Source organism: Actinomycetota bacterium (assembly GCA_016700055.1).
GTDB lineage: Bacteria > Actinomycetota > Acidimicrobiia > Acidimicrobiales > Ilumatobacteraceae > Kalu-18.
The window spans coordinates 3,188,773-3,245,431 of record CP064997.1 but is presented as its reverse complement, the minus strand read 5'-3'; the positions used below and the strand labels follow the sequence as shown (position 1 = coordinate 3,245,431).

The following is a 56,659-nucleotide window of genomic DNA, read 5'->3' as shown; positions in this document are numbered from 1 at the left end:
GCCTGGGCAAGGCGGGCGGGATCGGTGTCGTCGCCGGTGACGTGCCAGCCGCGTTCGGCCAGCCCGAGCGCCACCGAGGCGCCGATCAGCCCGAGGCCGACGACGTTCGCCCGGCGGGCAGGCGCAGCGGGTTGGCCTGATGCGCTCATCGTGGCCGATCGTACCGAGGGGTCTCCGTGGCCACGGCCTTGATCAGCGCGACGAGCTCGCGCTCGTCCAGGTGGCGCCAGGCGCCGGGGGCCAGATCGGAGTCGCGCAGGGGCCCGATGCGCGTGCGCGCGAGCCTCTTCACCGGGTGCCCGACGGCCGCGCACATCCGGCGCACCTGGCGGTTGCGACCTTCGTGGATCGCGATCCGCAGCACCCCTGCCGTCGGCTGGCTGACCGCGGCCGCAGCGGTGACACCGTCTTCCAGCTCGACCCCCTCACGCAGGCGCCGCAGTGCCCCGGGTCGCACCTGGCCGCCCTCGACCTCGGCCAGGTACTCCTTCACCACCCCGTGGCGGGGATGCGCGACGCGGTTGGCGAGCTCGCCGTCGTTGGTGAGCAGCAGCAGCCCCTCGGTGTCGAGATCGAGCCGGCCGACGGGGAACACCCGCGGCTCGGCGGGGACCAGCTCCAGCACGGTCGGGCGCCGCTGCGGGTCGCTCGCCGTCGTCACCACGCCGGCGGGCTTGTTGAGCAGGTAGTACACGAGCCCCGGACGGACGCCTACCGGTACGCCGTCGAGCTCGATCCGGTCGGCCTCGACGTCGACGCGGCGCCCGAGCAGGGCCGTTTCGCCGTTGACGCTCACCCGGCCGGCCTCGATGAGGTCTTCGCAGACCCGCCTCGACCCGAATCCGTGCCGGGCCAGCACCTTCTGCAATCGCTCGCCGGAGGGCAGTTCCGCCGACCGCGCGGCGAGCTGTTCCCAAAGCGGTGGTTCGACCGCACGCGGCGGGCGGCGGCGCTCAGTCATCTCGGGCCGCGGTGCCCGATGCCGGTTCCGCGCCCGGCGGGGGTTCCGCCGGGGTGATCCGCAGACCGTGCTCGAGCGCCTCGACGACGTCGGCGCCGGGCACGAACTCGGCGATCGGGGGCAGGTCGTTCACCGAGTCAAGGCCCAGCTTCTCCAAGAACGCGGAGGTGGTGCCCCACATCACCGCCTGACCCGGGCCCGGATCTCGGCCGACCTGGTCGACGTAGCCGCGCGCTTGCAGGGTGCGCAGGACGGCGTCGGGGTCAACGCCGCGGATCGAGGCGATCTGGGCGCGTGACAGCGGTTGCTTGTAGGCGACGATGGCGAGCGTCTCGAGTGCCGCCGCCGAGAGTCGGGCACGCTGGCCGTCGAGGACGAACCGTTCGACATACGGCGCCATGTCGGGGTGCGTCTGGAAGCGGTAGCCACCCGCCACGCGCACGAGCTGGAAGCCGCGCCCCTCTGCCTCGTAAGACGCCGCCAACTCGTCGAGAACACCCGCGAGAGCGTTGGTGGGCAACTCGAGCAACTGCGCCATCTGCTCGGGGGGGACCGGTTCGGTGGCGACGAGCAGCATCGCCTCACACGCCCGACGAACGTCGGTGGTCCTCGTGTCGTCGGTGTCCATGGCTCAGCCCTCGTAGTCGTCGATGGCGAAGCTGCCGACGGCCACCGGTTCGCGCTCGCCGGTCCACTCGATCTCGATGTCCCCGAACCGCTCGGCTTGGACGAGCTCGATCAGCCCCTGCTTGAACAGCTCGAGCAGCGCCAAGAAGCGCACGATCACCTCGAGGCGCTCGACGAGGCCGGAGGTGAGCCGGTGGAACGAGATGTGCCGCACCCGGGGCAGCTCGTCGAGCAGCTCCGTCACCGCGTCGGCGACGCTCGCGCGCACCGCCGAGACGTGGAACAGGTCTACGCGCGGCACCGGCTTGGGGGTCAGCGCACGCCGCATCGCGGCGGCGAGCTGCGCCGGGGTCACGCCCTCGAGCAGGTCGGGCTGCAGCGCCGCGAAGCGCTCGTCGGGCCCGGCGAGACGCGGGAACGAGCGGTCGGCCGCGTCGGCGAGCCGGGCGAACACGGTGGCGACGTCCTTGAACGTCTTGCATTCGAGCAGCCGGGCGAGCAGCAGGTCACGCTCCTCCCACAGCGCGAGCTCCTCGTCGAGCTCGACGTCGTCGCGCCCGGGCAGCAACCGCCGCGCCTTCAGTTCGACGAGCGTCGACGCGATGAGCAAGAACTCGGTCGCCAGCTCGAGATCGATCGACTGCAGGCGCTCCATCTCGACGAGGTAGACGTCGACGATCGTGGCCAGGTTGACCTCGTAGATGTCCACCTGCTGGCGCAGGATCAGATGCAACAACAGGTCGAACGGGCCCTCGAACACGGGGGTGCTGACCTCGATCGCCATCGGCGCGAGGCTACCGAACCCCCCGGCCGCCGGCGCGGCTCCCCCGCTAGCCTGCCCGGGCGTGACCCGAGTGCTGTCGTGCATCCAACCTACGGGCGCCGTTCATCTCGGCAACTACCTCGGAGCGATGCGCGGGTGGGTCGCGAAGCAGCACGAGGTCGACGCGTTCCACGGCATCGTCGACCTGCACGCGCTCACCGTCACCGACGAGCCCGACGTCATCGGCGCAGCCACGGTCGACCTCGCCGCGTTGCTCTTCGCCTGCGGGCTCGACCCAGAGGTGGCCACCGTTTTCGTGCAGAGCCACGTCCCCGAGCACTGCCAGCTGGCGTGGGTGATGGAGTGCACGGTGTCGTTCGGCGAGCTGAGCAGGATGACCCAGTTCAAGGACAAGGCCGCTCGCCGTGGCGAGGGAGCCGACTTCGTCTCAGCGGGGCTGTTCACCTACCCCGCGCTGATGGCGGCCGACATCTTGATCTACGACGCCGACGAGGTGCCCGTCGGTGACGACCAGCGCCAGCACGTCGAGGTCACCCGCGACATCGCCATCCGTTTCAACCACCGCTTCGGCGAGACCTTCGTCGTGCCCCGCGCGGTCATGCCCCCGGCCGGGGCGCGGGTGATGGACCTGCAAGAGCCGCTGGCGAAGATGTCGAAGTCCTCGACCAGCGACGCGGGCACCGTCCACCTGCTCGACGATCCGGCGGTGATCCTGAAGAAGTTCAAGCGGGCGGTCACCGACTCCGAAGCAGAGGTGCGCTACGACCGTGAGCGCAAGCCCGGCGTGTCCAACCTGCTCGAGATCCTTGCGGCGTCCACCGGGCGCACTCCCCAGGCCGCCGCGCAGGGTTACACCCAGTACGGGCCGCTGAAGGTCGACACTGGCGAGGCCGTCGCCGAGCTGTTGCGCCCGGTCCGTGAGCGCTACGCCGAGCTGACCGCCGACCGCGCCGAGCTGGCCCGGTTGCTGCACGTCGGTGCGGCGAAGGCGCGTGAGGTGGCGTCTGCCACGGTCGAGCGCACCTACGACCACATCGGTCTCCTCGGCGCCTGACCACCGGGCCCCGCTCCGCCGGCGCCGCCGGCGCATGAGCTAGATGTCGTCGGCTGAGCCGAGCGCCTCCAACATCGCCGCCTCGGCGGTGCCCGCGACGAGCGCGACGGTGGTCGGGTCGCTGCCTGCCGCCGCGCATGCCGCGGCACCGATGCGTTCGTGGTCGTGGTACGACCGCATACGCCGCCCGCGGGGCCCGACCACGGTAGCGACGACGCGGCCGGCCACGCCGAGGTCGCTGTCCAACTTGCCGACGTCGTGCAGCAGCACTCCGGCCATCTCGGCGCGGCTGGCGCCCGGCCGGCGGGCCTCGTACCGGCGGGCGACCTCGATCGCGTGACGCCGGTCGTGGTTGCGCATCTGCACCCAGAGCTCCTCTTCTGCTGCGAGCAGGTGCTCTTTCGCCCAGACCTCGTCCTCTACGGCGGGCGGGCGACGCGACAGGGAGGTGAAGAACCGGCGGGCGAGGTGCACGACGCGGCGCGCCGCGTTCGGCGCGGCGGTGGGTGCGGACGCCATCACGTGCCCCGGCTGACGCCCGCGCGGGGGTGCGCTGCCCGGTATGCCTCGACCAGGCGCTCCTGCGACACCTTCGTGTACACCTGGGTGGTGCTGATCGAGGCGTGCCCGAGCAGCTCTTGCACCACGCGCAGGTCGGCACCGTGGTCGAGCAGATGCGTCGCGCACGAATGGCGCAGGACGTGTGGTGACAGCGACTCCCCCAGCCCGCACCGCTCTCCGTAGTGCTTGACGATCGCCCAACCGCCCTGGCGACTCAGGCGGGCGCCGCGGCGATTCAAGAACAACGACTCGGCGTCGTCCCGGCGAGCCCACCGAGCCGGTGCAAGGGCCGGACGTCCGACCTGCAGCCACTCTCCGATCGCCTCGCGGGCGCATCGCCCGAGGGGCACCATCCGCTCCTTGGAACCCTTGCCGAACACGCGGGCGAACCCCTCTTGCAGGTCGACGTCGGCGAGCGTGAGCTGGCAGGCCTCCGATATCCGCGCGCCGGTGCCGTAGAGCAACTCGAGCAGCGCCCGGTCGCGCAGGGCGACGGGGTCGCTACCGACGACCGCCGCCAGCAGGCGGTCCACATCGGCCTCGGAAAGCGGCTTGGGCAGCCCGGAGGGCACCGCCACCCCAGCCAGATCAGCGGTCGGGTCGTCGGGGCGGCGACCTTCTTCGACCATGAACCGGTGCAGCATGCGCACCGCGGCGAGCATGCGGGCGATGCTGGCGGGTGCCGACCCGGCCTCTCGACGGGCGACGACGAGCCCCTCGACGTCCGCGCGGGATACGTCGTGCAGGCTCCGTCCGTGCTCGGCGAGCCACCTCGCATACGTCCCGAGGTCGCGGCGATAGGCGGTGATCGTGTTCGTCGACCGGCCCCGCTCCACCGCGAGCCAGGCGCAGAGGTCGTCCACCTCGTCGGGCACCTCTCCCGCCTCGGGCACTTCAGGCGCCCGGGGCATCGCCGTCGTTCAGACGGCGCTCGGTGAGCAGCAAGGCGATGACGGTCTTCGCGTCGGCGATCTCGCCTCGCGTCACCATCGCGAGCGCCTCGGCGAGCGGAACGTGGAGGATCTCCATGCTCGCCTCCTCCGGGCCCTGCGTGCTGCGCTCGGTGGGCGACAGGTCGGTGGCGAGGAAGATCGCCACCGTGCTGTCGGTCATCCCCGCCGCGGGCATCACCTCGCCCAACAGCTCCAGCTCGGCCGCGTGCAGACCGACTTCCTCGATCAACTCCCGGCGGGCGGTATCGCGGTCGGGTTCGCCGGGTACGTCGCGCACCCCGGCGGGAACCTCGACCAGCCAGCGGTCGAAGGCCGGGCGGTATTGGCGTACGAGCACCACCGACGGCGTGCCCTCGGCGTCGAACAGCACCGGTACGGCGGCAACCGCGCCCCGGGAGCGCACCACGTCGCGCGAGAAGGCGCCGCCATCGGGAGCGACGAAGTTCGCGACGACCACGTTCCAGATGTGACCCTCGTGGATCACGCGGTCGCCGAGGTGGCGGAACCCGCCCACCGGCTGGGTCAGGCCACCGACTCGTGGACCGCGCTCACCGGCGCGCGCACGGCGTCGGCGACGGCGGCCACAGCGGTCGTCGAGCGCTGCTGCTCGCGGCGGGCGAGGGCGGCCGCGAGCAACTCGCGGAACAGCGGATGCGGCCGGTCGGGGCGGCTCTTGAACTCCGGGTGGGCCTGGGTGCCCACCCAGAAGGGGTGGTCGGCGAGCTCGACGAACTCGACCAGACGCTTGTCCGGAGACGTTCCACAGCACACGAACCCGGCGGCCTCGAAGCGGTTGCGGTACGTGGAGTTGAACTCGTAGCGGTGCCGGTGGCGCTCGCTGACGACCGGCTCGCCGTAGGCCGCGGCCACCTTGGTACCGGTCTGGAGCACGGCGTAATACGCGCCGAGGCGCATCGTGCCGCCCTTGTCGGTGATGTCGCGCTGGTCGATCATCAGATCGATCACCGGGTGCGGGGTCGTCGGGTCGAACTCGGTCGAGTTCGCGCCGGCCAGCCCGAGCACGTTGCGCGCGAACTCGATCGTCATCACCTGCATGCCGAGGCAGAGCCCGAGACACGGCAGGCCCACCTCGCGGGCGTAGCCGGCAGCGGCGATCTTGCCTTCGACGCCGCGTACCCCGAACCCGCCGGGGATCACCATGCCGTCCAGGCCGGACAGGCGCCCGGCGGCGAGCAGGCCCTCCACCTCCTCGGCTTGGATCCAGTCGATCTCGACCCCGGCCCCGTGGTGGAAGCCGGCGTGCTTCAGGCTCTCCACCACCGACAGGTAGGCGTCTTGCAGCTCCACGTACTTGCCGATCAGGCCGATCCGCACCGGGCGTACGGCAGCGTCGACCTTGGCGACGACCGCCTCCCACGGAGCGAGGTCGATCGGGTGATCGAGCGACAGCACGTCGCAGACGACGTCGTCGAGCCCGCCTTCGTGCAGGATCAGCGGCAGCTCGTAGATGTTGCGGGCATCGGCCGCGTTGATCACCGCACGCTCTTCCACGTCGCACAGGTTGGAGATCTTGCGCTTCAGGTTCGAGCTGAGCGGTTCCTCGCTGCGGCACACGATCACGTCGGGCTGGATGCCGCGGCTGCGCAGCTCGGTCACCGAGTGCTGAGTGGGCTTGGTCTTCTGCTCGCCGGAGGGTCCGATGAACGGCACGAGGGTGACGTGGATGTAGCAGACGTTGTCGCGCCCGGCCTCCTTGCGGAACTGGCGGATCGCCTCGAGGAAGGGGAGGATCTCGATGTCGCCGACGGTTCCGCCGACCTCGGTGATCACGATGTCGACGTCGTCGGTGGCAAGGCGCTTGATGCGGCGCTTGATCTCGTCGGTGATGTGCGGGATCACCTGCACCGTGCGCCCCAGGTAGTCGCCGCGGCGCTCGGCGGCGAGGACGGCCTGGTAGATGCTGCCCGTGGTCGCATTGGAGTTGCGGGAGAGGTTCTCGTCGATGAACCGCTCGTAGTGCCCGAGATCGAGGTCGGTCTCGCCGCCGTCGTCGGTGACGAAGACCTCGCCGTGTTCGAACGGGTTCATCGTTCCCGGGTCGACGTTGATGTACGGGTCGAGCTTTTGCATCGTCACCCGCAGCCCGCGCAACTTGAGCAGACGACCGAGCGACGACGCGGTGAGACCCTTGCCGAGCGAGCTGGCCACTCCTCCGGTCACGAAGATGTGCTTCGGCATTGGGGTGACCTCCCGTCACGCGAACTGATGACGGGAGAACACCATACCCCGTCATCTGCCCCGCGGGGGGATGCCTGCGCTCAGCCCGGCGGGCGTCTACCCGATTCGTCCGAGCGGAGCATGGTGACCAGCTCCTCCGCGTGGCGGCGGGCGGTCTCGCTCTCGCCGTGCCCGCTCAGCATCCGGGCCAGCTCCCCCAGGCGGGCCGACCCGTCGACGGCAGCGGCGGTCGAGGTGGTCGAGTCGTCGCTCTCGTGCTTGGTGACGACGACTTGATGGTCGGCCCCTGCTGCCACCTGGGCCAGGTGGGTGACGACGAGCACCTGGTGACGGCTGCCGAGGCGGGCGAGGGAGCGTCCGACGGCCAGCGCCGCGGCCCCGCCGATGCCGGCGTCGACCTCGTCGAAGACGAGGGTGTGGGGGGCCTCGGTCAGCACCAAGCGCAAGGCGAGCATCGCGCGGGCCAGCTCGCCTCCCGACGCGGCTCGGGCGAGCGCCAGCATCGGCGAGCCTGGGTTGGCCGCGAGGCGGAAGGAGACCTCGTCGGCCGGGTCATCGCCGCCGACGGCGACCTCGACCCGTGCATGGGGCATGGCCAGCTCCTGCAGGTGAGCCTCGACGGCTGCGGCAAGAGCCGGTGCTCCGCGCCGGCGGGCCTCGGCGACGATCCTCGCTTCCCGGCGCTCGCTCGCCGCTGCCTCGGCGCGCTCGCCCTCCAGCGCACGCGCCCGCTCCTCGTAGGACTCCAGCTCGGCCAGGCGCCGTCGCGAGTCCACGTGGAACGCGAGTACCTCGTCGAGGCCCTCGCCGTACTTGCGGCACAGATCGCGCAGCAGCTGACGGCGCTGGCGAACGCTTTCGAGACGAACGGGATCCTCCTCGATGGCTTCCGCGGCGGCGCGCAGCTCGCTCGCCGCGTCGTGCACCTCGGCCGCCAGGGCATGCAAACGCTCTGCGGCGCCCGAGAGCGCGCCGCGACCGGAGAGCTGGGTCAGGGCCTGGCCGAGCCGATCACCGGCGCCGTCGTCGTCGGCGAGCAGCATCGCCGCAGCTTGCGCCGCGCCACGGTGGGCGGCTGCATCGGCGAGCAGGTCCTCTGCCTGTTCCAGGCGGTGGTCCTCGTCGGCATCGTCGATCGCGGCCGCGTCGAGCTCGGCGACCTGGAAGCGCAGCAGGTCGATCTCTCGCGCCCTCGCCCGCTCGTCTCCGCCGAGCGAGGCAAGGGCGGCGTCGATCTCGGTCAGGCGACCTCGCGCCGCGCGCAGCGGATCGAGCTCGACCCCCGCCGCCGCGTCCAGCGACCGGCGCTGCACCGCGGCGCTCAGCAGCCGCTGGTGCTCGTGCTGGCCGTGAAGCTCGACCAGCCCCGCGCCGATCTCGGCCAGGCCGGCCACGGTCACCAGGCGCCCGTTGACGTACGAGCGCGAGCGACCCTCGATCGGAACGACGCGGCTCAGCACCAGCTCGTCGCCGTCGTGCTCGAAGCGGCCTTCGACGCGCGCTTCGGTGGCCCCGCTGCGCACCCGAGTCGGGTCCGCCCTGCCGCCGAGCAAGAGCTGCACGGCTTCGACGAGCATCGTCTTGCCTGCGCCGGTCTCGCCGGTGAACACCGTCAGGCCGTCGTGCAGCACGAGGTCGAGCCGCTCGACCACGCCGAGGTCTTCGATGTGCAGTTCGGCGAGCATCGTCTAGCGGTCCCCGAGCTGGAACTTCGCCTTCAGGATCTGGTGGAAGCGGCTGGGGCCGAAACGGGCGAACAGCGCCTCCTCGGGGGCGACGCGGCAACGCACGGTGTCGCCTTCGCGCAGTGTGGCCACCCGTTGGCCGTCGACGGCCAGATCGACAGCTCGGTGGCCGAGCACCTCCACCTCGGCGGGCTCGTCGGGATCGAGCACGAGCGACCTGTCGAAGAGCTGGTGCGGAGAGACCGGGGTGATCAGAACGGCGCGGTGCCGGGGCGAGACCACCGGGCCGCGTGCGGAGAGCGAATAGGCGGTCGATCCGGTCGGGGTGGCCACGATCAACCCGTCCGCCTGATAGGTGGTGAACGGCTCGCCGTCGATGTGCAGCCGTAGCCGCACGGTGTGGCCGGCTTCGCGCTTTTCGAGCGAGGCTTCGTTCAGCGCCCGGTTCGGCCCTTCGACGCTGCCGTCGGCACGCAACACGTCGACGGCGAGCATCATCCGCGGCTCCACCTGTACGTCGCCCGCGAAGAAGCGGGCCAGTGCGTCGTTCAGCTGGGCGGGTTCCACCTCGGTGAGGTAGCCGAGCACTCCGACGTTGACGCCGATCACCGGGATCGGTGCCCCGTCGAGGAGGGCGACGGTGCGCAGCATGGTGCCGTCGCCGCCGATGCTGACCGCGAGGTCGAGCGATCGCAGGTCGACGGCTGCGTCGACTGGCTCGTGCCCGTTCGAGCGGAGCCAGCTCGCGGCGAGCTCCATCAGCTCGGTCGCCGCGGGGCGCTCGTGGTGACCGACGAGCAAGACGGTGCTCACTGCGCCCGCACCCCGGGGACTTCGGCGTAGACCAAGAACTCACGGTTGCCCTCGCCTCCGAGCAGCGGCGAGGGCATCCACGCCCTCACCTGCGCGCCGGCTGCCTCGAGGGCGGCCGCCACCGAGGCGCAGGCCTGCTCGTGCACCTCCGGGTCGGTGATCACCCCACGTCCGCGCGAAACCTCGCGTCGTCCGGCCTCGAACTGCGGTTTGACGAGCAACACCAGGATGCCTCCGCTCTTGCAGACGCCGACGAGGTTGGGCACGACGAGCGACAACGAGATGAAGGACAGGTCGGCGACGACGGTATCCACCGGCCCGCCGATGTCGTCGACCGTGAGATGGCGGGCGTTGAACCGTTCGATCACATGAACACGCTCGTCGTCGCGAATGCGCGGGTGGAGCTGGCCGTGACCGACGTCGAGGGCGACGACTGCGGATGCGCCGTGCTGCAACAGGCAATCCGTGAACCCGCCCGTCGACGCCCCGGCGTCGAGCGCGCGGCAACCGGAGACGTCGAGCGCGAAGCCGACGAGTGCGGCTTCGAGCTTTTCCCCGCCGCGGCTCACGTAGCGCGCCGCGCGGCCTTCGACCGCGAGGTTGTCGGCGGGGTCGACCAGCCTCGCCGGTTTGAGGGCAGGCGCCCCGTTCACGAGGACACGCTGGGCATCGATCACCGCCAGCGCGTCACCACGGCTGGCGACGAGACCCCGCCTGACGAGCTCGGTGTCGAGGCGCCGCCGCCTGGTCACTGCCAGACCTGGCCTAGCGCGCGGCGGCCTTCTTCGCCGGCGCCTTCCGTGCCGGTGCCTTCTTGGCCGGGGCCTTCTTGGCGGGCGCCTTCTTGGCCGGGGCCTTCTTCGCGGGGGCCTTCTTGGCCGGGGCCTTCTTCGCGGGGGCCTTCTTGGCCGGTGCCTTCTTGGCGGGCGCCTTCTTGGCGGGCGCCTTCTTCGCCGAGCGGCCAGAGCGCGTGCCCATCCCGATCTTCTTGGCGAGGTCGTCCAAGCGGCCTTCGACGTCGTCCATCCGCTCGGCCATGAGGTCCATCTGCTTCGCGACCTCACGGCGCACGGTGGCGATGAACTGCTCGGTCGACTCGCGTCCACGCTCGACGAGGTCGTTGACGATGCGCTCGGCGTCCTTGCGCCGCATCTCTCCGCTGTCGGAGAGCTCACGCACCAAGGACTCGGCGCGATCTCGCGAGGTCTCGGTGAACTGCACGCCGGCGTCGAGGAGGCGCTTGATCAGGTTGTCTGCCATGACCGAGAGCGTACCCACTCGGTTGGACGGGGCGTGCGGTGGGTGCTCACCGGCGATCAAGACGTGCGCGAGCTCGGCGAGGTCACGGACGTCGAACTCCGGCGCGGGCAGCACCTCGTCGCCGGCGGGGGTGACCCCGGAACGGACCAATGCGTAACGGCAGCCGAGGCGCCGCGCGAAGGAACCGTCCGTACCCGGACGATCCCCGACCATCACCGCTGCCGCCGTGTCGGTGCCCAGCGCCTCGCGCACCAGCTCCGCCATGGACTCGTGCGGCTTGCCGGCGATCGTCGGCTCGGCCCCCGCCGCCGTGCGGATCGCGGCCACGATCGAGCCGCCGCCGGGCACCTCACCACTCGGCGTCGGATACGTGGCGTCGTCGTTGCTCGCGATCAGGCGAGCGCCGGAACGAACAGCGCTCGCGCCCTGGCGTAACAGCTCGTACGTGAAGTGGCGGCACATCCCGACGAGCACCGCGTCGACCTCGCCGGCCGCGATCGCCTCGTCGATCGCCGCCGGGTCGATCGGCACCGCCTCACGTCCCTCGACGGCCTCGCGCAAACCCTCCTCGCCGACCACCAGGACCCGTTCTCCCGGCTCGATCAGCCGTGCGGCCGCGGTCGCGGACGTGAGCACGTCGCCCGCAGCGTGCACGCCGATGCGCTCCAGCGCGGCTTCGCTCGCCGCCACCGTCGCGGTCGAGTTGTTCGTCACGAACAGCACCCTGTGGCCGGCCCCGCGCAAGCGAGCGACGGCCTGCACCGAGCCGGGGATCGGCACATGGGCGAGCCAGATCACGCCGTCGAGGTCGCAGAGCACAGGGGCAGGAGCGGGCACGCGATCCTCGGGCACCTGGTGATGCTGGCACGCGCGGTGCCAGGCTGGTCGGGTGCCCCGCTTCGAGCCCTTCGCTGCCCTCCGCTACGACACCTCGGCCGCACACGCCTCGCTCGACGCGCTGAGCGCGCCGCCGTACGACGTGCTCTCCGACTCCGATGTCGACGCTCTGGCCGCGCGCAGCCCCTACAACATCGTCCGTGTGGACGTGCCCCGCGAAGCCGACGGCCCCGACCGCTACCGGGCCGCAGCCGAGCGGCTCGGAGCCTGGGTCCGCGAAGGGATCCTCGTGCCCGACGCCGGCGAGTCGTTCACGGTGTACAGGATGGCGTTCACCGACGGCTCCGGGCGGCCGCGGGTGACGGTGGGCGTCCTCGGCGCGCTGGAGGTGGTCGACGAAGGCGCGGGAGGGGTGCTCCCCCACGAGCGCACCACTCCGAAGGCGGCGTCCGACCGGCTGGAGCTGACGCGGGCCACCCGGGCGAACCTCTCGGCGGTGTGGGGGCTGTCGCTCGCGGCGGGCCTGTCGGCGCTGCTCGAGCAGCCGGGCGAGGTCGTCGGCACGGTCGTCGTCGACGGGGTCACCCACACGGTGGAGCGCATCGACGACAGGTCCCGCGTGGCACAGATCGCCACGCTCGTCGGCTCGGCGCCGGTGTTGCTCGCCGACGGGCACCACCGCTACTCGATCAGCCGCACGTACCGCGACGAGGTGCGAGCGGCGTCGGGACGCACCGACTCCGGCGCGGAGCTGACGTTGGCCTACGTCGGCGAGCTCGTCGCCGAGCAGCTGAGCGTCGACGCGATCCACCGCCTCTACAGCGGGATCTCCCACGACGATCTTCTCGCGGCGCTCAGCGCTTCGTTCGAGACGGAGCAAGCGGGCCTGGTGACGGACGCGATCGTCGCAGAGATGGACGCGCGCGGCGCGCTGGTGCTGGTCGGGCCCACAGGTGAGGGCACCTGGATGCGCCCCCGCGCCGATGCGCTTTCCGGCGTGCGAGACCTCGACGGCGCACGCCTCGAAGCGGCACTCGACGGTGTCGCGCACGAGGTGAGCTACCAGCACGGGGTGGGACACGTGCTCGACGCGCTGAGCACCGCGCGGGCAACGGCCGCGGTCCTGATCCGTCCGGTGGGCGTGACCGAGATCCGCCGCACGGCGGCCGAGGGCCTGCTGATGCCGCCGAAGTCGACGTTCTTCACGCCCAAGCTGCGCACGGGACTCGTCGTGCGCCCGATCGACGCGACGGTCTGAGCGCGACGGCGCGGGACTCAGCCCGCGCCGGTCTCGGTCTACGTCAGCCCACCCGCCATGTGCCGTTGGACCGCAGCAGCTCGGCGATGTCGCCGCTGCCCTTTCGCTCTGTGGCACGGGTGACCTGGTCGTCCACTGCGCTCGAGTACTCGGGGCGTTCCACCTGGCGGAAGATGCCCATCGGGGTCGGTGAGTGGTCGTCGTGGCTGAGCCGGGCCAGCGCGAAAGCAAGGCTCGGCTCGTTGCGGTGGGCGTCGTGGACGAGGATCTTGTCCTCGCCGACCTCGGCCACCTCGACGATGTGCAGGCGGCCGTCGGCGCCGGCGACCACGCCGCGGTGTCCGTCCTTGCCGAAGCGCACGGGCTGGCCGTGGCGCAGGTCGATCAGCATCTCTTCTCGCTGGTCGCGCCCGGTGACGTCGGAGAAGGCGGCGTCGTTGAACACGTTGCAGTTCTGGTAGATCTCGACGAACGCCGCACCCTGGTGGCCGTGGGCGGCGCGGAAGATCTCCATCATGTGCTTGCGGTCGAGGTCGTGGGTGCGAGCGACGAAGCTGGCTTCGGCGCCAAGGGCCACGGCGAGCGGGTTGAACGGAGGGTCCACGGAGCCGAGCGGCGATGACTTGGTCACCTTGCCGAGCTCCGAGGTGGGCGAGAACTGCCCCTTCGTCAACCCGTAGATGCGGTTGTTGAACAACAAGATGGTGAGGTTCACGTTGCGTCGCAGGGCGTGGATCAAGTGGTTCCCGCCGATCGACAGCGCGTCGCCGTCGCCGGTGACCACCCACACGTCGAGCTCGGGGCGGGCGGTCTTCAAGCCGGTCGCGATCGCCGGCGCGCGCCCGTGGATGGAGTGCATCCCGTAGGTGTTCATGTAGTACGGGAAGCGACTCGAACACCCGATGCCGGAAACGAACACGGTCTCCTCGGGCAGCAGGCCGAGCTCGGGCATGAGCTGTTGCACGGCCTGGAGGATCCCGTAGTCACCGCACCCTGGGCACCAGCGCACCTCTTGGTCGGTGGCCCAGTCCTTCTTGGTGGTGATCCTCGCAGCGGTGGGGGCAACGGTGTCGGTCATCTGTTCGCGGCCTCCTCGATCGCCGCGACGAGTTCGCGGGCGGTGAACGGCAAGCCCTGCATCTTCGTCACCGGGCGGGCATCTACCAGGTATTCGGCGCGCACCAGGCGGCACAGGTGACCCGAGTTGAGCTCGGGGACGATGATGTGCCGGTAGCGATGCAACACCTCGCCGAGGTTCGCCGGCAAGGGGTTGAGGTGGGTGAGGTGCACCCACGCCACCGGGTGCCCGTCTTCTCGTGTGCGGCGCACGGCATCGCCGATCGCGCCCCAGGTGGAGCCCCAGCCGAGTACGCACACTTCGGCGTCGATGTCGCCGTCGACCTCGGCCGGCGCGATGTCGTGGCAGATGTGGGCGATCTTCGTCGCGCGGAGCTGCACCATCCGCTCGTGGTTGTCGGGCGTGTAGCAGATGTTGCCCGAGCCGTCTTCCTTCTCGATCCCGCCGACCCGGTGCATCAGCAGCGGGGTGCCGGGCACCGCCCACGGGCGGGCGAGCGTGTCGGGGTCGCGCAGGTATGGCCAGAACTCGGCCGTGCCGTCGGCGCGGGTGTGGTTGGGCTCGGTCGCCTGGCGCACCGAGATGTCGGGCAGTGTCGAAACGTCGGGCAGGCGCCACGGCTCCGAGCCGTTCGCGAGGTAGCCGTCGGAGAGCAGGATCACCGGTGTGCGGTACTTCAACGCGATCCGCGCGGCTTCGATCGCGGCCTCGAAGCAGTGCGCCGGGCTCCGCGCGGCCACCACCGGCAATGGCGCCTCGCCGTGGCGGCCGTAGAGCGCCAGCTGCAGGTCGGCGGCCTCGGTCTTCGTCGGCAACCCGGTGGAGGGCCCGCCCCGCTGGATGTCGATCACGAGCAGCGGCAGCTCGAGCGACACGGCGAGGCTGATCGTCTCGCTCTTCAGTGCCACTCCCGGCCCGCTCGTGGTGGTGACGCCGAGCTGGCCGCCGAATGCTGCGCCGAGGGCCATCCCGACGGCTGCGATCTCGTCTTCGGCCTGCACGGTGCGCACGCCGAAGTGCTTCAGCTTGGACAGCTCGTGAAGGATGTCCGACGCCGGTGTGATCGGGTACGACCCCAAGAACACCGCCAGCTTGGCGAGCTGCCCGGCGGCGACGACACCCCAGGCGAGCGCGACGTTGCCGGTGATGTTCGTGTACTCGCCCGGCTCCTGCTTGGCGGCGGGGACCTCGTAGCGATGGTGGAACAGATCTGTCGTCTCGCCGAAGTGGTAGCCGGCCTTGAACGCGGCCGTGTTGGCGGAGCGAACGAGGTCGTCGGCGAAGCGCTGCTCGATCCACTCGACGGTGGGCTCGGTCGGGCGCGAATACAACCACGAGATCAGCCCCAGCGCGAAGAAGTTCTTCGAGCGATCGGCGTCGCGCGGCTTGACGCCAAGAGGTACCGCGACCTCCTTCGTGAGAGTCGTCATCGGCACCCGCACCACGCGATAGGAGCGCAGGGTGTCGTCTTCGAGCGGGTTCGACTGGTAGCCGGCCTTGTGCAGGTCACGCTCTTCGAACGTGTCCTCGTTGACGATCACGAGCCCGCCGGGTTCGAGGCGCGGCAGGTCGGCACGCAGCGCGGCAGGGTTCATCGCCACCAGCACGTTCGGCGCGTCGCCGGGAGTCGAGATCTCCTGGTCGGCGATGTGCACCTGGAAGCTGGACACGCCGTGCACCGTGCCTGCGGGGGCGCGGATCTCGGCCGGGAAGTCGGGCAACGTCGACAGGTCGTTGCCGAACAGCGCGCTGACCGACGTGAACCGGTCCCCGGTGAGCTGCATGCCGTCGCCGGAATCACCCGCGAAGCGGACGACCACCCGATGGACGAGCTCGGTTGGCTGGGGCTCGTCGGTGCGATCCTCGGCCAGGTCGCTCATAGCAGTGGATCTCCCTGGACATCTCCGCTGGCCACGCTGCCAGCTCGTGGGACCACGGTACACGGCCCCTGCCCGACGACCACGGAAAGATCGCGACAACGGGACCTTGGTCCCGCATCGCGCTCTTCCTCGGCTCAGGCGATGGTGACGCTCGCGTCCAGATACACGTCCTGGATGGCGTGCAGCAGCTCGACGCCTTCTTCCATCGGGCGCTGGAACGCCTTGCGCCCAGAGATCAGGCCCTGCCCGCCGGCGCGCTTGTTGATCACCGCCGTGCGCACGGCCGCAGCGAGGTCGCCCGCGCCCTTGCTCTCCCCACCGGAGTTGATCAGCCCGATGCGTCCCATGTAGCAGTTGGCCACCTGCCAGCGGGTGAGGTCGATCGGGTGGTCACTGACGAGGGACTCGTAGACGAGCTTGGAGGTCTTGCCGTAGTTGGCGAGCGCGTTGTAGCCGCCGTTCACCTCGGGAGCCTTCTGCTTGATGATGTCGGCCTCGAGCGTGACGCCGAGGTGGTTGGCCTGGCCGGTGAGGTCGGCCGCCACGTGGTAGTCGACCCCGTCGCGCTTGAACTCGGGGTTGCGCAGGTAGCACCACAGCACGGTGAACATGCCGAGGTCATGGGCCTCTTTGAACATCTCCGCCACCTCTTGGAGCTGGCGGGTCGACTGCTCGGAACCGAAGTAGATCGTCGCGCCGACGCCCACCGCGCCGAGGTCGTATGCCTGCTTGGCCGAGCCGAACATCACCTGGTCGAACTGGTTGGGATAGGTCAGCAGCTCGTTGTGGTTCATCTTCACGATGAACGGGATCTTGTGGGCGAACTGGCGGCTAACCGAGCCGAGCACCCCGAACGTGGTGGCCACCGCGTTGCAGCCGCCCTCGATCGCCAGCCTGCAGATGTTGGCCGGGTCGAAGTAGGCAGGGTTCGGAGCGAAGCTGGCCGCGGCCGAGTGCTCGATGCCCTGGTCGACGGGCAGGATGGAGACGTAACCAGACCCCGCGAGGCGCCCGCTGCCGTAGAGGTGTCCGAGGTTGCGCAGCACGGTAGGACTGCGATCGCTGTGTGACACGACACGGTCGATGAAGTCCGGACCGGGCTCGATGAGCTGATCACGGGTGATGCCGGCGCACTTGTAGCCGAGCAGGTCCTCGGCCTCGTCGCCGAGCAGGCCGAGCAGATCCTTGCTTTCCACCATCGTCTCCTTGGTGTGTCGTCGTTCGTTCGCAACTGCTGCGCCCGTCACGCCAACCGTGACGAGGGGGACGGGGCGCTTATGCGCGCGAGCGTATCCGACCCCCTCGTAGCATCCCCAGTGCGGCTGCTTCCAGCTCGCCCACTCGCCGGCGCGCGAGCGTGGCCGAGGGGGCGCCGGCCACGTGCTCGGCGACGACGTCGGTGCGCCAGAGCGTCGTGCCACCACTGCGGAAGAACCGCCGAGCGACGCTGCCGACCACGACGAGCAGGTCACCTTCTTGGACTTGGGGCACGTCGCTTCCGGCGTCGGGGCGCCACACGACCGGGACCGTGTGCGCAACGGGGCGGGAATTACCGGCCGCATTCGCGGTAGCGGCATCGTCCGCGCTCGAGCTCGTCACCAGGTCGAAAGTGACCAGCTGAGCTCCGTCGGCCAGCGTGCGCATCACCGGCGCCGCTCTCACCCGACCTACCAGGACGACGATGTTGATCGACGGTTGAAGTGCTGTGGGCATTTGGTGTGGCTCCCCTCGTGCATGTGTCTGCGAATCGGGCGAGCGGAGCGGGCTCCGATCGCCGAAGTGGGGGAAGCAGAGTGAGTGTCGCGCCGGGGTGTTGCAGCAAGCGCCCCAGGGGCCAGCGCTCACCGCCCGAGGGCGCGGAGGCGGTCTTGCACGTCGGCGAACTCGGCGTCGTGGGCGACGACCCGAGCGAACAGCTCACGGGCCGCGAGGGCATCTCCGGAGCGGTCGTAGAGATCGGCCAGGAAGTACCACGACCGCAGGTGGTGCTCACGCACGCGCCTCGTCTTGTCGCCGGCCGAGCCCATGGCCCGGATCGCTGCCGCGAGGTCGCCCCTGTCGGCAAGCGCTCCTGCGGCGACGATGCGCCCTTCGGCCATCACCGCCGGGCTCGGTGAGCTCGCGCGGATCGCGGCCCAGATCTCGTCGACCTTGGCGTAGCGGCGCAGCGCGCGGTAGCAGTCGGCGAGCACAGGCATGTCTTCTGGCGGTCCGCCGAGGGCGCGGCTGGCTTCGAGCGCGTTCGCCGCTTCGCGCCAGCGGCCGAGGCGGTAGGCGGCAAGGCCGACCACCTCGTGCACCTCGGCCACCTCGGACAGCTCCGGCAGCAGCGACGCGGCGATGCGCCGGGCGTCTCCGAAGCGCTCTCGGTCGAGCGCGACCTGGGCCTCGAGCAGGATCGGGGTGAGCTTCTCGGCCCGCCTCGGCCCGACCCTGCGCTCGACAGCACCGACCGTGTCCGGCGAAAGCGCACCTGTGCGGCGTCGCCGGGGCCGCTCCGTCGACGGCGGCTGCGCATCGTCTCGCTCGGCGCCTCTTCGGGCGGCTCCTTCGGCCGCCGAACGCACCGAGCCCTCGTCGACCCAGAGGATCTCTTGCGAGCGATCCGGCGGGGCACTTTGCACCTTCGGCCCGCCTCCGCCACCGCGTGCACGGATCTCGCCGGCACGTTCTTCTGCTGCGGTCTTCGGCCGCCGAGGAGCAGCCCGCTCGCCACCGCGGCTCGTCGATCCCCGACGTTCGTCCGAACCCGAGCGCCGCCCGGGAGGGCCAGACCGTGACGAGCCACTGGTGCGCCTATCCGAGCTGGTGCGCTTGTCCGAGCTGGTGCGCTTGTCGGGGCCGGAGCGCTGGCCGGAGCCGGAGCGCTGGCCCTTCGCGCCGGACCACTTCGCGCTCCCACCCGCCTTGCGGGCATCGCCACCCTCGGCTCGGCGCGTGCCCCCGGAGGCCTGGCGCGCGCGGGCCGGGTTGCTCGGTCGGCCAGCGCCGCGTGGTGCCCGTCGGGCGGATCCGTCGCTCGTCATAAGTGCCCGGTGAGCCTAGGGCGGTGCGGCCGTCGAACGTCGAAAACGACAAACGCCCCCGACGGTGCGGGGGCGCTTGCTAGAGAGAAATCCGGCGGCGTCCTACTCTCCCAGGGGGTCTACCCCCAAGTACCATCGGCGCTGGCGGGCTTAACTGCCGTGTTCGGGATGGGAACGGGTGTGACCCCGCCGCCATGGCCACCGGAAATCGGTTGTCAACTCGGGTCTCCCCGAGGACTCCAGAGCAAGCACGAGCGATGTTCAACCAAGCCCTCGGCCGATTAGTACCGGTCGGCTCAACACGTTACCGTGCTTACACCTCCGGCCTATCAACGTGATGGTCTTGTCACGGGCCTTACTGCGTTGACCGCATGGGAGTGCTCATCTTGGAACGGGCTTCCCGCTTAGATGCTTTCAGCGGTTATCCCTTCCGTAGGTGGCTAATCTGCCGTGCCCTTGGCAGGACAACAGACACACCAGAGCTACGTCCGTCCCGGTCCTCTCGTACTAGGGACAGCCTTCCTCAACACTCCTACGGCTGCGGAGGATAGGGACCGAACTGTCTCACGACGTTCTGAACCCAGCTCGCGTACCGCTTTAATGGGCGAACAGCCCAACCCTTGGGACCTGCTTCAGCCCCAGGATGCGATGAGCCGACATCGAGGTGCCAAACCTTTCCGTCGATATGGACTCTTGGGAAAGATTAGCCTGTTATCCCCAGGGTACCTTTTATCCGTTGAGCGACCACGCTTCCACAAGCCATGGCCGGGTCACTATGCCCCGCTTTCGCGCCTGCTTGACCTGTCAGTCTCGCAGTCAAGCTCCCTTGTGTCATTGCACTCGACGGCTGATTGCCAACCAGCCTGAGGGAACCTTTGGGCGCCTCCGTTACAATTTAGGAGGCGACCGCCCCAGTCAAACTACCCGCCTGGCGCTGTCCCTGAACCGGATCACGGTCCAAAGTTAGAGCCCCGACATACGCAGGGTGGTATTTCAACGATGACTCCACGATGGCTAGCGCCACCGCTTCCAAGTCTCCCACCTATCCTACACAACGCAGGTCAAAGCTCAACACCAAGTTGTAGTAAAGGTCCATGGGGTCTCTCCGTCCTTCCGCAGCAAACGAGCATCTTTACTCGTAGTGCAATTTCGCCGAGTCTATGGTTGAGACAGTGGAGAAGTCGTTACGCCATTCGTGCAGGTCGGAACTTACCCGACAAGGAATTTCGCTACCTTAGGATGGTTATAGTTACCACCGCCGTTTACTGGGGCTTAGGTTCACAGCTTCGCCTTGCGGCTAACCATTCCCCGTGACCTTCCAGCATTGGGCAGGCGTCACAGCGTATACAGCGCCTTACGGCTTCGCACGCTGCTGTGTTTTTGGTAAACAGTCGCTACCCCCTGGTCTGTGCCACCCCCTGGAGCTCAGGACGCGAAGTCCGTCACTTCAGAGGGTCCTCCTTCTCCCGAAGTTACGGAGGTAATTTGCCGAGTTCCTTAACTACAGTTCTCCCGATCGCCTTGGTATTCTCTACCCGCCCACCTGTGTCGGTTTGGGGTACGGGCACCGTGCCAACTCACTGCTGAGATTTTCTCGGCAGCATGGGATCAGTGACTTCGCCTGTTGCGGCTCGGCATCACGTCTCAGAGTTATGGCCCCAACTCTCATCGGGACCCTCCTACGCGCTTACCCGGGGACAACCATCGCCCCGGTTCACCTACCCTCCTGCGTCCCTCTTCAGTTACCCGCCACCAGCTCAATGGGATCGCTCCCGAAGGAGCAGCCCCCACGTCGCCGATCTTGGGCTTGGCGCGGACACGGTGGTACTGGAATATCAACCAGTTGTGCATCGACTACGCCTTTCGGCCTCGCCTTAGCTCCCGACTCACCCTGGGAGGATTAGCCTTCCCCAGGAACCCTTGGGCTTTCGGCGGAGGGGTTTCTCACCCCTCTCTCGCTACTCATGCCTGCATTCTCACTCGATGACGCTCCACCCCGGGTCACCCCGAAGCTTCTCAGCATCATCGACGCTCCTCTACCACTCCCACATACGTGGAAGTCCATAGCTTCGGCTCAGGACTTGAGCCCCGTTACATTGTCCGCGCAGGATCACTCGACCAGTGAGCTATTACGCACTCTTTCAAGGGTGGCTGCTTCTAAGCCAACCTCCTGGTTGTCTGGGCAATCCCACATCGTTTTCCACTTAGTCCTGAATTAGGGGCCTTAGCTGGTGGTCTGGGCTGTTTCCCTTTTGTCCAACGAAGCTCATCCCCCGTGGACTCACTGCCGTGCTCTGGAGTACCGGCATTCGGAGTTTGGCTGGGGTCGGTAAGCTTGTAGGCCCCCTAACCCATCCAGTGCTCTACCTCCGGCACTGAACACACGACGCTGCACCTAAATGCATTTCGGGGAGAACCAGCTATCACGGAGTTTGATTGGCCTTTCACCCCTACCCACAGCTCATCCCCGCCATTTTCAACTGACGTGGGTTCGGTCCTCCACGGGGTCTTACCCCCGCTTCAACCTGCTCATGGCTAGATCACTTGGCTTCGGGTCTACAGCACGCGACTAAACGCCCTATTCAGACTCGCTTTCGCTCCGGCTCCCCCTCAACGGGTTAACCTTGCCACGTACCATAACTCGCAGGCTCATTCTTCAAAAGGCACGCCATCACCCCACCGTAAGGTGACGACGCTCTGACTGCTTGTAAACCAACGGTTTCAGGTACTATTTCACTCCCCTCCCGGGGTGCTTTTCACCTTTCCCTCACGGTACTGGTTCGCTATCGGTCGCCAAGGAATACTTAGGCTTACGAGGTGGTCCTCGCGGATTCACGCCGGTTTTCACGGTCCCGGCGTTACTTGGGATCCCAAACGGAGGCTGCGTGTGTTTCGTGTACGGGGCTGTTACCCACTACGGCCGGCCTTTCCAGAGCCGTTCCACTACACAGCAGCTTGTTAACTCCGTGAGACGTCTGGTGCCGTCTCTTTTGGTCCCACAACCCCGCGTCAGCAATACCACCAGGTTTGACACTGACACGGTTTAGCCTATTCCGCTTTCGCTCGCCACTACTGACGGAGTCGCGGTTGCTTTCCTTTCCTCAGGGTACTGAGATGTTTCAATTCCCCTGGTTCCCTCCTCCGGCCCTATGTATTCAGACCGGGGTGACACTCCATGACGAGTGCCGGGTTTCCCCATTCGGACATCCACGGATCATTGCCTGGTAGACGGCTTCCCGTGGCTTCTCGCAGTCGCCCACGTCCTTCATCGGTTCTTGGCGCCAAGGCATCCACCGTTGGCTCTTTGTAGCTTGGAAGAACAAGATGCTCGTGCTTGCTCTGCAGTTCTCAAGGAGCACCGCACCAGTCGACAGCGCTTGGCTGGAGGTGCAGGAGGCGTCGACTGAGCTCGAATGAGCCCGGACGCGTCGGTGCTGAGGAAGAAAACGACTCCCTCAAAACGGAAGAGAAGATCGAGTCGACACTGCGAAGGCCGTCGGGAGGATTAGTTCCTCGACCGATGGTCATCGAAGGATCGACCCGCCAGTGCACCAACTGGGAGTGTCTCGGTTCCGGGTGGCTCATGCGTCCACTCAACGGTTCCAAGATGTTCTCCTTAGAAAGGAGGTGATCCAGCCGCACCTTCCGGTACGGCTACCTTGTTACGACTTCACCCCAATCACCGACCCCACCTTCGACGGCTCCTTCCTTGCGGTTAGGCCACCGGCTTCGGGTGTTACCGACTTTCGTGACGTGACGGGCGGTGTGTACAAGGCCCGGGAACGTATTCACCGCAGCGTTGCTGATCTGCGATTACTAGCGACTCCGACTTCATGGGGTCGAGTTGCAGACCCCAATCCGAACTGAGACCGGCTTTTTGGGATTCGCTCCACCTCGCGGTATCGCAGCCCTTTGTACCGGCCATTGTAGCATGTGTGAAGCCCTGGACATAAGGGGCATGATGACTTGACGTCATCCCCACCTTCCTCCGAGTTGACCCCGGCAGTCTCCTACGAGTCCCCGGCATAATCCGCTGGCAACATAGGACAAGGGTTGCGCTCGTTGCGGGACTTAACCCAACATCTCACGACACGAGCTGACGACAGCCATGCACCACCTGTGTACGACCCCGAAGGACACCGCATCTCTGCGGCTTTTCCGTACATGTCAAACCCAGGTAAGGTTCTTCGCGTTGCATCGAATTAATCCACATGCTCCGCTGCTTGTGCGGGCCCCCGTCAATTCCTTTGAGTTTTAGCCTTGCGGCCGTACTCCCCAGGCGGGGCACTTAATGCGTTAGCTACGGCACGGACTCCGTTGGTTAGAGCCCACACCTAGTGCCCAACGTTTACGGCGTGGACTACCAGGGTATCTAATCCTGTTTGCTACCCACGCTTTCGCTCCTCAGCGTCAGTTACGGCCCAGAGACCCGCCTTCGCCACCGGTGTTCCTCCTGATATCTGCGCATTTCACCGCTACACCAGGAATTCCCCACTCCCCTACCGCACTCTAGTCACAGCAGTATCGGGTGGCGTCTCTGGGTTAAGCCCAGAGTTTTCACACCCGACTTACTGAACCGCCTACGAGCTCTTTACGCCCAATAAATCCGGACAACGCTTGGTGCCTACGTATCACCGCGGCTGCTGGCACGTAGTTGGCCGCACCTTCTTCTGCAGGTACCGTCAGTTTCGTTCCTACTGAAAGCGGTTTACAACCCGAGGGCCTTCGTCCCGCACGCGGCGTTGCTGCGTCAGGCTTTCGCCCATTGCGCAAGATTCCCTACTGCTGCCTCCCGTAGGAGTCTGGGCCGTGTCTCAGTCCCAGTGTGGCTGATCATCCTCTCAGACCAGCTACCCGTCGTTGCCTTGGTAGGCCATTACCCCACCAACAAGCTGATAGGCCGCGAGGCCCTCCCAGACCGAAATTCTTTCATCATCTCCCCATGCGGGGTGGTGATGACATCCGGTATTAGCAGGTGTTTCCACCTGTTATCCCAGAGTCCGGGGTAGGTTCCTCACGTGTTACGCACCCGTTCGCCACTAGGTTTGCCCCGGTGTTGCCACCGGTTGAACCTCGTTCGACTTGCATGTATTAAGCACGCCGCCAGCGTTCGTCCTGAGCCAGGATCAAACTCTCCGTCGAGAACCCGTCCGGCGAACCGGACTTCGTCTTAGTGGTGAGCCACAGCGACCGAAGGGGAATTTTCCTTCGATTGGTGCTGCAGTCCTAGCTGCCGAGGTGAGCCCCCGGCTGCTTTTTTTGAATTGACAAGCAGTCTCCAGGCGCGTTAAGCGTCCGTGACTGCCCGCACTGGCGTTCAATCTTCTCTTCCGTTTTCAAGGAGCCGAAGCTCGGGGCACTCGCCACTCGGGGCGGAGGTACCGGGCCCGTCGGTGCCGTTACCGGCTCCTTGGGGCGAGTGGTAACTCTAGCGAGCGGGCGAGGGAGCGTCAACGTCACGCAGGCGAAATCTTGACGAGGTGGTGTGACGTACGTCCCCGGCGCAGCAGCAGGAACTGCCCGTGCAGCAACTCGACGTCGCTCAGCAGGTCGTTTGCCCCGAGCGGGCGACCGTTCACCCGGTAGCCGCCCTGGGCCAGCGTCCGGCGGGCGTCGCCGTTGGAGGACGCGAGGCCGCAGGCCACGAGGAGCGCGACGCTGTCGGCGAGTGCGCTCGACGCGACCACACTCGAGGGCACTTCGGCGGTGAGCGCGGCCAGCGTGTCGAGCGATGCCTGGGCCGGATCTCCCCCGAACAAGACCGCCGCCGCGCCGGCAGCGGCGTCGCGCGCCTGGCTGCCGTGGACCAGCTCGGTGACGTCGTCGGCGAGCGCGCGCTGGGCCAGTCGCTGCTCGGGCGCGCCCCGGTGAGCGTCGACGAGCTCGGCCACCTCGGCCACCGGACGCAGGGTGAGCTGCAGCAGGTGGCGCTCTACGTCGTCGTCGGGCACCTGCACCCAGTGCTGATGGAAGCGGTACGGCGACGTCTTCGCCGCGTCGAGCCAGAGCGCGCCGGCAGCCGACTTGCCCATCTTCGCCCCGTCGCTGCGGGCGAGCAGCGGCCAGGTGAGCCCGTACGCGCTGCGTCCGAGCCGGCGCCGGATCAAGTCGATGCCGGCGGTGATGTTGCCCCACTGGTCCGAACCGCCCATCTGCATCTCCACCCCCTCGTGCTCGCAGAGATGCCGGAAGTCGTTCGCCTGCAGGAGCATGTAGCTGAACTCGGTGTAGGAGATGCCGTGCTCGCTCTCCATCCGGGCGCGTACCGATTCCTTCGCCACCATCTGGTTCACCGTGACGTACTTGCCGACGTCGCGGAGGAACTCGAGCACGGACATCGGCGCCGTCCACGCCGCGTTGTCGACGAGGCGCGCCTGGGTGGGGCCGGGCGAGAAGTCGAGGATGCGCTCGAGCTGACGCTTGACGCACGCCACGTTGTGCTCGAGCGTCGCGGTGTCGAGCAGGTTCCGCTCCTCGCTGCGCCCGCCCGGGTCACCCACCATCCCCGTCGCTCCCCCGGCGAGCACCACCGGGACGTGTCCGGCGAGCTGGAACCGGCGCAGCATCACCTGGCCGAGCAGGTTGCCGGCGTGGAGGGAGTCGGCAGTGGGGTCGAAGCCCACGTAGACGGCGATCGGGCCGGTGGCGAGGCGCTCGGCCAAGGCGGTCAGGTCGGTGGAGTCGTGGATCAGACCTCGCGCACGGAGGTCGGCGAGCAGGTCGGTCACGACCGACCATGTTGGCACGCCGACCTCGGCCGCGGGTCGACGAAACGCCACGCCCAATCCACGGCCCGGGTGATGCCGATGCGCGTGGTGATCAACGGCTGAGGCGGCGGTGCGAGGCCGTCGCTCAGCAACCGCACCGGGCCACGCGTCAGGTCGCACCCGTCGAGCGCGCGATCCAGCGCGAACGCTTGGGCGAGCTTGCCCGGTCCGTCGGCGAGGTGGCGGTCTGCCCGCTCGGGCCCGCGGCGCTCACGCATCACGTCGAGCCCGGCGAGCGGGACCACGGCCCGCAGCAGCACCGCCTGACCGTCGCCGGCGGTGCCGGTGACGACGTTCGCGCAATGGTGCATCCCGTAGGTGAAGTAGACGTACAGGCGCCCCGGGCCCCCGAACATCGTCGCGTTGCGCGCCGTGGGGCCGCGATGGGAGTGGCTGGCCGGGTCGTCCTCCCGGTACGCCTCGACCTCGACGATCCGTCCTCGGCACGCGCCGTGAGCGAGCACCTTGCCGAGCAGCTCGGGGGCGACGACGAGTGCGTCTCTCGCGTAGAACGACCTCGGCAGCACCCCGGTCATGGCCGTGCTCACGCAGCGCTCAGGCCGCGTCGACGAAGCCGATCACCGAGTCCGCGGCCATCTGCACCGCGATCGCGGCAAGGAGCAGCCCGGCGACGCGAGAGAGCAACAGCACGCCGGTCGGCTTGATGAGCCGCAGCACCACGCCGGAGAAGCGCAACGCCAGCCACGAGACGAACAGCACCGACACGATGGCGAGCTGGATCACCACCCTGTCGACAGCACCGTCGGAGCGGCTCACGAAGACGATCGTCGCCGCGATGGCTCCCGGGCCGGCGAGCAGCGGCGTGCCGAGGGGGACCATCGCGATCGACGTCCGCTCGTCGGGATCCGCCGCGTCCGCCTGCTCGTCGGACTGGCCCGTGAGGAGCTGCATCGCGACGGCGAGCAGCAGCAGCCCGCCTGCGCCCTGCAGCGCGGGGACCGACACGTTCAAGTAGCTGAGCACCAACTTGCCGGCAAGGGCGAAGGACGTGATCACCAAGAAGGCGGTGCCGATCGCGATCAGCGCCGCACGGTTGCGCTCGCGGGGTGTGAGCCGGCGCGTGACGGCGAGGAAGATCGGCACGTTGCCCGGCGGGTCCATGATCACCAAGAGGGTCACCAGCACCTCGCCGTAGAGCCGCGCGGTCATCGCGCCCGCCGCGGGCTCATCGGTGGGCGTCCCCGACACGCGCGGAGAGCTGATCGAGGACCGCCGCCAGCCTGTCGAGCTGGGGTCCGACGGCGGCCGGACCTGCGCCGCCGGGACTGGTGCGCATCTGCACGCCCATGCCGGGAGCGATCAGCCGCGCGGCCTGCGGGCCGAGTGCCGGGTCGGCGCCGGCCAGGTCGGGCAAGCTGCCTTCGCCGGCGACGTGGCGCCTGACCAGGGATCCGACGATCGCGTGCGCGTCCCTGAACGGGGTACCGGCGCGCACCAGCCACTCGGCGAGATCGGTCGCCGACATGATCTCGGCATCGGCGCCGGCGCGCATCGCGTCGGCGTCGAACGTGGCGGTGGCGATCATTCCGGCGAGCGCACCGAGGGCGAGCGAGACCTGGTCGACGGCGTCGAACAGCGGCTCCTTGTCCTCCTGCAGGTCACGGTTGTACGCGAGCGGCAGTCCCTTCAAGGTGGCGAGGAAGCCGGTCAGGTCGCCGATCAGGCGCCCGGCCCTGCCCCGCGCCAGCTCGGCGATGTCGGGGTTCTTCTTCTGCGGCAGCATCGACGAACCGGTGGCATAGGCGTCGTCCAGCCGGGCGAAGCCGAACTCCTCGCTCGTCCAGAGCACCCACTCCTCGCCGATGCGCGACAGGTGAACCGCCGTGAGCGTGAGGTCGAACAGCGCCTCGGCGACGAAGTCACGGTCGCTGACCGCGTCGAGGGAGTTGTCGAACGCCCTGGCGAAACCGAGCTCGCGGGCGGTGAACTCGGGGTCGAGCGGCAGCGAGGAGCCGGCAAGCGCTCCGGCCCCTAGGGGTGACACGTCGAGACGTTCCACGGTGTCCGCCAGGCGCTCGACGTCGCGCACCAGCGCCCACCCATGGGCCGCGAGGTGGTGGGCCAGCAGAATCGGCTGGGCGCGCTGGAGATGCGTGTATCCGGGCAGGTAGACCGCTCCTTCCCCGACGCCCGCTTCCCCCGCGCGCTGCAGCAGCACCCGTGCCAGGCCGAGGATCCGACCCGCGACGGCCGCCAGCTCGCGCTTGCACCACAACCGCAGCGCTGTCGCCACCTGGTCGTTGCGGCTGCGGCCGGTGTGCAGCTTGGCCCCAGCGGCCCCGGCGAGCTCGGTGACGCGCCGCTCGATCGCGGTGTGGATGTCCTCGTCGCTCGGCACGAACGCGAACTCGTCGGCAGCCATCTCACGCTCGACGGTGTCGAGCGCGTCGAGCACGGCGTCACGCTCGTCGTCGGAGAGCAGACCCACATGGCAGAGGCCGCGCACGTGGGCGCGTGATCCGGCGAGGTCGTCACGCCACAGGCGGCGGTCGAAGCCGAGGCTCGCGGTGAAGGCGAGCAGCTCTTCTGCGGGCCCGCTGCCGAAGCGGCCGTGCCACAGGGTGCGGCCCTCGCCCATCAGGGCCGCCCGCCGGCACCACTCACACCCGCCAGCTCACGCAGGCGGTCGGCGAGGCCGACCCCACCGAGCTCCTCGGCGGCGATGCAAAGCACGGTGTCGTCGCCGGCGACGGTGCCGATCAGCCCGGACATGCCGCTGCGGTCGAGTGCGCTGCCCACCACGTGGGCGCACCCCGGCGGCGTGCGCACGACGACGAGCGTGCCCGAGCTGCGCACCTCGGCCACCCACTCGCCGAGCACCCGGCGCAGCTGGTCCGAGGGCGCGAGGCGGGCCGGCTCGTACTCGGGGATCGCGTACACCGAGTCACCCCCTGGCACCCGCACCTTCACCGCGCCGAGGTCGTCGAGGTCACGCGAGACGGTGGCCTGGGTGGCGGAGATGCCCTCGCCGGCGAGCAGGTCGACGAGCTGGCCCTGGTTCGTCACCCCGTGCTGGCCGATCAGGCGGGCGACGAGCTGCTGGCGTTGGGTCTTCGTGGCCATCACCGCACCCCCAGCAAGAACGCGATCGCGGCCCGCGCGGCGTGCAGCCGGTCGTGGCCCTGGCGGATGACCCTGCTGCGCGGTCCGTCGATCACATCGGCGGCCACCTCGAAGCCGCGGTAGGCGGGCATGCAGTGCATGAAGATCGCGTCGACTGCCGCGCCGGACATCATCGCCTCCGTCACCGTGTACCCCTCGAACGCACGGCGGCGCTCCTCCTTCTCGGCCTCCTGCCCCATCGACGTCCACGTGTCGGTGTGCACCGCGTCGGCGCCCTTGATCGCGGCCTCGGGCCGGGGGTGCTGCTCGACGCTGGCCGCACCGAGAGCAGCGAGCGTGGCCAGGTCCTCGTCGCCGGCGTCGAACCCCGGCGGGCACCCGAAGCGGACGTGCATCCCGAGCATCGCCGCTGCCCTGCCGAGCGAGCGCGCGACGTTGTTGTAGTCGCCGACGTAGGCGACGGTGCGATCGGCCAGCGGGCCGAGCTCGGCGGCCATCGTGAGCACGTCGGCCAGCGCCTGCAGAGGGTGTTCCCGGTCGGAGAGCATGTTGACCACCGGTGTGGACGAGACGGCCGCCATGCGCTCGACGACGGAGTGGTCGAACACCCGGGCGGCGAGCAGGCCGTGGTAGCCGTTCAAGATGCGGGTGACGTCCTCCACCGGCTCACGCACGTCGAGACCCACCTCTTCGCCACGGGTGTACACCGGGTGCCCGCCGAGCTGGACCACTGCCATCTCCATCGAGTGCCGGGTGCGGTTGGACGGCTTCTCGAAGATGAGCGCTGCACCCTGGCCCTCGAGCGGGCGCCCCAGCGACGCGATCGGGCGCCGAGCGATGTCGAGCACGAGCGCGAGCTCGCTCGGATCGAGATCGGTCACCCCGAGCAGATGGCGCATCAGTGATCCCCTTCGGAGATGGCGCCGAGCACGACGCGCAGCGTCTCCATCGCTTCGTCGATCTCGGCTGCGGAGACGGTGAGTGGTGGGGTGAGGCGCAGCGCGGATGCAGTCACCGCGTTCACGACCAGCCCCGCGTCCAGTGCGCCGGCGGCGACCGCCTTCGCATCGAGCCCCGGCACCAGCTCCGCGCCGAGCAGCAGTCCCTGGCCGCGCACCTCGACGACTCCGGGCAGCGCCCGCAGGCCGGCAGCAAGCTGCTCACCGCGCCGAACCGCGAGACGAGGGGCGTCGATCCGCTGCATCTCCTCGATCACGGCGAGCACTGCCGCGGTGGCGATCGGCGTGCCGCTGTAGGTGGAGCCATGGTCGCCCGGGCGGAACACCTGGGCGACGTCACGGCGTGCCCAGCATGCCCCGACCGGCATGCCGTTGCCGATCGCCTTGGCGAGCGTGACCACGTCGGGGGCGATGCCCGCGTGCTGGAACCCGAACCACTTGCCGGTGCGGCCGAAACCGGTCTGCACCTCATCGACGATCATCAACATGCCCCGCTGGTCGCAGAGCTCACGGATCGCGCGCAGGTAGCCCTCGGGTGCGGGCAGCACGCCTCCTTCACCCTGTACCGGCTCGATCAGCACCGCGCTGACGGTGGAGTCGACGGCCTGGACGAGCGCGTCGACGTCTCCCCACGCGGCGTGGCGGAAGCCGTCGGGCATCGGGTGGAAGGGCTCGTGCTTCATCGGCTGGCCGGTGGCGGCGAGGGTGGCGAGCGTGCGTCCGTGGAAGCTGCCGTAGGCGCTGACGACCACATGGCGGCCCCGCCCGCCGAACTTGCGGGCGAGCTTCAGCGCGCACTCGTTGGCCTCGGCGCCGGAGTTGCAGAAGAACACCTGACCCTCGCCGGCTCCGGCAGCGGCGAGGAGCTCGTTCAGTGCCAGGGCCGCCCTCGTGGCCACCGGGTTGGCGAAGAAGTTGGAGACGTGCAGCAGCGTGTTCGCCTGCTCGGCGACGGCCGCGGCCACCCGGGGGTGAGCGTGACCGAGCGAGGTGACCGCGATGCCGGACAAGAAGTCGAGATAGCGCCGTCCGGTGCTGTCCCACAGCTCGGTGCCCGAGCCGCGCTCGAACATCACCGCAGGCGGGCCGAACACCGGCATGTACGGGCATGCCTGGAGGCCCCACGTGTCGAAGGCGTGCGCGCTCTGCGAAGCCGAAGCGTTCACCGCGTCACGCGCCCATCACCATCGTGCCGATGCCGGCGTCGGTGAAGATCTCGAGCAGCAGCACGTGGGGGACCCTCCCGTCGAGCAGGTGCGCGCGACGCACCCCGCTGCGCACGGCGTGCACGCAGCTCACTGCCTTCGGGATCATCCCTCCGGCAATCGTTCCGTTGGCGACGAGGTGCTCGAGCTCGTCGGCGGTGGTCTGCGCGATCAGGCTGTCGGGGTCGTCGACGACGCGGCGCAGGCCTTCGATGTCGGTCAGGTAGACGAGCTTCTCCGCGCGGACGGCCTCGGCGAGGGCGGCGGCGACGGTGTCGGCGTTGATGTTGTACGCCTGGCCCCTCTCGTCGGTGCCGATCGTGGCCACGACGGGGATGAAGTCCTCGGCCAGCAGGCCCTCGATGATCGCCGGGTTCACATGTGCGACATCACCGACGTAGCCGAGCGCGGGGTCGCGCGCGGTCGCCTTGATCAACCCGGCGTCCTCTCCGCTGACACCTACCGCGTAGTCGCCGTGGACGTTGATCGCGGAGACGATCTGCGGGTTCACCTGGCCGATCAGCACCATCCGAGCGATGTCCACGGTCTCCGCGTCGGTCACCCGCAGCCCGTCGCGGAACTCGGCGGTCTTGCCGAGGCGCGCCATCAGATCGCTGATCTGGGGACCGCCACCGTGGACGACGACGGGCTTCATGCCGACGAGGCGCATCAGCACGATGTCCTCGGCGAAGAGGGCCAGGGCGTCGGCCTCGGACGAGCCGGCCAAAGCGTTGCCCCCGTACTTGACGACCACGATCTTGCCGGCGAAGCGACGGATGTACGGCAGCGCCTCGACGAGAACAGCCGCCTTCTCGCCGGCGTGGCTGCGACGCTTGTCGGTCATGGGTACACACCCACCGCGGCCAGCCCGGCGGTCTCCTCGAGACCGAGAGCGACGTTTGCCGCCTGCACCGCTCCACCCGACGCGCCCTTGGTGAGGTTGTCGATGGCGCAGATCACGAGCACGTAGCCGGTGCGCTCGTCGTAGCGCGCGCTCAGGTGCGCCGTGTTGGAGCCGAGGGTCGCCTTGGTGGACGGCGGAGCTGCGCGCACGGAGACGAACGGCTCGCCGTCGTACGCAGCAGCGAGCGCGGCGAGCAGCGAGGCGGTGGTCGGCTCGGTGCCCGGCGCCGGCCGCGCGTAGCAGGTGGCGAGGATGCCGCGGCTCATCGGCACGAGGTGTGGCGTGAACAGGATCTGCGCCCCCGTCTGCTCCTCCATCTCCGGCGTGTGGCGGTGGTCGAGCAAACCGTAGGCGGTGACGTCGTCGGCGGCGGTGCAGTAGAGGCTCGTGTGCTTCAGCGCCCGTCCGGCCCCGGAAACACCCGACGCCGCGTCGACGATGACCCCGGCGGGGTCGATCATGCCGGCATCGACGAGTGGGGCGATCGCCAACGTGGCGGCGGTGACATAGCAGCCGGGAGTCGCGACGAGGCGAGCACCGCGCAGCTTCGCCCGGTGACGTTCAGGCAGGCCGTAGACCGCCTCGGCCAGCAAGGCAGGCTGGTCGTGCTCGAAGCCGTACCACCGCGGGTACGCCGACGCGTCGCTCAGGCGATAGGCCGCCGAGAGGTCGACCACGCAACCGACTTGGCCGACGAGTTGGGGGGCGAGCGAGAGGCTCGCCTCGTGAGGCAGGCCGAGGAACACGAGATCGAGCCCGGCGCAGCGGCCGAGGTCGAGCTCTTCGAAGACGAGGTCCGGGTAGCCCGCCGAGAGACTCGGGTAGAGGTCGCCGGCGTGGATGCCGGCCTGCGAGTCGCCGGTCGCGTACACGACCTCGAGATCGGGGTGTGCGGCAGCGAGGCGCAGCAGCTCCGCGCCCGTGTAGCCCGACGCTCCGACGATACCGACCCTCAACATAGGCGCATGACCATACAGGGCAAGGCATCGCCATGCAACCAGCGAAAGGGCCGGCTCCTCGGGCGGAGGCCTGCGCCGGTGGCCGCGATTCGGCGGTAGTTGTTGGCATCATGGGGGGCGATGTCTGTTGGTGCACCGACGAACGGCCGGCTGCTGGTCGCTACTCCCCCGCTCGTCGACCCCAACTTCGATCGCACCGTCGTCTACGTGATCGAGCACACCGACGAGGGCGCGCTCGGTCTGGTGCTCAACCGACCGACCGACGAGGACGAGCTGCCCGGGCTGCACTCGTGGCTGGCCGCGTCGAGCTCGCCGGCGGTGCTGTTCGACGGAGGGCCGGTGGAGATCGACGCGCTGATCGGTCTGGCGAGGGCCGAGGGCGAGAGCGAGGGCTTCGCGCCGATCCGTGACGGACTCGGCACGGTCGACCTCGAGGCCGAGCCCGAGCAGCTCGACGTCGCGTTGCGCGAGGTGAGGGTGTTCCGCGGCTACTCGGGCTGGGGCCCGGGCCAACTCGACGACGAGCTGGAAGCCGGCGCCTGGATCGTCCTCGACGCCGAGCCCGGCGATCCCTTCACGCACGACCCCGACGGCTTGTGGCGCGCAGTGCTGCGTCGCCAGGGCGGCCGGCTGGCATGGCTGGCCAACTGCCCCGACGACATCTCGGCCAACTAGCGCGCCGAACCACGCAGCGGCTTCCCATGGAGCGCAGGCGCTAGCCGCGCAGCGTGCCGCCTGCCTTCGTCGCGGCGGCGATGCACGCGCGACGCACGTCGGCCACCTCGGCATCCGTGAGCGTCCGGTCGTCGGCCTGCAGGCGCAGGCGGTAGGCCAGGCTGCGCACGCCGTCGCCGAGGCTCGACCCGCGATAGACGTCGAAGAGCTCGAGGTCGGCCAGCAGCCGGCCCGCCCCTTGCCGCAGCGCCTTGTCGATGCGTTCGGCCGCGACCTCGTCGGGAGCGACGAACGCGAGGTCGATGTCGCTCGACGGGTATCGGCTGACGGGCTTCCACTGCACCGGACGCGGCTCGCGCGCGAGGAGCACCCCGAGGTCGAGCTCGAGCACCGCCACCCGCTGCGCCACTCCGAAGGCCTCCTGTACGTCGGGATGGATCTCGCCGACGGCCCCGACCGTGTCGCGCCCCATCGTCAGCGTCGCCGAGCGGGTGGGGTGCAGGCCATCGGGCGGACGGCCTTGGTCCACCCGGGCGCCCACGCCGAGCGCGGCCGCCACCTCGCGCCACACGGCCACTGCGGCCGGTGCCTCCTGCCCGGCGAGCACGACGCACAGCGCCTCGTACTCGTCGGGCAGCACACCAACGCCTGGCGGGTAGACGTGGCCGATCTCGTACAGCGCCACGCCCTGGCGCCGGTGCGACTCGTTGAACGCCACCGCAGCGAGAAGCCCGGGGCGCAGCGACGTGCGCAGGATGCTCTCCTCGGCGACCAGCGGGTTGGCAAGGGGGATCGCCGCGGCACCGCTCAGCCCGGCGCGATCGAGGTCACCCGGGGCGAGGAACGGGTTGGGCATCGCTTCGGACACGCCGAGCCCGAGCAGCACCTGGCGTAGCTCGCGCCGGCGGCGCTGGACCACCGAGAGCCGGCCGTGCACCGTCGAGTTCGGCAGCGTCTTGCCGACTCTCTCGTAGCCGTAATGGCGGGCGATCTCCTCGATCACGTCGACCTCGGCGTCGCTGTCGGGTCGCCACGTTGGCAACGCCACGTCGACCACGCCTGTCGGATCGCCGGAGCGGAGCTCGGTGGTGTAGCCGATCGGGTCGAGCAAGGGCGCGATGTCGGCAGCGGTGAGCGCGGTGCCGAGGATGCGGTTCACCTCCGACACGCGCACCGTCGTCCGCCGGTCGGGGGGCGGCAACGACGAACCGCGGGCATCGACCCCACCGGGGTGCACCACCAGCTCTGGGCAGGTCTCACGCAGCAGCTCGGCGAACCGGGCGATCGCGCGGTCGGGCCCGTAGGGGTCGACGCCGCGCTCGAAGCGCGCCGACGCCTCCGAGCGCAGACCCAGCCGCTGGGCCGTCTGCAGCACCCCGGTCGCCTCGAACCACGCGACCTCCAAGGCGACGGTGGTGGTGTCCTGCGCGATCTCCGTGTTCGCTCCCCCCATCACCCCGGCGATGCCGATCGGACGGTCGTCTGCGTCGCAGATCAACAGGTCGTCGGCGCAGAGCCCGCGTTCGACCCCGTCGAGCGTGGTCATCGTCTCGCCGTCTTCCGCGCAACGGATGCGGAAGCCCGTCCCGAGACGGTCGAGGTCGTAGGCGTGGTTCGGGGAGTTCAGCTCGAGCATCACGTAGTTGCTGACGTCGACCGCGTTGTTGATCGGGCGCATGCCGGCGAGCGTCAGGCGTTCGGCCATCCAGGGCGCGCTCGGTCCGACGGTGACGCCTGAGATCACCGTCGAGGTGAACCGCCCGCAGCGCTCGCCGGCGAGGATCTCGACCGACGCCTGGCGCGACTCACCCGACACCCCCAGTGCCGGCTCGGGCATCGCGAACGGCAGGTGCAGGTGCGCGGCCAGGTCTCGCGCGACGCCGACGTAGCCCCAGCAGTCGGGCCGGTTACGGGTCAGGTCGAGGTCGAACAGGACGTCTTCGCGTAAGCCGAGCGCTTCGCCGTAGGGCACGCCGAGCGCGACGTCGGGGGGGAGCACCATGATCCCGGTGTGGTCGTCGCCGAGGCCGAGCTCGCGCGCCGAGCACAGCATCCCCTCGGACTCGATGCCGAGGATGCCGCGACGTTCGATCGTGCGACCGTCGGGCATCGTCGTGCCGAGCGTGGCCAGCGGCACGACGTCGCCGGCGACGAAGTTGAACGCACCGCACCACACGTGGTGTTCGGCGCCGTCGCCGGTGTCGACGTACACGCGATGGACCTTGGCGGCCTCGGGATGGCGCTCCGTGCGCAGCACCCGCGCGGTGACCACTCCGGGAACGCTGGCGCCGACCCGGTCGATCCCCTCAACGGTGAGCCCGATGGAGGTCAGCGCGGCGCCGAGCGCGTCGGCGTCGTCGCCGAACGGTGCGTATTCGTTGAGCCAGGAGAGCAGGATCTTCATCTCAGAACTGCTCCAGGAACCTGATGTCGTTGGTGTACATCTCGCGGAGGTCGGTCACGCCGTGGCGCTCCTTGGCCATGCGGTCGATGCCGAAACCGAATGCGAAGCCGCTCCACTCCTCGGGGTCGAGGCCACCGGCGCGCAGCACGTTCGGGTGCACCATGCCGCACCCGCCGAGCTCGATCCACGAGCCGTCGGGTGAGCGGATGTCGAACTCTGCGGACGGCTCGGTGAACGGGAAGTACGACGGTCGCAGCCGCGAGCTGAACCCCTTCCCGAAGTAGGCGGTGGTGAACGCCTCGATCGTGCCGGCGAGGTCGGCCAGGGTGATCCCGCGGTCGATCACCAGACCCTCGATCTGGTGGAACACGGGCATGTGAGTGGCGTCGGGGGTGTCCCGGCGGAACACCCGGCCGGGCATGACCATGTAGATCGGCGGGGGCTGCTCCTGCATCACCCTGATCTGCACCGGCGACGTGTGCGTGCGCAACACCACCGTGCCGGGCTCGCCGTAGTCGACGAACAGCGTGTCCCACTCGCCGCGAGCGGGGTGCGACGGTGGCATGTTCAGCGCCTCGAAGTTGTACCAGTCGCTCTCCACCTCCGGCCCCTCGGCGATCTGGAAGCCGAGGCCGATGAAGACGTCCTCCAAGTGCTCCCACGCCTGGGTGACGAGATGGGCGTGCCCGCGCTGCGGACGTCCGAGGTGCTCGGTCAGGTCGAGCTGCTCGGCGTCGAGCTGCAGCGCGCGGGCGTCGCGCGCGAGCGCTGCGCGTCTCGCCGAAAGTGCGGCCTCCACGTCGGACAGCGCTTCGTTCAGCGCGCGCCCGGCGTCCTTCTTCTGCTCCGCCGAGTCGAGCTTGCCGAGGCCCGCCTTCAACGCGGCCATCTGGCTCTTCTTGCCGAGCATCTCGACGTCGAGCGCGCGCAGCTCGTCGAGCGTCGAAGCTGCAGCGGCACTGGCGATCGCCTGGTCACGGGCTGCGCGGATTTCGTCGATCATCGTTCTTTCGTTCTGGTGCATCGCGAGTCCCTTCGCGTCGGTTGACGGATGGTCCCCCGGGAGACTCGGCGAGCGTGGGCGCGTCAGCGAAGCGGCGTCACGTCCCCGGGCATCACCCGGGGGCGGGGAAATCGCCGACGTGCGTCCATCACGGTGCCAGGCTACTCGGGCTGGCGCGCCGCTGGCGAGCTACTTCGAAGCACAACACGGTGGCCGCCATCGCCACGTTGAGGCTCTCCGCTCGGCCGCGGTGCGGGATGGTGAGCCAGCCGTCGACCGGCGCGGCGTCGTCGACGCCGTGCGACTCGCTGCCGACGACGATGACCACCGGCCCGCTCATGTCGATCTCGTCGTACGGGACGCCGTGGTGCGAAGACGTCGCGTAGAGCGCGCGCCCGGCGCGGGCGAGCTCGGGCCAACCGAGCGGATCGGCCACGGGGACCCTGAACAGAGCGCCCGCCGAGGAGCGCACGGACTTCGGGTTGAACGGGTCGACGCTGCCTGTGGTGAGCCCGACGAGCTCGACTCCCGCGGCCTCGGCCGAGCGCAAGATGGTGCCGAGGTTGCCCGGGTCGGCGACACGATCGGCGACGACCACGAAGTCGGCGGCCTTGACGGCGTCGGGATCAGCGACCCGGCGGCGGACCACCGCGAGCACGGGCTGGGGGGTGCTCGTGGAGGCCACCCGTTCCAGCACGCCTTCGGCGAGCTCGTACACCGCCACACCGGCTGCGTCGGCGGGGGTAGCTCCTTGGGGGACGAACTGCGCCTCGATCTCCCATCCGGCGGCGAACGCCTCGGCAACGAGCAGCGGGCCTTCGACGACGAACGCGCCTTCTTCTGAACGCGCACTGCGGCGCCCGAGAAGGCGCCGCAGCCGCTGAACTGCCGGATTGGTGTAGGCGAGTGGGCCGCTCAGGCCAACGCGCCCTTCGCGGTCTCGACGAGGCGGGCGAACGCCGCCGGATCGGTGACGGCGAGATCGGCGAGGATCTTGCGGTCGACCTCGATCCCGGCCGCGCCGAGGCCGGCGATGAACCGGCTGTAGCTGAGGTCGTTCATCCGGCAGGCGGCGTTGATGCGCTGGATCCAGAGGCGACGGAACTCGCCCTTGCGCGCCCGGCGGTCACGGAACGCGTACTGCCCGGACCTCATCACCTGCTCGTTCGCCGCCCGGAAGGAGCGGCTCTTGTTCCCGTAGTAGCCCTTGGCGCGTTGGAGCACCTGCTTGCGGTGCTTCTTCGAACCGACGGCGCGCTTCACCCTGGCCATCTCTTCGTCCTTTCTCGATCTCTCTCAGTTCGTCTGGAACGCCGGATCAGCGCTCGGCGAGCAGGCGCTTGATCTTCTTCGCGTCGCCGGGGTGGACGTCGACTGTGCCGTCGAGGCGTCGCGTCCTGGTGGACGGCTTCTTCTCGAACAGGTGCTGGCGCATCGCCTGCTGGCGGCGAAGCTTGCCGGACCCGGTCTTCTTGAACCGCTTGGCGGCGGTCTTGGAGGTCTTCATCTTGGGCATCTGCGTGGTTGTTCCTTCTCGGCCGCTCGGGAGCGGGGTCAGGTCTCTGTCGTCGTGACCGGGTCTGTCGTGACCGGTTCTGTCGTGACCGGCTCAGTCGTGACCGGTTCTGTCGGGGCTTCTGTGGTGGCCGCCGCTTCATCTCCGGTGGCCGCCACAGGGGCTGGCGCGGACTGGTCGCGGTGGTCGTCTTCTCGCTTCTTCGGGACCGGCTTCTTGTCCGGGGAGAGCACCATCGTCATGTTGCGGCCCTCGAGGCGGGCCTGGGTCTCGACCTTCGCGAGCGGGGCGACCTGGACGAGCACTGCGTCGAGGATCCGCGAGCCGAGCTCTGGGTGTGCCATCTCACGCCCACGGAACTGCAGCGTGACCTTCACCTTGTGTCCCTCGGCCAAGAACTCCTGCATGTGACGCACCTTGGTGTCGAAGTCGCCCTTGCCGATCTTCGGGCGGAACTTGACCTCTTTCACCGACACGTGCGTCGTCTTCTTGCGGGCCTCTCGTGCTCGCTGGGACTCCTCGTAGCGGAACTTGCCGTAGTCCATGATCCGGCAAACGGGCGGATTCGCGGTGGGCGCCACCTCGACCAGGTCGAGATCGAGCTCACGAGCCAGCGACAATGCCTCGGGCACTGCCTTGATACCGAGCTGGCTCCCGTCGGGGCCGATCACACGCACCTCACGGGCGCGGATGCGGTCGTTGTACCGGGGCTCGTTCTGCGGCGGTGCTATGGCTGCTCACTCCTCGTGGAGTGGGCGGTGGACGATGGGTCCGTTCTCAACGGTGCCTGACCTCCCAGGGTGGTTTCGTGTGTTCGGTGACGCGACGCCACACCCCGGGTGAGACCACCGTGCGTACACGTCGGTGGCCACAGCCCATTGCATGACCCGGACGCACGCTGAACGAGACAGGTGGCCGGGTGGGGACGAACCGGCCGCGCCGGAGCCCCACTTCGCCTCAGTTGTGCCAGGTAGCCTAGCGCAGGTGGCCGAGCAAGCGACAGAGCCCGTCGGCGAGGGTGAGCCCGACGCGACAGAGGACCTCGATGAGGCCCGGGCGGCGCTCGACGACGTGAGGGCCCGCCTCGCCGAAGTGCCGGCCGAGATCGTGGTCGTCAACCACACCATGGGCCTCTACGAGCTGGCTGCCATCCACCTCGCCGCGACCCCTCCCGACCTCGCCGCGGCAGCGCTCGCGATCGACTCCGTCGCCTGCCTCGTGGAGGGCCTCGGCGAGCGCTTGGGTCCCGACGTCACCGTGTTGCGCGACGCTCTGGCCAACATCCGCCTCGCGTTCGTGCAGGTCAAGCAGGCCGCGGTCCCGCTCGACGAGGGCTGAAGCGGCCCACGGGCGCCGATCTGACTCGCCCGGCGGCCACCACCACGCCTTCGGCGCGCAGCCGGGCCGCGTGCTCGGCCTCGTGGCCGGGCACCAGGCGTCCGTTGGCGGTGACCACCCGCCACCAGGGCAGGTCCGCGAAGGCATCCCGGGCGAGCAGGTTCCCGACGAAGCGCGCGTGGCGCGGCGCCCCGGCGACGGCCGCGACGTCGCCGTAGGAGACCACCTCTCCCGGGCCGAGAGCGGCGATCACCGCCAGCATTTCGGCCTCTAGCCGGTCGTTGCTCACGCCGGACGCAGGTCGGCGGCCTCGAGAGCGCCGAACTTGGCCATCTGCACGAACGTCACCTCGGCTCCGAGCTCGATCACCCGGGTGCCGTCGGCGATCTCGACGCAATGGAACATCAGCTCGCTCCCGTCGCCGGCGGCGACCGTGCCGAGACCACGGGCGGCGTCGAACGCGGTCACCGTCCCGCGGTGTCGATCGGTGCCCCTGGAGTACGCCACGGCGCGCTCAGTGGACGATCTTCGAGATCGCGAGCTCGAGCATGTCCGAAGCGCCGGCCTCCTTCAACGCGGGGATCAAGGTGTTGATCGTGCGCTTCTCGACGACCGACTCGACCGCGAAGCCACCTCCGGCGAGCTCGCTGATCGTCGGGGACTTGGCCGAGGGCAGCACTCCGAGCACGGCCTGCAGGTCGCCGGCGCCGACGTTGAGCTTGACGAGCACCTTGCCCCTGGCCTCGAGTGTGCCGTTCAGCAGCGTCATCAGCTGTCCCATGGCATGGCACTTGGCAGGGTCGGCGTGGGCGGCGGGGTTGGCGACGACCTCGGTGTAGCTCGTCAAGATGGTGTCGATGATCCGCAGCCCTGCTGCCCGCAGTGCGCGCCCGGTCTCGGTGATGTCGACGATGCAGTCGGCGATGTCGGGGATCTTCGCCTCCGACGCCCCGTACGACAGCCGCACGTCGGCTTCGATGCCCCGCTCGCGGAAGAACCGGCGGGTCAGCTCGGGGTACTCGGTGCTCACCCGCAGCCCCTGAGGCAGGTCGGCGATGGTCTCGGCGGTGCTGTCGGATCCGACGGCGACGACCACCCGCACCGGTTGGCCGGTGGCCTTCGAATAGCGCAGCTCGCCCAGGCTGACGACGTCGGAGGAGGTCTCCTCGACCCAGTCCCGCCCGGTGACGCCGACGTCGAACAGACCCTCGGCGACGTAGACGGGGATCTCCTGCGGGCGCAGGATGCGCACCTCGGCGATCCGTGGGTCTTCGATCGTGGCCCTGTACTCGACCGACGACGAGCGGCGCACGGGGAGGTCGGCGGCCTCGAACAGGTCGAGGGTCGCCTTCTCCAGCGAGCCCTTGGGGAGCACCAGGCGCAACACGTCGGGAGACGCTACCGCCCGGTGCTCGGCCTCAGTGGGTGGTCGGCGACCCGGCGGCCAGGCGCAACGCATGGGGCAAGACGTCGAGGATCGCCCCGAGTTGCTCGACGCAGCCTGCAGGAGAACCCGGTGTGTTGACGACGACCGCCCGAGCGCGCACCCCGGCGATGCCGCGCGACAGACGCCCGAGGGGGCTGACGAGGCGCATCGCCTCGGCCAGGCCGGGCGCCTCGCGCTCGATCACCGCGCGTGTTCCCTCCGGGGTCTCGTCACGCGGGGCGAACCCGGTACCGCCCGTGGTCACGATCAGGCCGGCGAAGTCCTCGGCCATCTCGGTGAGCGCCTCGGCCACGGCCGCTGCTCCGTCGGGCGTGGTCCGGTGCTCGACCACTTCGAACCCGGCCGCCGTGAGCTGTTCCACGAGAGCACGCCCGGAGCGGTCCTCCCGGGTGCCGTGGGTGACGCCGTCGCTCACCGTCAGCACCTTCGCGCGCAGGCCCTCGCCTGCCTTTTCGGTCATCGCGACCGACGGTACCGGAGCACGACCATCCCGTCGGTGTCGGCATCTTGGGGCAGCAGCAGCGACCCGCCACCATAGGGTCGCCACGGCGGGCCGGGGCGGGACTCGACGGTCTCGAAGCCGTCCGGAACCGGATGGTCGACCGACTCGGCCGCGGTCAGCGTGCACACGCTGTAGACGAGCCACCCGTGCGGCGCGACGAGCTCCCCGCAGGCAGCGACGATCCGCCTCTGCAGCGCGGCCAGCTCGTCGACGTCGCTCGGTTGGATGCGCCAGCGTGCATCTGCTCGCCGACGGAGCGCGCCGAGGCCCGAACACGGCGCGTCGACGAGCACCCGGTCGAAGGCGCCCGCGGCGAACGGTGGTCGGGCCGCGTCGGCGACGACCACCGGCACCGGGTGCCCGGTGGCCTGAGCGTTGCGCCGCACCAGCCCGGCGCGGCCGAGGTGGCGATCACCGCCGATCACCACGGCACCGGTCGCGCTGAGCGCGGTCGCCTTCCCGCCGGGGCCGGCGCAGGCGTCGAGCACCAGCTCCCCTGGCCTCGCCTCCACCAAATCGGCCACCCACTGGCTGGCCAGGTCCTGGACGTAGCCGTCGTCGCGCACAGTCACCGGTGCCGGTCGGTTCATGCGCACCAGCGCGGCGAGCGCGTCGAACTCGCCCAGCTCGGCGACGAGGCGCCGCACGATCCAGTCGGGGTACGACAGCCGCGTCGCCTCGTCGGGCCAGATCATCGGCGTGGCGGCCACGCGGCGAAGAATGGCGTTGACGAAGCCCCGCACCCGGCGCGGGGCGAGCGCCACGGTCTCGCCGACCGCGGCGTGGGCGGGCACTCCGGCGAACTCGAGCTGGAAGGCCCCGAGGCGCAACAAGGTGCGCACCGCAGGATCGGGCTCGCTCACCACGAACCGGTCGGTGAGCGCGTCGCAGGCCCGGCGCATGCGTGTGGTGCCGTATACGAGCTCGGTCGCGAACGCACGGTCGCGCCCGTCGAGCTCGCTGCGGTCGAGCTCGGCGCGCAACGCCAGGTTGGCGTAGGCACCGCCGCTCTCGATACGTCGTAGGACGCGCACCGCGAGCGCCCTCGCGGTGTCGGCCGGGTCAGCCACCGCCGAGTGCCTCGCCCGGTTGCGGCCGGGCGCCGTTGGCCCAGGCGGCGAACGTCATCGGTGCCTTGCCTTCGGGCTGCACCCTCAGCAGGCGCAGCCCGTCGGCCGCGCCCTGGCCACCGGTACCGACGACGTCTCCGGCGAGCACGCCGGCCGCGACGTCGACGGACGGAGCGGGCTCGGCGGGCTCGGTGGGCTCGGCCTCGAGCACCTTCAACCGCCGGCCCCGGAAGGTGGTCCACGCCCCGCCGACTCGGACCACGCGGTCGAGCTCCGCGGCCGGGCGCTCCCAGTCGAGGCGCAGCTCGGCGAGGTCGATCTTGGCCGCGTACGTCGCTTCCCCGTGCTGGGGCTCGGCCGGCCCCAACCCGGCCGCCAGGCTGTCGATGAGCAGGCGCGTGCCGGCTTCGACGAGCTGGCCGCGCAGTGCCTCGGCCGTGACGCGGGGCCCGATCGCCACCGGTGAGCACCCGAAGACGTCGCCGGTGTCGAGGCCCTCGTCGACGCGCATCAGGCACACCCCGGTGGTGGTGTCACCGGCCAGAAGGGCTCGTTCGACCGGCGCCGCGCCGCGCCAGCGAGGCAGCAGCGAGAAGTGCAGGTTCACCATCGGCACCACTTCCAGCACGTGCCGCTTGATGAGCTGGCCGAACGCCACCACGACCGCGAGCTCCACGTCGGTGCCGAGCAGGTCGTCGACGGAGTGCGAGACGGCGAGCCCGAGCTCCACCGCAGCTGCCTTCACCGGCGAGGGCGCGCTCGCCCCGCCCCTGCCGCGGCGCTTGTCGGCCCGGGTGACGACGTGGACGACCTCGAACCCCGCCCGGACGAGCTCCTGCAACGGGAGCACTGCCGCCTGCGGCGTGCCGAGATACGCGATCTGCTTCGGTCGGTGCGTAGGCGCGACGGCGAGCGGTGTCGTCACGAGAGCGACAGCCGGCGGGGCTCCTTCGGCCGCCCCGCCTGTTCGCTCAGCCGGCGGTACTCGACGAGCGCGGCCTTGCGCTGCTCGGGCTCCATCCGGTCGAACATCAGCACCCCGTTCAGGTGGTCGAGCTCGTGCTGGAAGAGGCGCGCCATCACCTCGTCGGCCTCGATCTCGACGCTGTTGCCCTGCAGGTCGATGCCGCGCATCAGGACCTCTTTCGGGCGCACCATCTCGACGTAGAGCCCGGGGATGCTCAAGCAGCCCTCGTCGTACACCCACTCACCGCGCGACTCGACGATCTCGGGGTTGAGGACCACCATCGGTTCCTCGCCCATGTCCCACACGAACACCTGCCGGCGCACACCGACCTGCGGCGCGGCGAGCCCGATGCCCGTGTCGCTGCCGTAGAGGGTCTCGAACATCGCGTCGACGAGGCGCACCACCTTCGCGTCGATGTCGTCGACGGTGGCAGCCTTGGACGTGAGCACGGGGTCGCCGTACGTGCGGATCTCGTAGGCCGTGGCCATGGGGTGCCAGGCTACCGAGCACCATGGGAGACGAGGGCACCCCCCACGGCGCCCGCGGCGCCGACGACGCCGATAACGCCGGCGTCGATGCCGGCGCTCACTACTTCGACGCCAAGCCTGCCGTCGCCTCGCAGGAGGCCTTGGTGGTGCTGTCGCTGCCCGACGGCACCATCGAGCTGCTCACCGACCGCGGGGTGTTCTCCCACGGGCGGATCGACCCGGGCACCAAGCTGTTGCTGCTGCGGGCCCCACCGCCACCGCCGACCGGCCACCTGCTCGACCTCGGCTGCGGGGCCGGCCCGATCGCGCTGGTCCTCGCCCGCCGCTCGCCGGGCGCCACGGTGTGGGCGGTCGACGTCAACGAGCGGGCCCGAGATCTCTGCGCACGCAACGCCGCGCGCAACGCGCTCGCGAACGTGGTCGTCGCCGCGCCGCAGGAGGTGCCCGCGGGTCTGCGCTTCGCGTCGATCTGGAGCAACCCGCCGATCCGCATCGGCAAGCCCGCGCTGCACGCCCTGCTCGGCGAGTGGCTGGCACGCCTCGACGACGACGCCACCGCATTGCTCGTCGTGCAACGCCACCTCGGTGCGGACTCGCTGCAGCGCTGGCTAGGCGAGCACGGCTACCCGACGGAGCGCCTGTCCTCGGCACGTGGCTACCGCGTGCTGCAAGCCCGCGCGGCCAACCGCTGACCGCGGCGGGGAGCCCAGCCGGTCAACGCCGCGGCGGATCCACCTCGACCCGCACCCGCGCGCCTGGGGGGCGGGGCGCGGACGAGAGCGCTTCACCGAGGTCGTCCCAGCTCGGCGCCCGTACCAGGTAGGCGCCGTCGGCCGGGCCGGCAACCTGCACACGGGCGTCGGCGCGCAGCGACGCGGCCATCTCTGTGGCTCCCGCACCCTCCACCACCGCGAGCGCCATCGCCGGGGGGAAGCCGAGTTCGCTCCGCCGGGCCAGTTCGGCGGCCGCGAACCGTGAAGGATCGGCCAGCAACACCGCCTGCAGCACCTCGTGGCGGGGAAGGAACGTCTGCACCAGCAGCCGGCCGCCGGCCGCGCGGGGCCCGACCAGGCGGGCCGCCCTGGCCAGCAGCCCGAGTGCTTGCTCGGTGGCCCGGTAGCGAGGGGCGAGGAGCTCGGCGTCGATGTCCAAGAAGGCGACGGTGTCGGCGCGCCGGACCCGGTGCAGCACGGCTTCGGTGCCGACGTACACACCGGCCTCGGGCAGCGGCTCGCGCTCGTCGCGCTCGGCGGTGACCGCCACGACGTCTCGTGCCGCGGCGGCGGCGAGCTCCTCGCGCAGGCGCGTCACGCCCGGGCGCAGGGTGACGAGGGCGCTCGACCCACAGGCCTGGCACACGCCGGGGCGCACCGTCGCGCAGCGTCCGCAGGCGAGCTTGGCGTCGTCACGCTGGCCGACGGCGGCATCGCAGCGTTCGCAGCGCAGCAACGAGCGGCACTGCCGGCAGGCGAGCAGGCGCGAGCGGCCGCGTCGGTTCAACACGCACACCACCACGCGGTCCTCGTCGCGCAGCTGGCGCACGAGGGGGCCGGTGACGAGCGACGTGTGCCATGGCTCGTCGCGGGTGCGGTCGACGATCTCGAGCACCGGCCATCCCGCTCTCTCCTCGCTCACCGGCGGGCGATCGACACGCCCACCGGCCCAGTCGAGCGCGGCGAGCGACGGGCACGGCGAGACGAGCAGCGCGGGTACGCCGGCCCTCCGGGCCCGCTCGACGACCACGTCGCGGGCGTGCCAGGTGGGTGAGCGCTCTTCCTGCAGGGCTTCGTCGTGCTCGTCGAGCACCACGGCAGCCGCCAGCTTCGGACACGGCGCCCAGGCCGCGACTCGCGCGCCGACGACGACGTCGACGCCTCCTGCCGCGCTCGCCCACTCCCCCGGCACCACGGCCACCGTGCGCCCGGCGCGGCGCAGCCGCACCGCCATCACCCGCGCCGCGTCGAGCGACGCCGCGACGACGAGCACCGGCCCCAGCCGGCAGGCGGCGAGGACCACCCCCAGCCAGTCACCGCTCGGCACCAGCCGCAGCACGCCCCCACCGGCGGCGAGCAGCCGCGCCGCGCCGGCGTCGACGGGGTCGGGCACCGGCGCTCCCCGGGTCGGGCCGGGGAGCGACCGCACCGCGCCGGGCGGGGAGGCCGCGCCGAGGAACGGCCGCAGGCGGCCCGCGCCCCACCGGCGCGACGCCCAGGCGGCGAGCTCGAGCAGATCTGCGGACGGACCGTGGCCGGTCACCTTCGCGATCGGCTTCAGGCGGTCCGCGGGAACGTCGCTGGGGGCCGGCCCGAGCGACAGCACCCACCCGCCGACGCGGCGGCCGTGGAGCGGCACCCGCACGACGGTCCCCGGCGCGACCTCCTCGCGGAGGGTGTCAGGGACGAGGTAGTCGAACGCCTTGTCGAGCCCCGTGACGTCGGGGACGACCCGGGCGGTGAGCGAAGGTTCCTCGCTCAGCTCGCGACCGCGGCGCGGAAGTCGTCGAGACGGTTGAGGTGCTCCCACGTGAACTCGGGAAGATCGCGGCCGAAGTGCCCGTACGCAGCGGTCTTGCGATAGATCGGGCGCTTCAGCTCGAGGTCGCGCACGATCGCGGCAGGGCGCAGGTCGAACACGTCGCGCACGGCCTGCTCGATGCGGGGGACGGCGACGTGCTCGGTGCCGAACGTCTCCACCAGGATGCTCACCGGCTGAGCCATGCCGATCGCGTACGCCACCTGCACCTCGCAGCGGTCGGCTGCCCCGGCGGCGACGACGTGCTTGGCCACCCAACGCGCCGCGTACGCGGCGGATCGGTCGACCTTGCTCGGGTCCTTGCCGCTGAACGCTCCCCCGCCGTGGCGCCCCATCCCGCCGTAGGTGTCGACGATGATCTTGCGCCCGGTGAGCCCGGTGTCGGCGTGCGGGCCGCCGAGGACGAACGTGCCCGTCGGGTTGACGTAGATGGCGTAGTCGTCGTCGGCGTACCGCTCGGGGATCACGGGACGGACGACGGCTTCGATCAGGTCGGGGCGGATGACGGTGTCGCGGTCGATGCCCTCGGCGTGCTGGGTGGAGATCAGCACCGCCCGCAGCCGCACCGGGCGCCCGTCCTCGTAGTCGAAGGTCACCTGGGTCTTGCCGTCGGGTCGCAGGTACGGCACGACGCCGGCCTTGCGCACCTCGGCCAGGCGCTCGGCCATGCGGTGCGCCACCCAGATCGGCAGCGGCATCAGCGCCTCGGTCTCGTCGCAGGCGTAGCCGAACATCATCCCCTGGTCGCCGGCACCCTGGCCGGCGACGACGTCTTCGCCACTGCGCCCGCCGCGCAGCTCTTCGCTGCGGTCGACGCCCTGGGCGATGTTCGGGCTCTGCTCGTCGATGGACACGATCACGCCACACGTGTTGCCGTCGTAGCCGTAGAGGGCGTTGTCGTAGCCGATCGAGTTGATCACGCCGCGGGCGAGCTTGGGGATGTCGACATACGCGGTCGTGGTGATCTCGCCCGCGACCACGCACAGCCCCGTGGTGAGCAGGGTCTCGCAAGCCACCCGGCCGGAGGGATCCTCGTGCAAGATCGCGTCCAGCACCGCGTCGGAGACCTGGTCGGCCATCTTGTCGGGATGGCCCTCGGTGACGCTCTCCGAGGTGAAGGTCCAGCGTCGGGTCACAGTCGGGTCTCCTCTGGGGTCGGTTGGCCTGCCCGCAGCTCGACGATCGCATCGACCAGCGCAACAGCTACAGAACGTTTGTCGGTGAGAGGCACCTGCCGCAAGACACCGCCCGCGCCGATCAGGGTGACGGCGTTGGTGTCGTGGGTGAAGCCGACGCCCGGCGCGGACACGTCGTTCGCGACCACGAGGTCGAGGTTCTTGCGCGCCAGCTTCGCAACGGCGTTCTCGACGAGTTCGCTCGTCTCCGCGGCGAACCCGACGATCACCTGACCGGGGCGCTTGGCGGCCCCGAGTGCGGCCAGGATGTCGGGCGTCGGCTCGAGCACGATCTCGGGTACGCCGTCGTCCTTCTTCAGCTTGTGCGCAGCGGCCAGCTTGGGACGGAAGTCGGCCACCGCCGCGGCCATCACCACGATGCCGGCGGCGTCGGCATGCTGGTGCATGGCCGCTTCCATCTCGGCCGCGGTCTCGACCTTCGTGATCCGAACGCCGAACGGGGTGGGGAGCTCGACCGTGGAGACGAGCTCTACCGTCGCCCCTCGCGCGGCGAGTTCGGCGGCCACGGCGTAGCCCTGCTTGCCCGACGAGCGGTTCGCGATGACACGTACCGCGTCGATCGGTTCGCGCGTACCGCCGGCGCTGACCACGGCCGACACGCCCGCCAGATCGCGGGGGCCGAGCACGCGCTCCACCTCGGCGACGATCCGCTCGGGCGCCGCGAGGCGGCCCCGCCCCACGTCGCCGCCGGCGAGGCGACCGTCCTCGGGTTCGACGACCACGACGCCCCGGCGGCGCAGCACCGCCAGGTTGTCCTGGACAGCGGGGTGCTCCCACATCTCGGTGTGCATCGCCGGGCAGACGACGACAGGCGCGCGGGTGGCGAGCAGCACGTTCGTGAGCAGGTCGGTGGCGAGCCCGGTGGCGTACGCGCCGAGCAGGCGCGCGGTGGCGGGGGCGACGAGCACGAGATCGGCGGACTGCGCGATGTGCGTGTGCGGGATGGGGTCCGGCGCGTCCCACAGCTCGGTGTGGACGGGCTCGCTGGCCAATGCCGACAGCGTCGCTCGACCGAGGAACCGCTCGGCGGCACGCGTCATCACCGGCACGACATGGGCACCGGCATCGACGAGGCGACGGGACACCTCGACGGCCTTGTAGGCCGCGATGCCACCGGTGACGCCGAGTACGACGCGCCGGCCGCGTAGGTGCGACATCGCGAGCGGGTGCTCAGCCCTCGGGGGTGCGCGGGGCCGCCTCGTCGCCGCCAGGGAGCAGCGCCTCGGCGGCGTCGGCACCGAGGAGGTCTTCGGCAGATGCCTCGAGGTCTTCCTCGACGGGTGGCGTACGCACGATCTTGTCGGCGGCGATCTCTTCGAACCCGATCGACAGCGGCTTGCGGGCGACGGAGCTGACCTGTGGGGGCACGATCTTGCCGCCACCTTCGCCGAGGTGGGTGAAATAGGAGTTGATGTGGCGCGCCCGGCGGGCGGCCAAGGTGACCAGGCTGAACTTGGAGTCCACGCGGTCGAGCAGATCCTCGATACGGGGGTTCATCATCGAATCGTGGGCGCGCACCATGGTGTCGGTGGATCCTCTCGTCAGTGGCCCGGCAACTCTACCCGGTGGACGGCGCGCAACGGGCCTGGTCGATGATCGCCAGCATCTCGGCGATCGTGCGCTCGAGGTCGTCGTTCACCACCACGTGATCGGCGAGCGCGACGCCGACGGGCTCTTCGTCTTCTGCCTTGCGGAGGCGCTCGGCGACGTTGTCCTCCGGGTCGCCGCGCTTGCGCAGGCGGCGCTCCTGCTCGGCGCGGCTCGGGGGCAGCACGAAGAGCAGCAGCGCTTCGGGATGGCGGCGCTTCACCTGCGTCGCGCCGTCCACCTCGATCTCCAGCACGATGTCGCGACCGCGCTCGGGTTCGGGGTTGGGGGTGCCGTAGTAGTTGCCGAGGAACTCGGTGTGTTCCAAGAACCCGGACGCGGCGAGGCGGGATTCGAAGGCCTCACGGGTGGTGAACACGTACGCGTCGTCGGGCTCCCCGAGTCGTTGGCCGCGCGTGGTCCACGACCGGCTGAGCCAAAGGCGTGGGTCGCGCTCGACCAGCGCGTTGACGATCGTGCCCTTGCCGACCCCACCGGGGCCGGAGACCACGATCACCAGGGGAGCTGACACGTCGCTGCCTGCCCCCGAACGCTCAGCCGAATTGCTCGAGGAGCGCCTTGCGCTGCTGGGTGCCGAGGCCCTGCACCTTGCGGTTGTCGGCGATCCCGATGTCTTCCATGATCTTGCGGGCCTTCACCTTGCCGACGCCGGGCAGGCTCTCGAGCATCGAGACGACCTTCAGCTTGCCGACGCTCGATTCGTCGGACGCGAGCGCCTCGGCGAGGGTGAGCGAGCCCATTTTCAGACGGGCCTTCACCTCGGCGCGAGCGGCACGGGCCTCAGCTGCCTTGGCGAGCGCCGCGGTCCGCTGTTCTGGGGTCAGTTGCGGAGGAGTAGCCATGGGCGCGACCCTACCCGCGGGTGAGGGCCGAGTGAGGGACACCCCCGGCGGCGCCCAGCCCACCGCGGTGAGCGAGACCACTCAGCGTGGCGACGCTCGCCATGCCGTGGGCCGCCGCCCACGAGACGAGCTCTCGCTGGACCCGGCCCGCGGCCGCGGGATCGGCGAAGGTCGCGGTGCCCACCTGCACCGCGTTCGCGCCGGCGAGCAGCATCTCGGCCGCGTCCCAGCCCGACGCCACACCGCCGGCGCCGACTATCGCGAGGTCGGCGAGCGCGGCGCGCACGTCGTACACCGCACGCACGGCGACGGGATGGATCGCCCGGCCCGAGACGCCCCCACCCCCGTTGCCGAGGGCGGGCAGGCCGCTCGCCTGGTCGAGCACCATCCCGAGAACGGTGTTGACGAGCGTCACCGCTTCGGCACCGGCGTCGCGAACGGCCGCGGCCACCTCCACCAGGCGGTCGGTGTTGGGGCTGAGCTTGGCCCAGCGCGGTCGGTCGCAGGGAGCCGTAGCCGCGAGCACCTCAGCCGACAGTGCCGCGTCGTGGGCGAAGATCGCCCCGCGGCCCTCCAGGTTGGGACACGACAGGTTCACCTCGACGGCCACCACCTGCTGCGGGGCCTCGGCGAGCTGCTGCGCCGCCAAGCGGTAGTCGGCCACGGTGCGACCCCAGATGCTGGCCACGACGGCGGCGCCGGTGGCGACCAATCCGGGCAGCTCGTCGGCCAGCCAGGCTTCGACGCCTGGCCCCTGCAGACCGACCGAGTTGATCATCCCCTGCGGCGTGGGGTGCAGCCTCGGCGCCGGGTTGCCCGCCCACGGGTACGCGGCGAGCGACTTGACCACCACCGCGCCGAGCTCGGCCGGGTCGAGGTAAGGCGCCAGCTCCGTCCCGTACCCGGCGGTGCCCGAAGCCGTCATCACCGGGGCGCGCAGGCGCAAGGAGCCGACCTGCACCGACGTGTCGACCCCGGAGCTCATCGTTGGTGGTACTCCTGCAGCGAGCGCACCTCGATCGGGTGACCGACCTGCTCGGTCATGCCCTGCACCGCGGCCAGCGCAGCGTGGACGGTGGTGACGATCGGCACGTGATGGATGTTGGCCGCCTTGCGGATGCGCTCGCCGTCGGTGCGCCCGCCCCTGCCCTGGGGGGTGTTCACGACGAACGCCACCGCGTCCTCGCCGCCCGCTTCGCGACCGATCAGGTCGACCGCGGTGACGTCGTCGCCGGCGCCCACCTTGCCCACCACCTGGTCGACCGCCATGCCGAACCTGCCGAGGTAGTCAGCGGTGCCGGCCGTGGCGGCAACCTTGAACCCGAGCGAACGCAAACGCCGGGCGACGACGAGCCCGGCGGGCTTGTCGCCGTCGTTCAAGGACAGGAACACCAGGCCGGACTCGGGCAGCACCAGGCCCGCGGCGAGCTGAGCCTTGAAGAACGCACGCCCGAAGGTGGTGTCGATGCCCATCACCTCGCCGGTCGAGCGCATCTCGGGGCCGAGCGCGGTGTCCACCTCCGGGAAGCGGCTGAACGGCAACACCGCCTCCTTCACGGAAACGTGGTCGCTGCGCACCGGCTCGACGAGCAGCCCCTCGGCGCGTAGCTCGGCCAACGTCGCCCCGAGCATCACGCGCGTGGCGACCTTCGCGAGCGGCACACCGGTGGCCTTCGCGACGAACGGCACCGTGCGGCTGGCCCGAGGGTTCGCCTCGATCACGTGCACGGTGGTGCCGGTGACCGCGTACTGCACGTTGATCAGGCCCTGCACGTCGAGGGCCTCGGCGATCGAGGCCGTGTAAGCCTCGATCACCTCGACCACCCAGGACTCCAGGTTCTGGGGCGGCAGGGCGCAGGCCGAGTCCCCGGAATGGACCCCGGCCTCCTCGACGTGCTCCATCACGCCCCCGATCAGCACCTCGCCGGTGCGATCACGAATCGCGTCGACGTCGACCTCGGTGGCGTCGTCGAGGAAGCGGTCGATCAGCACCGGCCGCTCGGCGGACAGCCCACCCTCGCGCCCGAGCGTGCCGAAGCCGATCAGCTCGGCCATCGCCGCGGCGAGCTGATCGTGGTCGTGCACGATCCGCATCGCCCGCCCACCGAGCACATATGACGGACGCACGAGCACGGGGAACCCGACGCGCTGGACGATCTCGACGGCCTGGGTGTGGTCGACGGCCGTGCCGCCGGGCGGTTGCGGGATGCGCAGCCGGGCACACAGCGCGTTCCACTTCTCCCGGTCCTCGGCGAGGTCGATCGACGACGGCGACGTGCCCGCGATCAACGACGCGGGCAGCTGCGCGGACAGCTTGAGCGGCGTCTGGCCGCCGAGGGACACGATCACCTTCGGCGCCACTCCCCCGCTCGCCTCGGTCTCGGCCTCGATGACGTTCATCACGTCTTCGTGGGTGAGCGGCTCGAAGTACAGCCGGTCGGACGTGTCGTAGTCGGTGGACACGGTCTCGGGGTTGCAGTTGACCATCACGGTCTCGTAACCGGCGTCACGCAGGGCGAACGAGGCATGGACGCAGCAGTAGTCGAACTCGATCCCCTGCCCGATGCGGTTCGGTCCGGAACCGAGGATGACCACCTTCTCGCGCGTCGACGGGCGGACCTCGCTCTCGTCTTCGTAGGTCGAGTAGTGGTACGGCGTCTCGGCGGCGAACTCGGCCGCGCAGGTGTCGACGGTCTTGAACGTCGCCACCACCCCGGCGGCGATCCGTGCCGCGCGCACCTCGGCTTCGGGCACTCCGAAGAGGTACGCGAGCTGGGCGTCGCCGAACCCGAGCCGCTTCGCCCGGCGCCACTGCCGCCTGGTCATCGCCTGAGGAGTGCACACCGCGTCGAGCACCGCCCGCTCCTCGACGATCGCCGACATCTGGTCGAGGAACCACGGATCGACACGGCACGCGGCGTGGATGTCGTCGATCGCCACGCCCCGGCGCAGCAACTCGCCGAGCTGGAACACGCGCTCGGGTGTGGCGATGGCGACCGCGGCGAGCAGCTCGGCATCGGTGAGCGCCGCGTACTCGGCCTCGACCGGATCGCAGTTGAGGCCGAGGCGGCCCTGCTCCAGCGAGCGCAACGCCTTTTGCAGGCTCTCCGGGAAGGTGCGCCCGATGGCCATCGCCTCGCCGACGGACTGCATCTGCGTGCCGAGCACCCCTGTCGTGCCGGGCAGCTTCTCGAACGCCCAGCGGGGGACCTTCGTCACCACGTAGTCGATGCTCGGCTCGAAGCTGGCCGGGGTCTTCTTGGTGATGTCGTTCGGGATCTCGTCGAGGGTGTATCCGACGGCGAGCTTGGCCGCGATCTTCGCGATCGGGAAGCCCGTCGCCTTCGACGCGAGAGCCGAGCTGCGCGACACCCGCGGGTTCATCTCGATCACCACCTGCTCGCCGGTGCGCGGGTCGACGGCGAACTGCACGTTCGAGCCGCCGGTCTCGACGCCCACACGGCGGATGCACGCGAACGCCGCGTCGCGCATCTGCTGGTACTCGACGTCGGTGAGCGTCTGTGCCGGGGCGACGGTGATCGAGTCACCGGTATGGACCCCCATCGGGTCGAAGTTCTCGATCGAGCAGATGATCACGCAGTTGTCCGCGCGGTCACGCATCACCTCGAGCTCGTACTCCTTCCACCCCGCGATCGACTTCTCGATCAGGATCTCCGAGATCGGGCTGGCGTCGAGGCCGCTCGCCGCGACCCGCGCGAACTCCTCGATCGTCGCCGCGATCCCGGTGCCGCGGCCGCCGAGGATGTACGCCGGACGTACGATCACCGGCAGGCCGATCGCCGCGACGACGGTCATCGCCTCGTCGAGGCTGTGGGCCACTCCGGAGGCGGGCACGGCGAGGCCGATCTCGATCATCGCCTTCTTGAACTGCTCGCGGTCCTCCGCGGTGGCGATCGCCTCGGCGTCGGCGCCGATCATCTCCGGCGTCCCCGGGACCCCGATCAGCTTGCGTTCGTACAGCGCCATCGCCAGGTTCAGCCCCGTCTGGCCGCCGAGGGTCGGCAGCACCGCGTCCGGGCGCTCCCGCTCGACGATGCGCGCGACGACGTCGACGGTCAGCGGCTCGATGTAGGTGCGGTCGGCGAAGTCCGGATCGGTCATGATCGTCGCCGGGTTCGAGTTCGCGAGGACGATGCGATAGCCCTCTTCGCGCAGCACGCGGCAGGCCTGCGTGCCGGAGTAGTCGAACTCGCAGGCCTGGCCGATGACGATCGGGCCGGAACCGATGATCAGGATCGATTCGAGGTCGGTGCGCTTGCCCATCGGCTCACAGGCTCCCGGTGTCGATCAGGCGGGCGAAGTCGTCGAACAGGTAGCGGCTGTCGTGGGGCCCGGGGCCGGCTTCGGGGTGGTACTGCACGCTGAACGCAGGCACTCCGAGCACCCGCATCCCCTCGTTCGTGCCGTCGTTCAAGTTGACGTGGGTCACCTCGACCCGGCCGGCGAGGCTCTCGGCGTCGAGGCAGTAGTTGTGGTTCTGGCTGGTGATCTCGACGTGGCCGCTCGCCTCGTGACGCACCGGGTGGTTCCCGCCATGGTGGCCGAACGCGAGCTTGAACGTGTCGCCGCCGAGCGCCCGACCGAGCAACTGATGGCCGAGGCAGATGCCGAACACCGGCACCTCGCCGAGCAGCGCGCCGATCGCGTCGATCGCCCCGGGCGCCATCGCCGGGTCGCCTGGTCCGTTGGACAGAAAGACGCCGTCCGGACGCCTGGCGAGCACTTCGGCGGCCGGTGTCGAGGCCGGCACGACCTCGACGGTGGCGTACTGGCCGAGGCAGCGCAAGATGGTGCGCTTGATCCCGAAGTCGTAGGCGACCACCCGGCGCGGGCCGTCGCCGTAGCGATACGCCTCGCCCGTCGTCACCTGCGACACCAGGTCGACGCCGTCGGTGCCCGGTTCGGCGGCGGCTGCCGCGCGCAGCGCGGCCTCGTCGGTGCCGAACGCCCCCGGGATCGCGCCGGTGTCGCGCAGCAGCCTCGTCAGGCGACGGGTGTCGATGCCGGCGATCCCTGCGAGCGAGTGCGACTCGAGCAGGGAGTCCAGATGGCCCGCCGCCCGGTGGTTCGAGTGCTGGCGGGCCAGCTCGCGCACGACGACGCCCCGGCAGAAGGGTCGGCTGGCCTCGTCGTCGGAGGGATTGACGCCGTAGTTGCCGATGTGGGGGTAGGTGAACGTGACGATCTGGCCGGCATAGGAGGGATCGGTGATCACCTCCTGGTAGCCGGTGAGCACGGTGTTGAACACCACCTCCCCGGCCGCGGCGACGCCGCCTGGCACCTCGGCGCCGATCAGCTCGCCCTCGAACACCGAGCCGTCGGCGAGCACGAGCATCCCCTCCCGGACGGTCATCGCCGGGCCTCCCCGTCGACGACCACCGCTGCTCCGCGCAGCACCGTGTGGCGCACCTTGCCGCGCAGAGTGCGCCCGGCATAGGGGGTGTTGCGGCTCTTGCTCGCGAGAGCGCTCGGAGTGACCTGCCAGGAGTGCTGCGGATCGAACACGGTCAGGTTCGCCGGCGAGCCAGGGCGCACCCGCACCCCGTGCCTGTCGGCCACGCCGGCGATCGCCGCCGGGCGCCACGACAGCAGCCCGACCAGCTCGACCAGCGAGAGGTCCAAGTCGGCGAGCTCGGTCAGCGCGAGCCCGAGCGCAGTCTCCAGCCCGAGCATGCCGGGCGGCGCCTCGTCGAGGGGCTGCTCCTTCGACTCCGGAGGGTGCGGGGCGTGGTCGGTAGCGATCGCGTCGATCGTGCCGTCGGCGAGGCCGGCCTTCAGCGCGGCGATGTCGTCGGGTGTGCGCAGCGGCGGGTTGACCTTGTACACCGGGTCGAAGCCGCGCAGATGCTCGTCGGTCAGCGTGAAGTGGTGCGGCGCGACCTCGGCGGTGACGGCCAGCCCGTCGGCCTTCGCCTGGCGGACGAGCTCGACGCTGCGGGCCGTGGACAGGTGCAACAGGTGGACCCTGGCCCCGGTCAGGCGGCAGAGCTCGATGTCACGGAACACCATCAGCTCCTCGGCGAGCGCCGGCCAGCCGGGCACGCCGAGCCGGCTGCAGCAGGCCCCCTCGTGCATCACCGCCCCGCGGGTGAGCGACGCCACCTCGCAGTGCTGGGCGAGCGTCACCCCGAGACCCTTGGCGTACTCCAACGCGCGTCGCATCAACAGCGGGTCCTGCACGCCGTTGCCGTCGTCG

54 protein-coding genes and 3 rRNA genes (2 of these 57 running past the window's edge) are annotated in these 56,659 nt (G+C 69.9%); 5 read left to right on the top strand and 52 right to left on the bottom strand.

The window, feature by feature from the left end; translation table 11 throughout:
• The 4 genes in view from IPM43_15685 to IPM43_15670 are tightly spaced (at most 3 nt apart) and all read right to left on the bottom strand, a layout consistent with a single transcriptional unit that may run on beyond the window.
• Positions 1–149 carry the 5' portion of a prephenate dehydrogenase/arogenate dehydrogenase family protein gene (locus IPM43_15685; protein QQS24792.1) on the bottom strand. Its footprint begins 937 nt before the window's first position, so 149 of the gene's 1,086 nt are visible here — the first part of the coding sequence; its start codon is at positions 147–149; the stop codon falls past the left edge of the window.
• Entirely contained in the window at positions 146–961 is an 816-nt protein-coding gene (locus IPM43_15680; protein ID QQS24791.1) for an rRNA pseudouridine synthase, read from the bottom strand. The genes IPM43_15685 and IPM43_15680 overlap by 4 nt, the downstream gene beginning before the upstream one ends.
• The gene (scpB, locus tag IPM43_15675) at positions 954–1,589 is read right to left on the bottom strand and encodes an SMC-Scp complex subunit ScpB (GenBank protein QQS24790.1); all 636 of its coding nucleotides are present in this window, start codon (positions 1,587–1,589) and stop codon (positions 954–956) included. Before scpB ends, IPM43_15680 begins: the two co-directional genes overlap by 8 nt.
• A 3-nt stretch (positions 1,590–1,592) precedes the next feature.
• Complete coding sequence (locus IPM43_15670; GenBank protein ID QQS24789.1) at positions 1,593–2,372, bottom strand: segregation/condensation protein A; 780 nt, start codon at positions 2,370–2,372, stop codon at positions 1,593–1,595.
• A 61-nt stretch (positions 2,373–2,433) separates the two neighbouring features.
• Here IPM43_15670 and trpS point away from each other — a divergent pair, with 61 nt between their 5' ends.
• The gene (trpS, locus tag IPM43_15665; GenBank protein QQS24788.1) at positions 2,434–3,426 is read left to right on the top strand and encodes a tryptophan--tRNA ligase; all 993 of its coding nucleotides are present in this window, start codon (positions 2,434–2,436) and stop codon (positions 3,424–3,426) included.
• Positions 3,427–3,465: 39 nt separating this feature from the next.
• Here the strand turns inward: trpS and IPM43_15660 are convergent, their stop codons facing one another.
• From IPM43_15660 to IPM43_15625, 8 genes are all read right to left on the bottom strand, one after another.
• Positions 3,466–3,945 carry a hypothetical protein gene (locus IPM43_15660; GenBank protein QQS24787.1) on the bottom strand — a complete coding sequence of 160 codons (480 nt, stop codon included), beginning with the start codon at positions 3,943–3,945 and terminating at the stop codon, positions 3,466–3,468.
• Positions 3,945–4,898 carry a site-specific tyrosine recombinase XerD gene (xerD, locus tag IPM43_15655; protein ID QQS24786.1) on the bottom strand — a complete coding sequence of 318 codons (954 nt, stop codon included), beginning with the start codon at positions 4,896–4,898 and terminating at the stop codon, positions 3,945–3,947. Before xerD ends, IPM43_15660 begins: the two co-directional genes overlap by 1 nt.
• Positions 4,882–5,454, bottom strand: coding sequence for an NUDIX hydrolase (locus tag IPM43_15650; GenBank protein ID QQS24785.1), 573 nt, complete (start codon positions 5,452–5,454; stop codon positions 4,882–4,884). Before IPM43_15650 ends, xerD begins: the two co-directional genes overlap by 17 nt.
• A gap of 8 nt (positions 5,455–5,462) precedes the next feature.
• Positions 5,463–7,139, bottom strand: coding sequence for a CTP synthase (locus IPM43_15645; protein ID QQS24784.1), 1,677 nt, complete (start codon positions 7,137–7,139; stop codon positions 5,463–5,465).
• Between the two features lie 80 nt (positions 7,140–7,219).
• Positions 7,220–8,824, bottom strand: a complete 1,605-nt coding sequence (recN, locus tag IPM43_15640; GenBank protein ID QQS24783.1) for a DNA repair protein RecN — start codon at positions 8,822–8,824, stop codon at positions 7,220–7,222.
• Positions 8,825–8,827: 3 nt separating this feature from the next.
• Positions 8,828–9,637 (bottom strand): NAD(+)/NADH kinase, encoded by an 810-nt coding sequence (locus IPM43_15635; GenBank protein ID QQS24782.1) that lies wholly within the window; start codon positions 9,635–9,637, stop codon positions 8,828–8,830.
• Positions 9,634–10,389 carry a TlyA family RNA methyltransferase gene (locus IPM43_15630; protein ID QQS24781.1) on the bottom strand — a complete coding sequence of 252 codons (756 nt, stop codon included), beginning with the start codon at positions 10,387–10,389 and terminating at the stop codon, positions 9,634–9,636. The genes IPM43_15635 and IPM43_15630 overlap by 4 nt, the downstream gene beginning before the upstream one ends.
• 13 nt (positions 10,390–10,402) lie before the next feature.
• Positions 10,403–11,749 (bottom strand): HAD-IIA family hydrolase, encoded by a 1,347-nt coding sequence (locus tag IPM43_15625; protein ID QQS24780.1) that lies wholly within the window; start codon positions 11,747–11,749, stop codon positions 10,403–10,405.
• A gap of 37 nt (positions 11,750–11,786) precedes the next feature.
• Here IPM43_15625 and IPM43_15620 point away from each other — a divergent pair, with 37 nt between their 5' ends.
• Positions 11,787–12,992: a DUF1015 domain-containing protein gene (locus IPM43_15620; GenBank protein QQS24779.1), complete on the top strand. Its 1,206-nt coding sequence runs from the start codon at positions 11,787–11,789 to the stop codon at positions 12,990–12,992.
• 43 nt (positions 12,993–13,035) lie between these two features.
• On the opposite strand, the gene IPM43_15615 is transcribed toward IPM43_15620, so the two are convergent.
• The 17 genes from IPM43_15615 to IPM43_15535 form a co-directional block, all read right to left on the bottom strand.
• Positions 13,036–14,070, bottom strand: a complete 1,035-nt coding sequence (locus IPM43_15615) for a 2-oxoacid:ferredoxin oxidoreductase subunit beta (protein ID QQS24778.1) — start codon at positions 14,068–14,070, stop codon at positions 13,036–13,038.
• On the bottom strand, positions 14,067–15,950 hold the full coding sequence (locus IPM43_15610) for a 2-oxoacid:acceptor oxidoreductase subunit alpha (GenBank protein QQS24777.1): 1,884 nt from the start codon (positions 15,948–15,950) through the stop codon (positions 14,067–14,069). Before IPM43_15610 ends, IPM43_15615 begins: the two co-directional genes overlap by 4 nt.
• 134 nt (positions 15,951–16,084) lie before the next feature.
• Positions 16,085–17,149, bottom strand: a complete 1,065-nt coding sequence (locus IPM43_15605; protein ID QQS24776.1) for a class I fructose-bisphosphate aldolase — start codon at positions 17,147–17,149, stop codon at positions 16,085–16,087.
• A gap of 76 nt (positions 17,150–17,225) precedes the next feature.
• Positions 17,226–17,663 (bottom strand): single-stranded DNA-binding protein, encoded by a 438-nt coding sequence (locus IPM43_15600; GenBank protein ID QQS24775.1) that lies wholly within the window; start codon positions 17,661–17,663, stop codon positions 17,226–17,228.
• Positions 17,664–17,791: 128 nt separating this feature from the next.
• On the bottom strand, positions 17,792–18,574 hold the full coding sequence (locus IPM43_15595) for a hypothetical protein (GenBank protein ID QQS24774.1): 783 nt from the start codon (positions 18,572–18,574) through the stop codon (positions 17,792–17,794).
• 491 nt (positions 18,575–19,065) lie between these two features.
• A 5S ribosomal RNA gene (gene rrf / locus IPM43_15590) occupies positions 19,066–19,182 on the bottom strand.
• A 55-nt stretch (positions 19,183–19,237) separates the two neighbouring features.
• Positions 19,238–22,293: ribosomal RNA gene (locus IPM43_15585) — 23S ribosomal RNA — on the bottom strand.
• Between the two features lie 303 nt (positions 22,294–22,596).
• Positions 22,597–24,118, bottom strand: a 16S ribosomal RNA gene (locus IPM43_15580).
• Together the 16S, 23S and 5S rRNA genes form the textbook arrangement of a ribosomal RNA operon.
• A gap of 314 nt (positions 24,119–24,432) precedes the next feature.
• Positions 24,433–25,704, bottom strand: coding sequence for a tyrosine--tRNA ligase (locus IPM43_15575; GenBank protein ID QQS24773.1), 1,272 nt, complete (start codon positions 25,702–25,704; stop codon positions 24,433–24,435).
• On the bottom strand, positions 25,701–26,279 hold the full coding sequence (locus tag IPM43_15570) for a DNA-3-methyladenine glycosylase (protein ID QQS26502.1): 579 nt from the start codon (positions 26,277–26,279) through the stop codon (positions 25,701–25,703). The genes IPM43_15575 and IPM43_15570 overlap by 4 nt, the downstream gene beginning before the upstream one ends.
• Positions 26,280–26,298: 19 nt before the next feature.
• Complete coding sequence (locus tag IPM43_15565; protein ID QQS24772.1) at positions 26,299–26,913, bottom strand: MarC family protein; 615 nt, start codon at positions 26,911–26,913, stop codon at positions 26,299–26,301.
• Positions 26,914–26,929: 16 nt separating this feature from the next.
• Positions 26,930–28,342, bottom strand: a complete 1,413-nt coding sequence (gene argH / locus IPM43_15560; protein QQS24771.1) for an argininosuccinate lyase — start codon at positions 28,340–28,342, stop codon at positions 26,930–26,932.
• Positions 28,342–28,827, bottom strand: a complete 486-nt coding sequence (locus IPM43_15555; protein ID QQS24770.1) for an ArgR family transcriptional regulator — start codon at positions 28,825–28,827, stop codon at positions 28,342–28,344. The genes argH and IPM43_15555 overlap by 1 nt, the downstream gene beginning before the upstream one ends.
• Positions 28,827–29,726 carry an ornithine carbamoyltransferase gene (locus tag IPM43_15550; protein ID QQS24769.1) on the bottom strand — a complete coding sequence of 300 codons (900 nt, stop codon included), beginning with the start codon at positions 29,724–29,726 and terminating at the stop codon, positions 28,827–28,829. The genes IPM43_15555 and IPM43_15550 overlap by 1 nt, the downstream gene beginning before the upstream one ends.
• Positions 29,726–30,886, bottom strand: a complete 1,161-nt coding sequence (locus IPM43_15545; protein ID QQS26501.1) for an acetylornithine transaminase — start codon at positions 30,884–30,886, stop codon at positions 29,726–29,728. The genes IPM43_15550 and IPM43_15545 overlap by 1 nt, the downstream gene beginning before the upstream one ends.
• A gap of 70 nt (positions 30,887–30,956) precedes the next feature.
• On the bottom strand, positions 30,957–31,835 hold the full coding sequence (gene argB / locus IPM43_15540; protein ID QQS24768.1) for an acetylglutamate kinase: 879 nt from the start codon (positions 31,833–31,835) through the stop codon (positions 30,957–30,959).
• The gene (locus tag IPM43_15535; protein QQS24767.1) at positions 31,832–32,854 is read right to left on the bottom strand and encodes an N-acetyl-gamma-glutamyl-phosphate reductase; all 1,023 of its coding nucleotides are present in this window, start codon (positions 32,852–32,854) and stop codon (positions 31,832–31,834) included. Before IPM43_15535 ends, argB begins: the two co-directional genes overlap by 4 nt.
• 120 nt (positions 32,855–32,974) lie before the next feature.
• Between IPM43_15535 and IPM43_15530 the strand changes: the two genes are divergently transcribed.
• Entirely contained in the window at positions 32,975–33,529 is a 555-nt protein-coding gene (locus tag IPM43_15530) for a YqgE/AlgH family protein (protein ID QQS24766.1), read from the top strand.
• A gap of 40 nt (positions 33,530–33,569) precedes the next feature.
• Here the strand turns inward: IPM43_15530 and IPM43_15525 are convergent, their stop codons facing one another.
• The 6 genes from IPM43_15525 to IPM43_15500 all read right to left on the bottom strand — a co-directional run bounded on the left by IPM43_15525 (position 33,570) and on the right by IPM43_15500 (position 39,183).
• On the bottom strand, positions 33,570–35,933 hold the full coding sequence (locus IPM43_15525; GenBank protein ID QQS24765.1) for a phenylalanine--tRNA ligase subunit beta: 2,364 nt from the start codon (positions 35,931–35,933) through the stop codon (positions 33,570–33,572).
• Position 35,934: 1 nt separating this feature from the next.
• Positions 35,935–36,936 (bottom strand): phenylalanine--tRNA ligase subunit alpha, encoded by a 1,002-nt coding sequence (pheS, locus tag IPM43_15520; GenBank protein QQS24764.1) that lies wholly within the window; start codon positions 36,934–36,936, stop codon positions 35,935–35,937.
• A gap of 148 nt (positions 36,937–37,084) precedes the next feature.
• Complete coding sequence (locus IPM43_15515; protein ID QQS24763.1) at positions 37,085–37,660, bottom strand: RNA methyltransferase; 576 nt, start codon at positions 37,658–37,660, stop codon at positions 37,085–37,087.
• A gap of 191 nt (positions 37,661–37,851) precedes the next feature.
• A complete protein-coding gene (rplT, locus tag IPM43_15510) occupies positions 37,852–38,208 on the bottom strand; it encodes a 50S ribosomal protein L20 (GenBank protein ID QQS24762.1) in 357 nt (118 codons plus the stop codon).
• A 46-nt stretch (positions 38,209–38,254) separates the two neighbouring features.
• On the bottom strand, positions 38,255–38,452 hold the full coding sequence (rpmI, locus tag IPM43_15505) for a 50S ribosomal protein L35 (GenBank protein QQS24761.1): 198 nt from the start codon (positions 38,450–38,452) through the stop codon (positions 38,255–38,257).
• A 38-nt stretch (positions 38,453–38,490) separates the two neighbouring features.
• Positions 38,491–39,183: a translation initiation factor IF-3 gene (locus IPM43_15500; protein ID QQS26500.1), complete on the bottom strand. Its 693-nt coding sequence runs from the start codon at positions 39,181–39,183 to the stop codon at positions 38,491–38,493.
• A gap of 253 nt (positions 39,184–39,436) precedes the next feature.
• Here IPM43_15500 and IPM43_15495 point away from each other — a divergent pair, with 253 nt between their 5' ends.
• Complete coding sequence (locus IPM43_15495; GenBank protein ID QQS24760.1) at positions 39,437–39,790, top strand: hypothetical protein; 354 nt, start codon at positions 39,437–39,439, stop codon at positions 39,788–39,790.
• On the opposite strand, the gene IPM43_15490 is transcribed toward IPM43_15495, so the two are convergent.
• Genes IPM43_15490 through def form a run of 7 tightly spaced genes read right to left on the bottom strand, consistent with a single transcriptional unit; the run spans position 39,756 to position 44,264 of the window.
• Positions 39,756–40,052, bottom strand: coding sequence for an MGMT family protein (locus IPM43_15490; protein ID QQS26499.1), 297 nt, complete (start codon positions 40,050–40,052; stop codon positions 39,756–39,758). The two genes, IPM43_15495 and IPM43_15490, sit on opposite strands and share 35 nt — an antisense overlap.
• Positions 40,053–40,075: 23 nt before the next feature.
• Positions 40,076–40,258 (bottom strand): hypothetical protein, encoded by a 183-nt coding sequence (locus IPM43_15485; protein ID QQS24759.1) that lies wholly within the window; start codon positions 40,256–40,258, stop codon positions 40,076–40,078.
• 46 nt (positions 40,259–40,304) lie between these two features.
• Positions 40,305–41,177 (bottom strand): ATP phosphoribosyltransferase, encoded by an 873-nt coding sequence (locus tag IPM43_15480; protein ID QQS24758.1) that lies wholly within the window; start codon positions 41,175–41,177, stop codon positions 40,305–40,307.
• Between the two features lie 31 nt (positions 41,178–41,208).
• Positions 41,209–41,697 carry a MogA/MoaB family molybdenum cofactor biosynthesis protein gene (locus IPM43_15475; protein ID QQS24757.1) on the bottom strand — a complete coding sequence of 163 codons (489 nt, stop codon included), beginning with the start codon at positions 41,695–41,697 and terminating at the stop codon, positions 41,209–41,211.
• Positions 41,694–42,809, bottom strand: coding sequence for an rRNA cytosine-C5-methyltransferase (locus IPM43_15470; GenBank protein ID QQS24756.1), 1,116 nt, complete (start codon positions 42,807–42,809; stop codon positions 41,694–41,696). Before IPM43_15470 ends, IPM43_15475 begins: the two co-directional genes overlap by 4 nt.
• Complete coding sequence (locus IPM43_15465; protein ID QQS24755.1) at positions 42,802–43,734, bottom strand: methionyl-tRNA formyltransferase; 933 nt, start codon at positions 43,732–43,734, stop codon at positions 42,802–42,804. The genes IPM43_15470 and IPM43_15465 overlap by 8 nt, the downstream gene beginning before the upstream one ends.
• Positions 43,731–44,264 carry a peptide deformylase gene (def, locus tag IPM43_15460; GenBank protein ID QQS24754.1) on the bottom strand — a complete coding sequence of 178 codons (534 nt, stop codon included), beginning with the start codon at positions 44,262–44,264 and terminating at the stop codon, positions 43,731–43,733. The genes IPM43_15465 and def overlap by 4 nt, the downstream gene beginning before the upstream one ends.
• Positions 44,265–44,287: 23 nt before the next feature.
• Between def and IPM43_15455 the strand changes: the two genes are divergently transcribed.
• Positions 44,288–44,956 (top strand): methyltransferase, encoded by a 669-nt coding sequence (locus IPM43_15455; GenBank protein QQS24753.1) that lies wholly within the window; start codon positions 44,288–44,290, stop codon positions 44,954–44,956.
• Between the two features lie 22 nt (positions 44,957–44,978).
• On the opposite strand, the gene IPM43_15450 is transcribed toward IPM43_15455, so the two are convergent.
• The 10 genes in view from IPM43_15450 to IPM43_15405 are tightly spaced (at most 58 nt apart) and all read right to left on the bottom strand, a layout consistent with a single transcriptional unit that may run on beyond the window.
• A complete protein-coding gene (locus IPM43_15450) occupies positions 44,979–46,787 on the bottom strand; it encodes a hypothetical protein (protein QQS24752.1) in 1,809 nt (602 codons plus the stop codon).
• Positions 46,736–47,932 carry a methionine adenosyltransferase gene (locus tag IPM43_15445; GenBank protein QQS24751.1) on the bottom strand — a complete coding sequence of 399 codons (1,197 nt, stop codon included), beginning with the start codon at positions 47,930–47,932 and terminating at the stop codon, positions 46,736–46,738. Before IPM43_15445 ends, IPM43_15450 begins: the two co-directional genes overlap by 52 nt.
• Positions 47,929–49,149: a bifunctional phosphopantothenoylcysteine decarboxylase/phosphopantothenate--cysteine ligase CoaBC gene (gene coaBC, locus IPM43_15440; GenBank protein QQS24750.1), complete on the bottom strand. Its 1,221-nt coding sequence runs from the start codon at positions 49,147–49,149 to the stop codon at positions 47,929–47,931. Before coaBC ends, IPM43_15445 begins: the two co-directional genes overlap by 4 nt.
• A 13-nt stretch (positions 49,150–49,162) precedes the next feature.
• Positions 49,163–49,492, bottom strand: a complete 330-nt coding sequence (rpoZ, locus tag IPM43_15435; GenBank protein QQS26498.1) for a DNA-directed RNA polymerase subunit omega — start codon at positions 49,490–49,492, stop codon at positions 49,163–49,165.
• A 58-nt stretch (positions 49,493–49,550) separates the two neighbouring features.
• Positions 49,551–50,111 (bottom strand): guanylate kinase, encoded by a 561-nt coding sequence (gene gmk, locus IPM43_15430; GenBank protein QQS24749.1) that lies wholly within the window; start codon positions 50,109–50,111, stop codon positions 49,551–49,553.
• A gap of 22 nt (positions 50,112–50,133) precedes the next feature.
• The gene (locus IPM43_15425) at positions 50,134–50,442 is read right to left on the bottom strand and encodes an integration host factor (GenBank protein ID QQS24748.1); all 309 of its coding nucleotides are present in this window, start codon (positions 50,440–50,442) and stop codon (positions 50,134–50,136) included.
• 10 nt (positions 50,443–50,452) lie between these two features.
• Complete coding sequence (locus tag IPM43_15420) at positions 50,453–51,427, bottom strand: dihydroorotate dehydrogenase (GenBank protein ID QQS24747.1); 975 nt, start codon at positions 51,425–51,427, stop codon at positions 50,453–50,455.
• Positions 51,424–54,726: a carbamoyl-phosphate synthase large subunit gene (gene carB / locus IPM43_15415; GenBank protein QQS24746.1), complete on the bottom strand. Its 3,303-nt coding sequence runs from the start codon at positions 54,724–54,726 to the stop codon at positions 51,424–51,426. Before carB ends, IPM43_15420 begins: the two co-directional genes overlap by 4 nt.
• 4 nt (positions 54,727–54,730) lie before the next feature.
• Positions 54,731–55,816, bottom strand: a complete 1,086-nt coding sequence (gene carA, locus IPM43_15410) for a glutamine-hydrolyzing carbamoyl-phosphate synthase small subunit (GenBank protein QQS24745.1) — start codon at positions 55,814–55,816, stop codon at positions 54,731–54,733.
• Positions 55,813–56,659, bottom strand: the 3' portion of a protein-coding gene (locus tag IPM43_15405; GenBank protein ID QQS24744.1) for a dihydroorotase. The gene runs 473 nt beyond the window's last position; 847 of the gene's 1,320 nt are visible here — the last part of the coding sequence; the start codon falls outside the window, past its right edge; its stop codon occupies positions 55,813–55,815. Before IPM43_15405 ends, carA begins: the two co-directional genes overlap by 4 nt.

What these genes read in the sequence shown, in the direction of transcription:
- IPM43_15680 (QQS24791.1), bottom strand. Translation starts at nt 961, where the DNA reads ATGACTGAGCGCCGCCGCCCGCCGCGTGCGGTCGAACCACCGCTTTGG.
- scpB (QQS24790.1), bottom strand. Translation starts at nt 1,589, where the DNA reads ATGGACACCGACGACACGAGGACCACCGACGTTCGTCGGGCGTGTGAG.
- IPM43_15670 (QQS24789.1), bottom strand. Translation starts at nt 2,372, where the DNA reads ATGGCGATCGAGGTCAGCACCCCCGTGTTCGAGGGCCCGTTCGACCTG.
- IPM43_15660 (QQS24787.1), bottom strand. Translation starts at nt 3,945, where the DNA reads ATGGCGTCCGCACCCACCGCCGCGCCGAACGCGGCGCGCCGCGTCGTG.
- xerD (QQS24786.1), bottom strand. Translation starts at nt 4,898, where the DNA reads ATGCCCCGGGCGCCTGAAGTGCCCGAGGCGGGAGAGGTGCCCGACGAG.
- IPM43_15645 (QQS24784.1), bottom strand. Translation starts at nt 7,139, where the DNA reads ATGCCGAAGCACATCTTCGTGACCGGAGGAGTGGCCAGCTCGCTCGGC.
- recN (QQS24783.1), bottom strand. Translation starts at nt 8,824, where the DNA reads ATGCTCGCCGAACTGCACATCGAAGACCTCGGCGTGGTCGAGCGGCTC.
- IPM43_15615 (QQS24778.1), bottom strand. Translation starts at nt 14,070, where the DNA reads ATGACCGACACCGTTGCCCCCACCGCTGCGAGGATCACCACCAAGAAG.
- IPM43_15610 (QQS24777.1), bottom strand. Translation starts at nt 15,950, where the DNA reads ATGAGCGACCTGGCCGAGGATCGCACCGACGAGCCCCAGCCAACCGAG.
- IPM43_15605 (QQS24776.1), bottom strand. Translation starts at nt 17,149, where the DNA reads ATGGTGGAAAGCAAGGATCTGCTCGGCCTGCTCGGCGACGAGGCCGAG.
- IPM43_15600 (QQS24775.1), bottom strand. Translation starts at nt 17,663, where the DNA reads ATGCCCACAGCACTTCAACCGTCGATCAACATCGTCGTCCTGGTAGGT.
- IPM43_15570 (QQS26502.1), bottom strand. Translation starts at nt 26,279, where the DNA reads ATGACCGGGGTGCTGCCGAGGTCGTTCTACGCGAGAGACGCACTCGTC.
- IPM43_15565 (QQS24772.1), bottom strand. Translation starts at nt 26,913, where the DNA reads ATGACCGCGCGGCTCTACGGCGAGGTGCTGGTGACCCTCTTGGTGATC.
- argH (QQS24771.1), bottom strand. Translation starts at nt 28,342, where the DNA reads ATGGGCGAGGGCCGCACCCTGTGGCACGGCCGCTTCGGCAGCGGGCCC.
- IPM43_15555 (QQS24770.1), bottom strand. Translation starts at nt 28,827, where the DNA reads ATGGCCACGAAGACCCAACGCCAGCAGCTCGTCGCCCGCCTGATCGGC.
- IPM43_15550 (QQS24769.1), bottom strand. Translation starts at nt 29,726, where the DNA reads ATGCGCCATCTGCTCGGGGTGACCGATCTCGATCCGAGCGAGCTCGCG.
- IPM43_15545 (QQS26501.1), bottom strand. Translation starts at nt 30,886, where the DNA reads ATGCCGGTGTTCGGCCCGCCTGCGGTGATGTTCGAGCGCGGCTCGGGC.
- argB (QQS24768.1), bottom strand. Translation starts at nt 31,835, where the DNA reads ATGACCGACAAGCGTCGCAGCCACGCCGGCGAGAAGGCGGCTGTTCTC.
- IPM43_15535 (QQS24767.1), bottom strand. Translation starts at nt 32,854, where the DNA reads ATGTTGAGGGTCGGTATCGTCGGAGCGTCGGGCTACACGGGCGCGGAG.
- IPM43_15530 (QQS24766.1), top strand. Translation starts at nt 32,975, where the DNA reads ATGTCTGTTGGTGCACCGACGAACGGCCGGCTGCTGGTCGCTACTCCC.
- IPM43_15525 (QQS24765.1), bottom strand. Translation starts at nt 35,933, where the DNA reads ATGAAGATCCTGCTCTCCTGGCTCAACGAATACGCACCGTTCGGCGAC.
- pheS (QQS24764.1), bottom strand. Translation starts at nt 36,936, where the DNA reads ATGATCGACGAAATCCGCGCAGCCCGTGACCAGGCGATCGCCAGTGCC.
- rplT (QQS24762.1), bottom strand. Translation starts at nt 38,208, where the DNA reads ATGGCCAGGGTGAAGCGCGCCGTCGGTTCGAAGAAGCACCGCAAGCAG.
- rpmI (QQS24761.1), bottom strand. Translation starts at nt 38,452, where the DNA reads ATGCCCAAGATGAAGACCTCCAAGACCGCCGCCAAGCGGTTCAAGAAG.
- IPM43_15490 (QQS26499.1), bottom strand. Translation starts at nt 40,052, where the DNA reads ATGCTGGCGGTGATCGCCGCTCTCGGCCCGGGAGAGGTGGTCTCCTAC.
- IPM43_15475 (QQS24757.1), bottom strand. Translation starts at nt 41,697, where the DNA reads ATGACCGAAAAGGCAGGCGAGGGCCTGCGCGCGAAGGTGCTGACGGTG.
- def (QQS24754.1), bottom strand. Translation starts at nt 44,264, where the DNA reads ATGGCCACGGCCTACGAGATCCGCACGTACGGCGACCCCGTGCTCACG.
- IPM43_15455 (QQS24753.1), top strand. Translation starts at nt 44,288, where the DNA reads ATGGGAGACGAGGGCACCCCCCACGGCGCCCGCGGCGCCGACGACGCC.
- coaBC (QQS24750.1), bottom strand. Translation starts at nt 49,149, where the DNA reads ATGTCGCACCTACGCGGCCGGCGCGTCGTACTCGGCGTCACCGGTGGC.
- rpoZ (QQS26498.1), bottom strand. Translation starts at nt 49,492, where the DNA reads ATGATGAACCCCCGTATCGAGGATCTGCTCGACCGCGTGGACTCCAAG.
- IPM43_15425 (QQS24748.1), bottom strand. Translation starts at nt 50,442, where the DNA reads ATGGCTACTCCTCCGCAACTGACCCCAGAACAGCGGACCGCGGCGCTC.
- IPM43_15420 (QQS24747.1), bottom strand. Translation starts at nt 51,427, where the DNA reads ATGAGCTCCGGGGTCGACACGTCGGTGCAGGTCGGCTCCTTGCGCCTG.
- carB (QQS24746.1), bottom strand. Translation starts at nt 54,726, where the DNA reads ATGGGCAAGCGCACCGACCTCGAATCGATCCTGATCATCGGTTCCGGC.
- carA (QQS24745.1), bottom strand. Translation starts at nt 55,816, where the DNA reads ATGACCGTCCGGGAGGGGATGCTCGTGCTCGCCGACGGCTCGGTGTTC.